At 68.5% G+C, this 54711-nt stretch carries 70 protein-coding genes, 3 tRNA genes and 1 riboswitch (2 of these 74 only partly in view); of the genes, 4 read left to right on the top strand and 69 right to left on the bottom strand.

Annotated elements, in window-relative coordinates:
- On the top strand, nt 1-159 hold the final stretch of the coding sequence (locus Aiant_RS24710) for a DUF5305 family protein (RefSeq protein ID WP_229829884.1). The gene continues 2907 nt to the left of window position 1, outside the view; only the last 159 of its 3066 coding nucleotides appear in the window; its start codon lies off the left edge, out of view; the stop codon is at nt 157-159.
- Here the strand turns inward: Aiant_RS24710 and thiC are convergent.
- From thiC to Aiant_RS24665, 9 genes are all read right to left on the bottom strand, one after another.
- Nucleotides 156-1676: a phosphomethylpyrimidine synthase ThiC gene (gene thiC, locus Aiant_RS24705; RefSeq protein WP_189329216.1), complete on the bottom strand. Its 1521-nt coding sequence runs from the start codon at nt 1674-1676 to the stop codon at nt 156-158. The two genes, Aiant_RS24710 and thiC, sit on opposite strands and share 4 nt — an antisense overlap.
- A gap of 75 nt (nt 1677-1751) precedes the next feature.
- Complete coding sequence (thiD, locus tag Aiant_RS24700; RefSeq protein ID WP_189329215.1) at nt 1752-2516, bottom strand: bifunctional hydroxymethylpyrimidine kinase/phosphomethylpyrimidine kinase; 765 nt, start codon at nt 2514-2516, stop codon at nt 1752-1754.
- Nucleotides 2513-3205, bottom strand: a complete 693-nt coding sequence (locus Aiant_RS24695) for a thiamine phosphate synthase (protein WP_189329214.1) — start codon at nt 3203-3205, stop codon at nt 2513-2515. The genes thiD and Aiant_RS24695 overlap by 4 nt, the downstream gene beginning before the upstream one ends.
- Nucleotides 3199-3951 carry a thiazole synthase gene (locus Aiant_RS24690; RefSeq protein ID WP_189329213.1) on the bottom strand — a complete coding sequence of 251 codons (753 nt, stop codon included), beginning with the start codon at nt 3949-3951 and terminating at the stop codon, nt 3199-3201. The genes Aiant_RS24695 and Aiant_RS24690 overlap by 7 nt, the downstream gene beginning before the upstream one ends.
- A complete protein-coding gene (thiS, locus tag Aiant_RS24685) occupies nt 3948-4148 on the bottom strand; it encodes a sulfur carrier protein ThiS (protein WP_189329212.1) in 201 nt (66 codons plus the stop codon). The genes Aiant_RS24690 and thiS overlap by 4 nt, the downstream gene beginning before the upstream one ends.
- Nucleotides 4139-5155, bottom strand: a complete 1017-nt coding sequence (gene thiO / locus Aiant_RS24680; RefSeq protein ID WP_189329211.1) for a glycine oxidase ThiO — start codon at nt 5153-5155, stop codon at nt 4139-4141. The genes thiS and thiO overlap by 10 nt, the downstream gene beginning before the upstream one ends.
- A complete protein-coding gene (locus Aiant_RS24675; protein ID WP_189329210.1) occupies nt 5152-5736 on the bottom strand; it encodes a thiamine phosphate synthase in 585 nt (194 codons plus the stop codon). Before Aiant_RS24675 ends, thiO begins: the two co-directional genes overlap by 4 nt.
- Nucleotides 5730-5840, bottom strand: a riboswitch (TPP riboswitch). Its footprint overlaps the gene before it by 7 nt.
- 33 nt (nt 5841-5873) lie before the next feature.
- Complete coding sequence (locus Aiant_RS24670; RefSeq protein WP_189329209.1) at nt 5874-7520, bottom strand: ABC-F family ATP-binding cassette domain-containing protein; 1647 nt, start codon at nt 7518-7520, stop codon at nt 5874-5876.
- Nucleotides 7521-7546: 26 nt separating this feature from the next.
- Complete coding sequence (locus Aiant_RS24665; RefSeq protein ID WP_189329208.1) at nt 7547-8167, bottom strand: class I SAM-dependent methyltransferase; 621 nt, start codon at nt 8165-8167, stop codon at nt 7547-7549.
- A gap of 95 nt (nt 8168-8262) precedes the next feature.
- Between Aiant_RS24665 and Aiant_RS24660 the strand changes: the two genes are divergently transcribed.
- On the top strand, nt 8263-9012 hold the full coding sequence (locus Aiant_RS24660) for a hypothetical protein (protein WP_189329207.1): 750 nt from the start codon (nt 8263-8265) through the stop codon (nt 9010-9012).
- A gap of 539 nt (nt 9013-9551) precedes the next feature.
- Here the strand turns inward: Aiant_RS24660 and truA are convergent.
- The 55 genes from truA to Aiant_RS24385 form a co-directional block, all read right to left on the bottom strand.
- Nucleotides 9552-10376 carry a tRNA pseudouridine(38-40) synthase TruA gene (gene truA, locus Aiant_RS24655; protein WP_189329206.1) on the bottom strand — a complete coding sequence of 275 codons (825 nt, stop codon included), beginning with the start codon at nt 10374-10376 and terminating at the stop codon, nt 9552-9554.
- A gap of 93 nt (nt 10377-10469) precedes the next feature.
- On the bottom strand, nt 10470-11042 hold the full coding sequence (gene rplQ, locus Aiant_RS24650; RefSeq protein WP_189329205.1) for a 50S ribosomal protein L17: 573 nt from the start codon (nt 11040-11042) through the stop codon (nt 10470-10472).
- Nucleotides 11043-11081: 39 nt separating this feature from the next.
- Nucleotides 11082-12104, bottom strand: a complete 1023-nt coding sequence (locus Aiant_RS24645; RefSeq protein WP_014440749.1) for a DNA-directed RNA polymerase subunit alpha — start codon at nt 12102-12104, stop codon at nt 11082-11084.
- 82 nt (nt 12105-12186) lie between these two features.
- Complete coding sequence (gene rpsD, locus Aiant_RS24640; RefSeq protein ID WP_189329204.1) at nt 12187-12813, bottom strand: 30S ribosomal protein S4; 627 nt, start codon at nt 12811-12813, stop codon at nt 12187-12189.
- 16 nt (nt 12814-12829) lie between these two features.
- The gene (rpsK, locus tag Aiant_RS24635; protein WP_014440747.1) at nt 12830-13237 is read right to left on the bottom strand and encodes a 30S ribosomal protein S11; all 408 of its coding nucleotides are present in this window, start codon (nt 13235-13237) and stop codon (nt 12830-12832) included.
- A gap of 17 nt (nt 13238-13254) precedes the next feature.
- The gene (gene rpsM, locus Aiant_RS24630) at nt 13255-13635 is read right to left on the bottom strand and encodes a 30S ribosomal protein S13 (RefSeq protein WP_185039472.1); all 381 of its coding nucleotides are present in this window, start codon (nt 13633-13635) and stop codon (nt 13255-13257) included.
- A gap of 155 nt (nt 13636-13790) precedes the next feature.
- Nucleotides 13791-13907 (bottom strand): 50S ribosomal protein L36, encoded by a 117-nt coding sequence (gene rpmJ / locus Aiant_RS24625; protein ID WP_014687778.1) that lies wholly within the window; start codon nt 13905-13907, stop codon nt 13791-13793.
- Nucleotides 13908-13956: 49 nt separating this feature from the next.
- Entirely contained in the window at nt 13957-14178 is a 222-nt protein-coding gene (gene infA / locus Aiant_RS24620; protein ID WP_007073013.1) for a translation initiation factor IF-1, read from the bottom strand.
- A 259-nt stretch (nt 14179-14437) separates the two neighbouring features.
- The gene (locus tag Aiant_RS24615) at nt 14438-14881 is read right to left on the bottom strand and encodes a DUF1707 SHOCT-like domain-containing protein (RefSeq protein WP_229829883.1); all 444 of its coding nucleotides are present in this window, start codon (nt 14879-14881) and stop codon (nt 14438-14440) included.
- Between the two features lie 33 nt (nt 14882-14914).
- Nucleotides 14915-15748 carry a type I methionyl aminopeptidase gene (gene map / locus Aiant_RS24610; RefSeq protein ID WP_189329203.1) on the bottom strand — a complete coding sequence of 278 codons (834 nt, stop codon included), beginning with the start codon at nt 15746-15748 and terminating at the stop codon, nt 14915-14917.
- Between the two features lies 1 nt (nt 15749).
- Nucleotides 15750-16403: an adenylate kinase gene (locus tag Aiant_RS24605; RefSeq protein ID WP_189329202.1), complete on the bottom strand. Its 654-nt coding sequence runs from the start codon at nt 16401-16403 to the stop codon at nt 15750-15752.
- A gap of 71 nt (nt 16404-16474) precedes the next feature.
- Nucleotides 16475-17815: a preprotein translocase subunit SecY gene (gene secY / locus Aiant_RS24600; protein ID WP_189329747.1), complete on the bottom strand. Its 1341-nt coding sequence runs from the start codon at nt 17813-17815 to the stop codon at nt 16475-16477.
- Nucleotides 17816-18046: 231 nt separating this feature from the next.
- Nucleotides 18047-18496 (bottom strand): 50S ribosomal protein L15, encoded by a 450-nt coding sequence (gene rplO / locus Aiant_RS24595; protein ID WP_189329201.1) that lies wholly within the window; start codon nt 18494-18496, stop codon nt 18047-18049.
- Entirely contained in the window at nt 18497-18679 is a 183-nt protein-coding gene (gene rpmD / locus Aiant_RS24590) for a 50S ribosomal protein L30 (protein ID WP_014687772.1), read from the bottom strand.
- A complete protein-coding gene (gene rpsE, locus Aiant_RS24585) occupies nt 18679-19299 on the bottom strand; it encodes a 30S ribosomal protein S5 (protein WP_189329200.1) in 621 nt (206 codons plus the stop codon). Before rpsE ends, rpmD begins: the two co-directional genes overlap by 1 nt.
- 13 nt (nt 19300-19312) lie before the next feature.
- Nucleotides 19313-19708, bottom strand: a complete 396-nt coding sequence (rplR, locus tag Aiant_RS24580; RefSeq protein WP_425322615.1) for a 50S ribosomal protein L18 — start codon at nt 19706-19708, stop codon at nt 19313-19315.
- Complete coding sequence (gene rplF, locus Aiant_RS24575; RefSeq protein ID WP_189329199.1) at nt 19705-20244, bottom strand: 50S ribosomal protein L6; 540 nt, start codon at nt 20242-20244, stop codon at nt 19705-19707. Before rplF ends, rplR begins: the two co-directional genes overlap by 4 nt.
- Before the next feature lie 14 nt (nt 20245-20258).
- Nucleotides 20259-20666, bottom strand: a complete 408-nt coding sequence (gene rpsH, locus Aiant_RS24570) for a 30S ribosomal protein S8 (RefSeq protein ID WP_014440735.1) — start codon at nt 20664-20666, stop codon at nt 20259-20261.
- Nucleotides 20667-20791: 125 nt separating this feature from the next.
- Nucleotides 20792-20977 carry a type Z 30S ribosomal protein S14 gene (locus tag Aiant_RS24565; RefSeq protein ID WP_020513598.1) on the bottom strand — a complete coding sequence of 62 codons (186 nt, stop codon included), beginning with the start codon at nt 20975-20977 and terminating at the stop codon, nt 20792-20794.
- A gap of 2 nt (nt 20978-20979) precedes the next feature.
- Nucleotides 20980-21549, bottom strand: coding sequence for a 50S ribosomal protein L5 (gene rplE / locus Aiant_RS24560; RefSeq protein WP_189329198.1), 570 nt, complete (start codon nt 21547-21549; stop codon nt 20980-20982).
- Nucleotides 21549-21869 carry a 50S ribosomal protein L24 gene (rplX, locus tag Aiant_RS24555; protein ID WP_189329745.1) on the bottom strand — a complete coding sequence of 107 codons (321 nt, stop codon included), beginning with the start codon at nt 21867-21869 and terminating at the stop codon, nt 21549-21551. The genes rplE and rplX overlap by 1 nt, the downstream gene beginning before the upstream one ends.
- Nucleotides 21866-22234, bottom strand: coding sequence for a 50S ribosomal protein L14 (rplN, locus tag Aiant_RS24550; RefSeq protein WP_093618755.1), 369 nt, complete (start codon nt 22232-22234; stop codon nt 21866-21868). Before rplN ends, rplX begins: the two co-directional genes overlap by 4 nt.
- Before the next feature lie 91 nt (nt 22235-22325).
- On the bottom strand, nt 22326-22601 hold the full coding sequence (gene rpsQ / locus Aiant_RS24545) for a 30S ribosomal protein S17 (RefSeq protein ID WP_189329197.1): 276 nt from the start codon (nt 22599-22601) through the stop codon (nt 22326-22328).
- Nucleotides 22598-22831: a 50S ribosomal protein L29 gene (rpmC, locus tag Aiant_RS24540; RefSeq protein WP_185039464.1), complete on the bottom strand. Its 234-nt coding sequence runs from the start codon at nt 22829-22831 to the stop codon at nt 22598-22600. The genes rpsQ and rpmC overlap by 4 nt, the downstream gene beginning before the upstream one ends.
- Complete coding sequence (rplP, locus tag Aiant_RS24535; RefSeq protein ID WP_014687763.1) at nt 22831-23256, bottom strand: 50S ribosomal protein L16; 426 nt, start codon at nt 23254-23256, stop codon at nt 22831-22833. The genes rpmC and rplP overlap by 1 nt, the downstream gene beginning before the upstream one ends.
- Before the next feature lie 3 nt (nt 23257-23259).
- A complete protein-coding gene (rpsC, locus tag Aiant_RS24530) occupies nt 23260-24087 on the bottom strand; it encodes a 30S ribosomal protein S3 (protein WP_189329196.1) in 828 nt (275 codons plus the stop codon).
- A complete protein-coding gene (rplV, locus tag Aiant_RS24525) occupies nt 24087-24545 on the bottom strand; it encodes a 50S ribosomal protein L22 (RefSeq protein WP_189329195.1) in 459 nt (152 codons plus the stop codon). Before rplV ends, rpsC begins: the two co-directional genes overlap by 1 nt.
- A gap of 37 nt (nt 24546-24582) precedes the next feature.
- Nucleotides 24583-24864, bottom strand: coding sequence for a 30S ribosomal protein S19 (rpsS, locus tag Aiant_RS24520; protein WP_014687760.1), 282 nt, complete (start codon nt 24862-24864; stop codon nt 24583-24585).
- A 13-nt stretch (nt 24865-24877) separates the two neighbouring features.
- Complete coding sequence (gene rplB, locus Aiant_RS24515) at nt 24878-25717, bottom strand: 50S ribosomal protein L2 (protein WP_189329194.1); 840 nt, start codon at nt 25715-25717, stop codon at nt 24878-24880.
- Between the two features lie 14 nt (nt 25718-25731).
- Complete coding sequence (rplW, locus tag Aiant_RS24510) at nt 25732-26034, bottom strand: 50S ribosomal protein L23 (protein ID WP_122976227.1); 303 nt, start codon at nt 26032-26034, stop codon at nt 25732-25734.
- Nucleotides 26031-26678: a 50S ribosomal protein L4 gene (rplD, locus tag Aiant_RS24505; RefSeq protein WP_189329193.1), complete on the bottom strand. Its 648-nt coding sequence runs from the start codon at nt 26676-26678 to the stop codon at nt 26031-26033. The genes rplW and rplD overlap by 4 nt, the downstream gene beginning before the upstream one ends.
- Nucleotides 26675-27325 (bottom strand): 50S ribosomal protein L3, encoded by a 651-nt coding sequence (gene rplC / locus Aiant_RS24500; protein WP_189329192.1) that lies wholly within the window; start codon nt 27323-27325, stop codon nt 26675-26677. Before rplC ends, rplD begins: the two co-directional genes overlap by 4 nt.
- A 12-nt stretch (nt 27326-27337) precedes the next feature.
- Nucleotides 27338-27646, bottom strand: coding sequence for a 30S ribosomal protein S10 (gene rpsJ / locus Aiant_RS24495; RefSeq protein WP_007073037.1), 309 nt, complete (start codon nt 27644-27646; stop codon nt 27338-27340).
- Between the two features lie 373 nt (nt 27647-28019).
- Nucleotides 28020-29213, bottom strand: a complete 1194-nt coding sequence (gene tuf / locus Aiant_RS24490) for an elongation factor Tu (RefSeq protein WP_189329191.1) — start codon at nt 29211-29213, stop codon at nt 28020-28022.
- 118 nt (nt 29214-29331) lie between these two features.
- The gene (fusA, locus tag Aiant_RS24485; protein ID WP_189329190.1) at nt 29332-31428 is read right to left on the bottom strand and encodes an elongation factor G; all 2097 of its coding nucleotides are present in this window, start codon (nt 31426-31428) and stop codon (nt 29332-29334) included.
- An 85-nt stretch (nt 31429-31513) separates the two neighbouring features.
- Nucleotides 31514-31984, bottom strand: a complete 471-nt coding sequence (gene rpsG / locus Aiant_RS24480; protein WP_043531103.1) for a 30S ribosomal protein S7 — start codon at nt 31982-31984, stop codon at nt 31514-31516.
- Between the two features lies 1 nt (nt 31985).
- Nucleotides 31986-32360, bottom strand: a complete 375-nt coding sequence (rpsL, locus tag Aiant_RS24475) for a 30S ribosomal protein S12 (protein WP_007465318.1) — start codon at nt 32358-32360, stop codon at nt 31986-31988.
- A 414-nt stretch (nt 32361-32774) separates the two neighbouring features.
- Nucleotides 32775-33146: a hypothetical protein gene (locus tag Aiant_RS24470; RefSeq protein WP_189329744.1), complete on the bottom strand. Its 372-nt coding sequence runs from the start codon at nt 33144-33146 to the stop codon at nt 32775-32777.
- Nucleotides 33147-33290: 144 nt separating this feature from the next.
- The gene (locus tag Aiant_RS24465; protein ID WP_189329189.1) at nt 33291-33635 is read right to left on the bottom strand and encodes a hypothetical protein; all 345 of its coding nucleotides are present in this window, start codon (nt 33633-33635) and stop codon (nt 33291-33293) included.
- A gap of 95 nt (nt 33636-33730) precedes the next feature.
- A complete protein-coding gene (locus Aiant_RS24460) occupies nt 33731-37621 on the bottom strand; it encodes a DNA-directed RNA polymerase subunit beta' (RefSeq protein ID WP_189329188.1) in 3891 nt (1296 codons plus the stop codon).
- 102 nt (nt 37622-37723) lie between these two features.
- A complete protein-coding gene (gene rpoB / locus Aiant_RS24455; RefSeq protein WP_189329187.1) occupies nt 37724-41164 on the bottom strand; it encodes a DNA-directed RNA polymerase subunit beta in 3441 nt (1146 codons plus the stop codon).
- Nucleotides 41165-41780: 616 nt separating this feature from the next.
- On the bottom strand, nt 41781-42164 hold the full coding sequence (gene rplL / locus Aiant_RS24450) for a 50S ribosomal protein L7/L12 (protein ID WP_189329186.1): 384 nt from the start codon (nt 42162-42164) through the stop codon (nt 41781-41783).
- A gap of 56 nt (nt 42165-42220) precedes the next feature.
- Complete coding sequence (rplJ, locus tag Aiant_RS24445) at nt 42221-42769, bottom strand: 50S ribosomal protein L10 (RefSeq protein WP_189329185.1); 549 nt, start codon at nt 42767-42769, stop codon at nt 42221-42223.
- Between the two features lie 269 nt (nt 42770-43038).
- On the bottom strand, nt 43039-43737 hold the full coding sequence (locus Aiant_RS24440) for a hypothetical protein (RefSeq protein WP_189329184.1): 699 nt from the start codon (nt 43735-43737) through the stop codon (nt 43039-43041).
- The gene (locus Aiant_RS24435; RefSeq protein ID WP_189329183.1) at nt 43734-44525 is read right to left on the bottom strand and encodes an ATP-binding cassette domain-containing protein; all 792 of its coding nucleotides are present in this window, start codon (nt 44523-44525) and stop codon (nt 43734-43736) included. The genes Aiant_RS24440 and Aiant_RS24435 overlap by 4 nt, the downstream gene beginning before the upstream one ends.
- Nucleotides 44526-44591: 66 nt before the next feature.
- Nucleotides 44592-45311, bottom strand: coding sequence for a 50S ribosomal protein L1 (rplA, locus tag Aiant_RS24430; RefSeq protein ID WP_189329182.1), 720 nt, complete (start codon nt 45309-45311; stop codon nt 44592-44594).
- A 77-nt stretch (nt 45312-45388) separates the two neighbouring features.
- Nucleotides 45389-46030 (bottom strand): transcription termination/antitermination protein NusG, encoded by a 642-nt coding sequence (gene nusG, locus Aiant_RS24425; RefSeq protein ID WP_425322712.1) that lies wholly within the window; start codon nt 46028-46030, stop codon nt 45389-45391.
- Between the two features lie 122 nt (nt 46031-46152).
- Nucleotides 46153-46539 (bottom strand): preprotein translocase subunit SecE, encoded by a 387-nt coding sequence (gene secE, locus Aiant_RS24420; protein WP_189329180.1) that lies wholly within the window; start codon nt 46537-46539, stop codon nt 46153-46155.
- A gap of 104 nt (nt 46540-46643) precedes the next feature.
- Nucleotides 46644-46716 (bottom strand) — tRNA-Trp (locus Aiant_RS24415).
- Between the two features lie 79 nt (nt 46717-46795).
- The gene (locus tag Aiant_RS24410) at nt 46796-47191 is read right to left on the bottom strand and encodes a MaoC family dehydratase (protein ID WP_189329179.1); all 396 of its coding nucleotides are present in this window, start codon (nt 47189-47191) and stop codon (nt 46796-46798) included.
- The gene (locus Aiant_RS24405; RefSeq protein ID WP_189329178.1) at nt 47191-47643 is read right to left on the bottom strand and encodes a MaoC family dehydratase N-terminal domain-containing protein; all 453 of its coding nucleotides are present in this window, start codon (nt 47641-47643) and stop codon (nt 47191-47193) included. Before Aiant_RS24405 ends, Aiant_RS24410 begins: the two co-directional genes overlap by 1 nt.
- 67 nt (nt 47644-47710) lie before the next feature.
- Nucleotides 47711-47878, bottom strand: a complete 168-nt coding sequence (rpmG, locus tag Aiant_RS24400; protein WP_014440704.1) for a 50S ribosomal protein L33 — start codon at nt 47876-47878, stop codon at nt 47711-47713.
- 107 nt (nt 47879-47985) lie between these two features.
- Nucleotides 47986-48058, bottom strand: a tRNA-Met gene (locus Aiant_RS24395).
- A 49-nt stretch (nt 48059-48107) separates the two neighbouring features.
- Nucleotides 48108-48180 (bottom strand) — tRNA-Thr (locus tag Aiant_RS24390).
- A 94-nt stretch (nt 48181-48274) separates the two neighbouring features.
- Entirely contained in the window at nt 48275-50803 is a 2529-nt protein-coding gene (locus Aiant_RS24385) for a putative bifunctional diguanylate cyclase/phosphodiesterase (RefSeq protein ID WP_189329177.1), read from the bottom strand.
- Between the two features lie 474 nt (nt 50804-51277).
- On the opposite strand from Aiant_RS24385, the gene Aiant_RS24380 reads away from it, so the two are divergent.
- The gene (locus Aiant_RS24380) at nt 51278-51673 is read left to right on the top strand and encodes a hypothetical protein (protein WP_189329176.1); all 396 of its coding nucleotides are present in this window, start codon (nt 51278-51280) and stop codon (nt 51671-51673) included.
- Nucleotides 51674-51684: 11 nt separating this feature from the next.
- Here Aiant_RS24380 and Aiant_RS24375 read toward each other — a convergent pair whose 3' ends face one another.
- The 3 genes from Aiant_RS24375 to Aiant_RS24365 form a co-directional block, all read right to left on the bottom strand.
- Nucleotides 51685-52506: a sulfurtransferase gene (locus tag Aiant_RS24375; protein WP_229829881.1), complete on the bottom strand. Its 822-nt coding sequence runs from the start codon at nt 52504-52506 to the stop codon at nt 51685-51687.
- A 72-nt stretch (nt 52507-52578) separates the two neighbouring features.
- Nucleotides 52579-53211 (bottom strand): LysE family translocator, encoded by a 633-nt coding sequence (locus Aiant_RS24370; protein WP_189329175.1) that lies wholly within the window; start codon nt 53209-53211, stop codon nt 52579-52581.
- 92 nt (nt 53212-53303) lie between these two features.
- Nucleotides 53304-53594 carry a hypothetical protein gene (locus tag Aiant_RS24365; RefSeq protein WP_189329174.1) on the bottom strand — a complete coding sequence of 97 codons (291 nt, stop codon included), beginning with the start codon at nt 53592-53594 and terminating at the stop codon, nt 53304-53306.
- Nucleotides 53595-53690: 96 nt separating this feature from the next.
- On the opposite strand from Aiant_RS24365, the gene Aiant_RS24360 reads away from it, so the two are divergent.
- A complete protein-coding gene (locus Aiant_RS24360) occupies nt 53691-54098 on the top strand; it encodes a hypothetical protein (protein ID WP_189329173.1) in 408 nt (135 codons plus the stop codon).
- An 87-nt stretch (nt 54099-54185) separates the two neighbouring features.
- Here the strand turns inward: Aiant_RS24360 and Aiant_RS24355 are convergent, their stop codons facing one another.
- Together Aiant_RS24355 and Aiant_RS24350 are read right to left on the bottom strand one after the other, a co-directional pair.
- Nucleotides 54186-54482 carry a hypothetical protein gene (locus tag Aiant_RS24355; protein WP_229829880.1) on the bottom strand — a complete coding sequence of 99 codons (297 nt, stop codon included), beginning with the start codon at nt 54480-54482 and terminating at the stop codon, nt 54186-54188.
- Between the two features lie 35 nt (nt 54483-54517).
- Nucleotides 54518-54711, bottom strand: partial view of a DivIVA domain-containing protein gene (locus Aiant_RS24350; RefSeq protein ID WP_189329172.1) — the 3' portion only. Its footprint extends 73 nt past the window's final position; only the last 194 of its 267 coding nucleotides appear in the window; its start codon lies off the right edge, out of view; the stop codon is at nt 54518-54520.

Raw genomic sequence — 54711 nt, 5'->3', positions numbered from 1 at the left:
GCCGAGCGGAACCAGGCGCTGGAGCAGGCGATCACCCGCAAGGCCGAGCGGGATCAGGCGGCCGCGGACCGGGCCCGCAAGCAGCGCTTGGCGCGCGCTGCCCCGCGTGACCCGGTCTACGACTTCCTGCCCCGCCCGAAGCGGCCCGAGCAGGACTAGGCCGAGCTGACCGGCAGGTAGACCCGGCCGCCCGCGTCCACGAACTCCGACGACTTGGCCTTCATGCCGGCCGCCCGCAGCTCGTGGCTGATCTTCATGGAGCAGAACTTCGGGCCGCACATCGAGCAGAAGTGCGCGGTCTTCGCCGGCGCGGCCGGCAGCGTCTCGTCGTGGTACGCCCGAGCCGTCTCCGGGTCGAGGGCCAGCTCGAACTGATCTTCCCAGCGGAACTCGAACCGGGCGTGCGACAGCGCGTCGTCCCAGGCCTGGGCGCCGGGGTGCCCCTTCGCCAGGTCCGCCGAGTGCGCCGCGATCTTGTACGCGATCATCCCGGCCTTGACGTCCTCCTTGTTCGGCAGGCCGAGGTGCTCCTTGGGCGTGACGTAGCAGAGCATCGCCGTCCCGAACATCCCGATCATCGCGGCGCCGATCGCCGAGGTGATGTGGTCGTAGGCCGGGGCGATGTCGGTGGCGAGCGGCCCGAGTGTGTAGAACGGCGCGCCCGAGCACAGCTCCTGCTGCAGGTCCACGTTCTCCTTGATCTTGTGCATCGGCACGTGGCCGGGGCCTTCGACCATGACCTGGACGTCGTACTCCCAGGCGATGTGGGTCAGCTCGCCGAGCGTGCGCAGCTCGGCGAACTGCGCCTCGTCGTTGGCGTCCGCGATCGATCCGGGCCGCAGGCCGTCGCCGAGCGAGAACGTGATGTCGTACTCCCGGAAGATCTCGCACAGCTCGCGGAAGTGCGTGTAGAGGAAGTTCTGCCGGTGCTCGGCCAGGCACCAGGCCGCCATGATCGACCCGCCCCGGGAGACGATGCCGGTGACCCGCTCGGCCGCCAGCGGCACGTATTCGAGCAGCACGCCCGCGTGGATCGTCATGTAGTCCACGCCCTGCTCGGCCTGCTCGATCACGGTCTCCCGGAACAGCTCCCAGGTGAGCTTGAGCGGATCACCGTTGACCTTCTCCAGGGCCTGGTAGATCGGCACGGTCCCGATCGGCACCGGCGAGTTGCGGACGATCGCCTCGCGGGTCTCGTGGATCCGCGGCCCGGTGGACAGGTCCATCACGGTGTCGGCGCCCCACCGGGTGGCCCAGGTGAGCTTCTCCACCTCCTCGGCGACCGACGAGGTGACCGCCGAGGTGCCGATGTTCGCGTTGACCTTCACCAGGAACTTCGACCCGATGATCATCGGCTCGGACTCGGGGTGGTTGCGGTTGGCCGGCAGCACCGCTCGCCCGGCCGCGATCTCGTCACGGACGACTTCGGCGTCGACACCCTCGCGGACCGCGACGAACTCCATCTCCGGCGTGATGTCGCCGGCCCGCGCGGCGGCGAGCTGGGTGCGCCCGTCCCACCACGGCTTGCGTATCGGCGGCAACCCCTGCGACGGGTCGCTGCCCGGACCGGACGTGTCGTAGAGCCGCACCGACGAGCTGCCGTCGGTCAGCACCACCTCGTTGAACGGCACCCGGATCTCCGGCCGGGAGCCCTCCACGTAGACCTTGCGCCTCATGTTTCCTCCCATGTAGGTACAAAACCGGCAGCCGATGGCAGCACGCCACCCCGCCGGAGCCTGAAAGTCCGGGCCCTACCGCGCCCAGAAGTGGTCCAGCGGTCCGGGCCCGGCGCCCAGCCGCCAGGAGGCGCCGCCGCGCAGCGCCCCGGTCACGTATCGCTTCGCCGCCGCGACCGCGTCCGGCACCGAGTCGCCGGCCGCCAGCCGCACCGCGATCGCCGAGGAGAAAGTGCACCCCGACCCGTGGTTGTTCGCCGTCGGCACCGGCTCGCCGCGCAGCTCGGACGTCGCCCCGTCGTGCCAGAGCAGGTCGACCGCCAGTTCGCTCCCGGTCACCACCACGGCGCGCGGTCCGCGGCCGGCCAGCGCGGCCGCCGCCGCGGCCATCTCCGAGGCGGTCTCGACTCGCTGTCCGACGAGGGCGCCGGCTTCCGCTCGGTTCGGGGTCACGACTTCGGCGTACGGCAGCAGCACCGAAACGATCGAGGCCTCCCCGAGCCGGCTCCCCGAGGTGGCCACCAGCACCGGGTCGACGACCAGATTCGGCAGGTCGGCGGCGCGGTCGGCGAGCACCTCGGCGACGGCGGGATCGGCGATCATCCCGACCTTGACGGCGGCCACCGGGAGGTCGCTGAGCACGGCGTCCAGCTGGGCGGCGACGGTGCCGGCGGGGATCGGGTGGATCGCGGTCACGCCCAGCGTGTTCTGGGCGGTGACGGCGGTGAGGACCGAGGTCCCGTAGGCGCCGAGGGCGGCGAAGGTCTTGAGATCGGCCTGGATGCCGGCGCCGCCGCCGGAGTCGGAGCCGGCGATGGTGAGGACTACCGGCGGGGTCATGCCCGGGCCTCGCTGTGCCGTTGTCCACATTGTTTCGTTGTCCACAGGGTGGGGGCGGGGTCCTCGGGGGCGGCGTCACACTGGGACTCGGGGTCGCCCCCCAGGGCGGGTGGGGGCTGTGATTGAGCGGCGGCAAACGACCCGGCCAACATCCGAGCCACCCGCTCCGGATTCGCCGCCCGCATGACCGCCCCCAACACCGCGATCCCTGCCGCCCCCGCCCCCGCACACTCCGCCGCCCGAGCCGCCGAATCCACCCCACCCAACGCCAGCCACGGAACACTCCCAGCAAGCTCCGCGGCCCGCACCACACCCAGCGCCGGCCCATACCCCGGCTTCGTCGAAGTCAGATAGATCGGCGAGAGCGTCACATAGTCCACACCGGACAGCACCTCGGTCCCATGCCAAGACCGCCCGACCAGCGGCACCCCGTCCGGCACCGGATCCGCCGCCGCCAGATGCACCGCCGCCCCACCGAGCGGATCCGGCCCGGCCACGATCAGCCGCCCGGCCGGCACCACCGCCCGCAGCTCCTCCGCCAGCTCGACGCGCTGCTCGCGGGGCAGGTCACGTTCGCGCAGCACCACCCAGGCCGCTCCCCCGCGCACCGCGGCGGCGACCGTCTCCACCAGCGGCCCCACCGCTGATCGCCGATCGGTGAGCACCACCAGCCCGCCCGGGGTCACCACACCGGTATCCCCTCGTCCGGTGTGGACGCCACCGCGTGGAACCGCCGCGGGATCCGCCCGGCCCGCCGGGCAAGCCGTCCCGCCGCGACCGCGTGCCGCATCGCCACCGCCATCGTGGTGGGGTCGTCAGCCCGGGTGATCGCGCTGGCGACCAGCACCGCGTCGCAGCCCAGCTCCATCGCGAGGGTGGCGTCCGACGCGGTCCCGATCCCGGCGTCCAGGACCACCGGCACGTCGACGCTCTGCCGGATCAGCTCGATGTGGTGCGGGTTGGAGATGCCCAGCCCGGACCCGATCGGCGAACCGGCGGGCATCACCGCGGCACACCCCGCGTCGGCCAGCCGGCGGGCCAGGATCGGGTCGTCCGTGGTGTACGGCAGCACCGTGAACCCGTCCATGACCAGCGCCTCCGCCGCTTTCAGCAGCTCGACGCCATCCGGCAGCAGGGTCCGCTCGTCCCCGATCACCTCCAGTTTGATCAGGTCGGTCTCGAATGCCTCCCGCGCCATCCGAGCCGTCTTGATCGCGTCTCCGGCGGTGTAGCACCCGGCCGTGTTCGGCAGGATCCGCACCTTGAGCCGCTCCAGCATCGGCAGCAGCCCGGGCCCGGCCGCCTCGACCCGCCGCAGCGCCACGGTGACCAGGTCGGTCTCCGACGCGACGATCGCCTCCTCCAGCGCGGCGAGGCTGTTCGCGCCGCCGGTGCCGAGGATGAGTCCGTTCTCCGGTAGCAGGTCCACGGTCACCCGCCCTGCGCGGCGGTCAGCACCTCGACCGCGTCGCCGTCGGCCAGGTCGACCTGTGCCCAGGTGGACCGCGGCACGACCGAGCCGTTGACGGCGACCGCGACGCCGCGGTGCGCGTCGGTGATCTCGGCGACCAGGGCGGCCACCGAGCAGGACTCGGACCGGGTCTGGTGCCGGCCGTTGACGGTCAGGCGCATCCGAACCTCCCGGGGGTGAAAGCGTCGATGATCGGGTCGGTCTCCCCGGTGAGCACCAGGTCGGCGATCAGGCGCGCGGTGATCGGCGCGAGCAGGATCCCGTTGCGGTGGTGCCCGGCCGCGACGATCACGTTGTCGCGGAGGGTTCCGAGGATGGGGGCGTTGTCCGGGGTGCCGGGGCGGTGCCCGACGCTGACCTCGGCGAGTTCGTGCTCGGCGAGGCCGGGGACCAGGTCGAGGGCGGCCCGCAGCAGGTCGTGGACGCCGCCGGCGGTGGGTGTGCGGTCCGTGCGCTCCTCCTGGGTGGCGCCGACCACGACTTCGCCGTCGGCGCGCGGGACCAGGTAGACGTGCCGCCCGTCGGCGGCGCCGTCGATCACGTGCCGGAGCAGTCCGGGCTCGCCTCTGAGCCGGAGCACCTGGCCTTTCACCGGCCGGATCGGCAGCCCGGTGAGGGCCGCCGTGCCGCAGCCGGCCGCGACCACGACGACTTCCGCTTCCAGTTCGGACACGGCAGAGACAAAACGCTTTTCGGTACGCCCGTCGAGCGCCGCCCGCAACGCCCCGACCACACGGCGCGGGTCCACCTGCCGCTCGGTCGGCGCGTAGGCACCGGCCCGGATCCGCGGGGAGAGCGCGGGCGCCAGATCCCGCACCTGCGAGCCGGTGAGCGGCGCCAGCTTCTGATGCTTCCACTCCCGGGCCATCTCGGTCACGTCGTCCGCGGTGAGCGCCACCCCGAGGGTCCCCGCGCTGTCGTAGCCGACCTCACCCAGGCCGGCGGCGAAGGCCGGCCACAGCTCGCCCGACGCCTCCAGCAGTCGCTCCAGCTGCGGAACCTCGAAGACCGACTCGCCACCCGGGGCGAGCATCCCGGCGGCGACGTGCCAGGCCCCGTCGGTCCCGTCCGGCGCCGGGTCGTAGACGGTGACGTCCGCCCCGCGGCGCAGCAGCTCGGCCGCGATGCTCAGCCCGATGATCCCGCCGCCGACGATCGCGGCCCTCATGCCAGCGCCTTCAGGAACGCGGCGGCCGCGCCGCGCGGGTCCGCGGTGAACGCCGCGACGGCGGCGATCCCGTGCGTCTTGAGCAGCGGGGCCCGCTCCAGGGTGATCCCGCCGATCGCCAGGACCGGGGTGCCCGGGACGGCCGCGGCGACCTCGGCGACCCGGTCCGGCCCGAGCGGCGGCGGCAGTCCGTCCTTGGTGGACGTGGGGAAGGTGGGGCCGACCCCCAGGTAGGACGCGCCGTCGGCGACCGCGGCGCGGGCCGCCTCCGGGGTGCGGCAGGTGGCGCCGACGATCGCGGCCGGGCCGAGCACCTGCCGGGCGGCTGCCACGGGCAGGTCGTCGGCGCCGACGTGCACGCCGTCCGCTCCGGCCGCCAGTGCCACGCCGATCCGGTCGTTGACCAGGCACATCGCTCCGGCGTCGCGGCAGATCTCGAGAGCGGCGACGGTTATCGCGTACGCGAAACGGTCGTTGCTCTTGATTCTGATCTGCACCGCCACGCCGGGCTGTGCGACCCCGCGGACGACGTCCAGGTCGTCGGTGATGACGTGCAGTCTGGGGAACGACAATGCGTCCATGACGCGCTCCTCCCTGCGCCGGCATGATCCGGATCAGGTTCGACGGTCGGGGGCCGCATCAGCCCCCCTCTCAGCCCGGTGCCCGGACTCCCGTGGGTTGTTGTAACCGGACCCTAACCGGTCCGTGACGATCCGCGCTAGCGGACGTCCCAAACCGGCTCGGGGACCTCGACCACCTCGTTGTCGGCCCTGAACAGCACGAACCGGTCGAAGGAACGGGTGAACCAGCGGTCGTGGGTGACCGCGATCACTGTCCCGTCGAAGCCCTTCAACCCCTCCTCCAGGGCCTCCGCGGAGGCCAGGTCGAGGTTGTCGGTCGGCTCGTCGAGCAGCAGCAACGTCGCCCCGGACAGCTCCAGCAGCAGCACCAGGAAACGCGCCTGCTGGCCGCCGGAGAGGGTGCCGAACCGCTGGTCGCCCTGCGCCGAGAGCTCGTAGCGGCTGAGGTGTTTCATCGCGCCCGCCCGGTCCATCCCGGAGCGATGGTCGTCACCCCGCCAGAGGATCTCGACGAGTGTCTTCTCCATCAGCTCGGGCCGGTCGTGGGTCTGCGAGAAGTGGCCGGGCCGGACCCGGGCGCCGAGCCGGGCCACGCCGCTGTGCTTCACGTGCGCGAGCGGCGCCCCGTCGACCGGCTGGTGCTCCAGGTCGGGCTCGCTGCCGCCGGCCGCCAGCAGCCGCAGGAAGTGCGACTTGCCGGTGCCGTTCGCGCCGAGCACGGCCACCCGGTCGCCGTACCAGATCTCCAGATCGAACGGGAACGTCAGATTTTCCAGTTCGAGCTGCTCGCAGATCACCGCGCGCTTGCCGGTGCGGCCGCCGCGCAGGTTCATCCGGACCGACTGCTCCTTGGGCGGCAGCGGCGGCGGACCGGCCTCCTCGAACTTGCGCAGCCGGGTCTGCGCGGCCTGATAACGCGAGGCCAGCCCGTCGTTGTAGGCCGCCTTGTTCTTCAGCGTGAACACCAGCTCGCGCAGCTTCTCGTGCTCCTCGTCCCAGCGGCGGCGCAGCTCCTCCATCCGCTCGTGCCGGTTCGACCGGGCCTCGTGCCAGGAGGCGAACCCGCCCGGATGCGTCCACGCGCCGCCGCCCTCGACCGCGACCACCCGGTCGGCGGTCTGCGCCAGCAGCTCCCGGTCGTGCGAGACGTACATGATCGTCTTGGCCGACTCCCGGATCCGCTGCTCCAGCCAGCGCTTGGCGGGCACGTCGAGGAAGTTGTCCGGCTCGTCGAGCAGCAGCACCTCGTCGGTGCCGCGCAGCAGCAGGTCGAGGGCGAACCGTTTCTGCTCGCCGCCGGAGAGGGTGCGCACCACGCGGTGCTTCGTCTCCTCCCACGGCTTGCCGAGGATCGCGACCGCGACGGTGTCGAAGACCACCTCGGCGTCGTATCCGCCGGCCTCGCCCCAGGCGGTGAGGGCGTTCGCGTACGCGATCTGGCTCTTCTCCGTCTCGTCCAGCGCCGCCGTCGCCCTCGCCAGCCGCTCGCCCGCCTCCCGCAGCGGCGGCGCGACCAGCGAGAGTGCCAGGTCCTCCAGCGTCCGGTCGTCACCGATCATGCCGATGAACTGGCGCATCACGCCCAGCCCGCCGACCCGCGCGACGGTGCCGGACTGCATCGGGATGTCGCCGGCCACCATCCGCAGCAGGGTGGTCTTGCCCGCCCCGTTCGGCCCGACCAGCGCGACCTTGGCGCCCTCACCGACCCGGAACGACACGTCGGCGAACAGCTCCCGGCCATCCGGCAGCACGAACCCGGCGCCGGCCACATCCACGTAACCCATGCCCGGCATCCTGCCCGGTCAGCGCCTCAGGCGACAGCCGGTTTCCGGTGCACCCGGAGCACCCGGAACCCCTTCTGGCTGGCCACCCGCTCGACCTGCCAGCCCTTGCCGGCCAGCCAGGTGTGCAGCGAGTCACCGCCCAGGTTCCGGTTGATCACCAGCCAGGCGACCCCGTCCGGGGCGAGCCAGGGCAGCCAGCGCTCCATCAGCGCGTGCAGCTCGGCCTTGCCGACGTGGGTGGGCGGGTTGCTCCAGATCTCGGTGAACGTGACGTCGTCCGGCACGTCGTCCGGCGCGCTCACCCGGACCCGGCCGGCCAGCCCCAGAGCGGTCGCGTTCTCCACGGTCAGATCGCGGGCCCGGGAGTTCACGTCGATCGCGTAGACGATGGTCCCCGGCGCCTCGGTGGCCAGCACGCAGGTGATCGGGCCGTAACCGCAGCCCAGGTCGAGCAGCGCTCCCGCGGTCCCGGCCGTGGGCAGCTCGGCCTTGCGCAGCAGCACCGCGGTGCCCGGGTCGAGCCGCCCGGCCGAGAACACCCCGGAGGCGACGGCGAGCCGGTAGTCCCGCCCGGCCACGCTGAACTCGATCTCACCCCGACGCATCGGGGCGTCCGGGTCGGTGCTGAAGTAATGCTCGGCGGTCACCCCGTCAGTCTCCCGCGTCACAACGCCGCCGCGACGACCGGGTGGCGGACAGGCTGTGCGTTCATCGATCGACGTGCGCTCCTACGTTGTCACCCATGCGGTACGCCACCCCGAACCGCTCCGCCCACCGCGCCACCCCGGCACTCGACCTGATGTTCCTGGTCCGGAGCCTCCCCCGGCCCAGCGCCGGCCAGCACCGCCAGCACACCCGGACTCAGGCCGCGCCGCGACGGCACGCCTGGCGTGAGCCGTATCCGGCCATCCAGCTGTTCACCCGCGGCCTGGCCGCGCTGATCGTGCTGGGCATCTTCCTGACGCTCGGCTTCCTGGTCGTCGCCGACGACCATCAGGACCCGGTCACCCCCGCCGGCCGGGTGCCGCTCACCGTCCCGGACGCCTTCCCGGCCGGCGCGGCCGGTTATCGGGTGGAAAGAGCGGTGGCCGAGGCCGACTGCACGCTCGCGGTCACCGGCGACTTGCGGTCCGCGCTTTCGGCGTACGGGTGCAGCCAGGCCGTCCGCGCGAATCTCACCGTCCCGGACGGGGACTACCAGGTCACCGCGGGCATCCTCGACCTGGCCGACGCGCAGAGCGCGGTGGCCGTGGCGGACCGGGTCCGGCAGCTGGTCGAGACCGGCGACGGCAGCTTCACCTCGATGACCGGGACACCGACCGCCGCGGGCACCCCGATCGGCTGGCGGGCCCGGGGCCACTACCTGATCTACTGCGCGATCGCCGGCCCGGGCGGCGAGCCCGCCCTGGGCGAGGATCCGCAGCTCCAGGAAATCACCGCACACCTGCTCGACACGTACCTGAGTGACCAGGTCCTCGCCCACCGCCCCTGACCGTCGATACCCGGCCGCACGCCCGTCGCCTGCCTTACCCGGTGTCCTGGCTCGCCCGGTGTCCTGGCTTGCCGAGACCGGGCTGGCGTCCATGGCCCTCGCCCCGGCCCGGATAGGGCATACGCGCCAGCCCGAGGCATCGAGCTGGCGTCCATGGCCCTTGCCCCGGCCCGAATGGGGCCATACGCGCCAGCCGAAGGCATCCAGCTGGCGTCCATGGCCCTCGCCCCGGCCCGAATGGGGCCATACGCGCCAGCCGAAGGCATCCAGCTGGCGTCCATGGCCCTCGCCCCGGCCCGGATAGGGCCATACGCGCCAGCCGAAGGCATCCAGCTGGCGTCCATGGCCCTTGCCCCGGCCCGGATAGGGCCATACGTGCCAGCCGAAGGCATCGAGCTGGCGTCCATGGCCCTTGCCCCGGCCCAGATGGGGCCATACGTGCCAGCTGAACAGGGCATCGGTCGGCCGGGCGGGATACCGGGCGGTTTCCTGGCGGCGTGACCGCGTCAGGGAACGCGACGGGCTCGCTGAGGGGGAGGTCAGGCGCGCAGGCGCCGCGTAGCGTCGGCGCGGGCCGCATACTCCGTCTCGGCCGGATACCCCACGGCGACCAGGGTCAGCCCGTGCGCCGGTGCCACCGTCACCTCGCTGGACCGCTCCCGCAGCGTGAGCAGCTTGGCCGGCCAGTCCGGTTCGCGGCGGCCCTCGCCGACCGCGAGCATCGCGCCGACCAGGCTGCGGACCATGGCCTGGCAGAACGCGTCGGCCTGCACGGTGGCGACCAGCGTGCGGTCCGCCTCCCGGCGCCAGTCCAGCCGGTTGATCGCGCGGATCGTGGTGGCGTGCTCCTTGCGCTTGCAGAACGCGGCGAAGTCGTGCTCGCCGAGCAGCCCGGCCGCGGCGGCGTTCAACCGGTCCAGGTCGAGCGGACGCAGCCAGCCGAGGGTGTCGTAGCGGCGCAGCGGCTCCGGCCCCCAGCCGTCGTCGCAGACCCGGTACTCATATCGCCGGAACGTCGCGGAGAACCGTGCGTCGAACGTGTCCGGCACCGGCAGCACGCCCTTGACCCGGGCATCCGGCGGCATCAGCGCGCTCAGCCGGCGCAGCAGCGAGCCGGCCAGTTCCTCGTACCGCTCGGCGGGCAGGTCGATGTGACACACCTGGCCGGTGGCGTGCACCCCGGCGTCCGTCCGGCCGGCCACGGTCAGGCCCAGCGGCCACTCCGCGCCCGAGGCACCCAGGATCCGCCGCAGAGCTTCGATCAAAACCCCGGCTACGGTACGACGTCCGGGCTGCACCGCCCAGCCGGAGAAGTCCGCGCCGTCGTACGAGACGTCGAGGCGCAGGCGGGTCGTTTCCGTCATCGGGGGCGGCTCCTCGCGTACCGAAAATCGGGTTTGATCCAAGCGAAAGGCCCGGCTCCCCGCCAGGGGGTGCCGGGCCTCGCCTGAGGTGAATCAGGCCTTGTCGGTGTCTTCGCCTTCGGCCTTGGTGCCCGGGCCCTCGGCGTCCTTGTCACCGGACGCGCTGACCGGAGCCTCGGCGTCCTGGTCGTCGGCGACCGCGGCGGGCGCGGTCTCCTCCGGGGCCAGGGCCTCGACCTTGTCCTGCTGCGCGGCCTTGCGAGCGGCGGACTTGGCGGCCGGGCTGGGCGCGGTGGTGGCCGCGACCGGAGCCTCCTCGACCAGTTCGATGATCGCCATCGGAGCGGCGTCACCCTTGCGGGGACCGGTCTTGGTGATCCGGGTGTAGCCACCGGGACGGCCGGTGTACCGCGGAGCGATCTGCTCGAACAGGGCGTACACGACGTCCTTGTCCTTCACGACGGTCAGCACCCGGCGACGGGCGTGCAGGTCGCCCCGCTTGGCCTTCGTGATGAGCTGCTCAGCCAGCGGGCGCAGCCGCTTCGCCTTGGTCTCGGTGGTCTTGATCTTCCCGTGCCGGAAGAGCTCGGTGGCCAGGTTGGCCATGATGAGCTTCTCGTGTGCCGGGCTGCCGCCGAGGCGGGCACCCTTGGTGGGCGTGGGCATTTCAGATGCTCCTTGAAGAAGTGGCGCAGGCCGGAGAGCTTAGAGCTGCTCGGTCTCGCGGTAGTCGTCGGTGTCGTAGTCCACGTCGCCGAACGAGTCCACGACGTGCGCCGGGTCGAAGGACGGCGCGCTGTCCTTGAGGCCCAGGCCCATTCCGGCGAGCTTCATCTTGACCTCGTCGATGGACTTCTGGCCGAAGTTCCGGATGTCCAGGAGGTCCGCCTCGGTACGCCCGATCAGCTCACCGACGCTGTTGATGCCCTCCCGCTTGAGGCAGTTGTACGACCGGACGGTGAGGTCCAGCTCCTCGATCGGGAGAGCCAGGTCGGCAGCGAGCTGCGCGTCCTGCGGCGACGGGCCGATGTCGATGCCCTCGGCGGTCTCGTCCAGCTCCCGGCACAGGCCGAAGAGCTCGACCAGGGTGGAACCGGCCGACGCCAGGGCGGTCCGCGGCGAGATGGACGCCTTCGACTCGACGTCGATGATCAGACGGTCGAAGTCGGTGCGCTGCTCGACACGGGTCGCCTCGACACGGTAGGTGACCTTGAGCACCGGCGAGTAGATCGAGTCGACCGGGATCCGGCCGATCTCCGCGCCCGCGCTCTTGTTCTGCGCCGCGGTGACGTAGCCACGGCCACGCTCCACGGTCAGCTCCATGTCGAGCCGGCCCTTGCTGTTCAGCGTCGCCAGCTTCAGATCGGGGTTGTGCACGGAGACACCGGCCGGCGGCTGGATGTCCCCGGCGGTCACGTCGCCCGGGCCCTGCTTGCGCAGGTACATGCTGACCGGCTCGTCGTGCTCGGAGCTGACGGTCAGTTCCTTGACGTTCATGACCAGCTCGACCACGTCCTCCTTGACACCGGGGATCGTGGTGAACTCGTGCAGCACGCCGTCGATCTTGATGCTGGTGACCGCCGCGCCCGGGATGGACGACAGCAGGGTCCGCCGCAGCGAGTTACCGAGGGTGTAGCCGAAGCCCGGCTCCAGAGGCTCGATGGTGAACCGGGAGCGGGTCTCGCTGAGCGACTCCTCCGAGAGGGTCGGCCGCTGGCTGATGAGCACGCTGTTCTTCTTTCTGTCAGGCCAACCGCTATTTGATGGCCGTCGGGAATGCCCGGCGCCTTCGCAGACGCCGGGCAACTTGTTACTTGGAGTAGAGCTCCACGATCAGCTGCTCCTGAACCTGCGTGTCGATGACAGCGCGGGCCGGGAGCGAGTGGATCAGGATCTTCATCTCGCTCGGGATGGGCTCGAGCCACGCCGGCACCGGCCGGGAACCGGCCTGCGCCTGGGCGACGACGAAGGGGGTCATCTCCTTCGACTTCTCCCGGAGCGTGACGATGTCGTGCTCCTTCACCCGGTACGACGGGATGTCGACCTTGACGCCGTTCACCAGGAAGTGGCCGTGCTTGACCAGCTGGCGGGCGGCGTCGCGGGACGCGGCGTAGCCGGCCCGGTAGACGACGTTGTCCAGACGCGACTCGAGGATCTGCAGCAGCACCTCACCGGTCTTGCCGGGCTTGGTGACAGCCTCCTCGTAGTACCCGCGGAACTGCTTCTCGAGCACGCCGTACACGCGGCGGGCCTTCTGCTTCTCGCGGTGCTGGAGCAGGTACTCGGTCTCCTTGGTCCGGCCGCGGCCGTGCTGGCCGGGCGGGAAGGGACGCGACTCGAACGGGCACTTCGGCCCGTCGCACTTGCTGCCCTTGAGGAACAGCTTCATCTTCTCGCGGCGGCAGCGCTTGCAGTCCGCACCTACGTAACGAGCCATTGTTTCCAGATCTCCCTTAGACCCGACGACGCTTCGGCGGACGGCACCCGTTGTGCGGCTGCGGGGTCACGTCGGAGATCTGACCGACCTCGAGACCAGCGGCCTGCAGCGAACGGATGGCGGTCTCCCGGCCGGAGCCGGGGCCCTTGACGAAAACGTCGACCTTGCGCATGCCGTGCTCCATGGCCCGGCGAGCGGCGGCCTCGGCGGCCAGCTGCGCGGCGAACGGAGTCGACTTGCGGGAGCCCTTGAAGCCCACCTGGCCGGAAGAGGCCCAGGAGATGACCGCACCGGTCGGGTCGGTGATCGACACGATGGTGTTGTTGAAGGTGCTCTTGATGTGCGCCTGCCCGTGGGCGACGTTCTTGCGTTCCTTGCGCCGGACCTTCTTGACTGCGGCCCCTGCGCGTGCCTTCGGTGGCATAAGTCAGTGCGCTCCTATTACTTCCGACCGGGCTTCTTCTTACCGGCGACCGTGCGCTTCGGGCCCTTACGGGTACGAGCGTTGGTCCGGGTCCGCTGACCCCGAACGGGCAGACCCTTGCGGTGGCGGATGCCGGCGTAGCAGCCGATCTCAACCTTGCGGCGGATGTCCGCGGCGACCTCGCGGCGCAGGTCGCCCTCAACCTTGAAGTTGGCCTCAATGTATTCGCGGAGCTTGAGCAGCTCCTCCTCAGTGAGGTCCTTGGCGCGCTTGTTCAGGTCGATCGCCGTAGCGTTCAGTGCTTCGACGGACCGGGTGCGCCCGATCCCGAAGATGTAGGTGAGCGCGATCTCCATCCGCTTTTCGCGGGGAAGATCGACGCCGACGAGACGTGCCATTTCTGGGCGTACTCCTCGTTGTTGTCGCGGAGGTCTGTACCCGTCCCACCCCGCCTGCCCGGGCGGGCCCCGGCCTCCGACCGGGGGTGTGGCCACTCTCTAGGAGAGACGGCCGGGACGAGCTTGTTCAGTGGTGCGGATCCTGCGCGGGTTGATCAGCCCTGGCGCTGCTTGTGGCGCGGGTCGGTGCTGCAAATCACCATGACCCGGCCGTGCCGCCGGATGATCCGGCAGTTGTTGCAGATCCGCTTGACGCTCGGCTTGACCTTCACGGTTTGCCTTAACTCTCAGTCAGACGGGATAGAAAACCCCGTGACCCGGTTACTTGTAGCGGTAGACGATGCGCCCACGGGTCAGGTCGTACGGCGACAGCTCGACGACGACCCTGTCCTCGGGAAGGATACGGATGTAGTGCTGACGCATCTTCCCGGAGATGTGTGCCAGGACCTTGTGACCATTGGCGAGCTCAACGCGGAACATAGCGTTCGGCAGGGGCTCGATCACTCGGCCTTCGATCTCGATGGCTCCGTCTTTCTTTGGCATGTCCTCCGCTACCTGACATCGGGTTCTGGGGCAGGCTGTGCAACGTCGTACCCAAGCCGCTCGGGGCTTGGACCAGCCGCGGCTCCCCCTGCTCCTCGAAGCGCTGAGGACATGAAGGAGTGGACGCTGCGCGCCAGCAAGCCAGTCTACGCGCACGTTTCGGGGACGCCAAACCGAGGTCCCCTGACCCGGAGTCGGGCGTGTCACGCCGGCCTCAGCGACCCCGGAACTCCCGGCCGCATCGAGGGCCGGTCAGCGCTCAACGGCCCCGGCGACCGCGGTCCGTCAGGGCGCCCACGCCGGTGATGACCACCGGGATCAGCACCCAGGCCGGCCAGAAGTAATACGCGTGCCCGGAGGTGAAGGAGGTGATCGCCCAGATCACCGTGCAGATCAGGAAGGCGGTCAGCGCGGACTGGAAGGTGTGCCGGCCGCCGTGGCCGCGCTCGTCCTTGCCGACCGGCGCCGCGGCCGGGTGCTGCGCCGCCGGGTGCGGCTGCACCTGGGACTGCCGCGGTGGGACGGTGCCGGGGAGGTCGTCCAGGAGACCGTCCAGATCGGCGTACGTCCGGGCGCTGTAGGCCCGCTGGACTCTCTCGTCATATTCGTTCAGATCGAGCCGGCCCTCGTCGAGCGCGCTCTTCAACTGATCCGCTACGCGCTGACGATCACTGTCGCCGGCCCGCATCCCCTCGCGTCCCATGCGTCACAGCATGCCAGGCGGACGCTTGTACTCCTAGGGCTGCCTGGCGGTCACGAGATCGCCGAGGCGGGCCCGGCCGCCGTCCAGGGCGGTGGTCACCCACACCCCGTCGTCCAGCAGCGCCATGGTGTGCTCCACGTGCGCCGCGCGCGAGCCGTCCCGGGTCACCACGGTCCACCCGTCGGACAGCTCCAGGGTCCGCGGCGAGCCCAGCGTGATCATCGGCTCGATGGCCAGTGCCATCCCCGGGATCAGGCGCGGGCCGCGGCCCGGTTTGCCGTGGTTGAGCACGTGCGGCTCCTGGTGCATCTCGGTGCCGATGCCGTGCCCGCCGTAGCCGTCGACGATCCCGTACCGCCCGGCCTTGCGGATCACCTTCTCGATGTTGAACGAGATGTCGGTGAGCCGGCCACGGCCGTTCGCCGCGCCACGGGCGGCCGCGGCGATCCCGGCCCACATCGAGTCCTCGGCGACCTCGGCCATCCGCAGCAGCGCCGGGTCGGTCTCGCCGACGCCGACCGTGATCGCCGAGTCGCCGTGCCAGCCGTCCAGGATCGCGCCGCAGTCCAGCGAGATCAGGTCGCCCTCGACGAGGATCTGCTCGGCGCTCGGGATGCCGTGCACCACCTGCTCGTTGACCGAGGCGCAGATCGAGGCCGGGAAGCCGTGGTAGCCCTTGAACGACGGGATGGCCCCGGCGTCCCGGATCGTCTTCTCCGCGATGGCGTCGAGATCGGCGGTCGAGACGCCGGGAGCGACCGCGTCGCGCATCGCCTCCAGCGCCGCGTGGACGACCAGGCCGGCCGCCCGCATCTTGACGATCTGCTCCGGCGTCTTCAGCTGGATGTCCAGCTCCTGACGACGCATGTCAGCCCCCGTACGACCGCAGGGCGTCGATCGCGCGCACCGTGACGTCCTCGACCGGGCCGGTCGCGTCGATGCCCACCAGCTTGCCCTGGGCGCCGTAGTAGTCCACCAGCGGCGCGGTCTTGTCCGAGTACTCCACCAGGCGGTTGGCGATGGTCTCGGCTTTGTCGTCGTCCCGCTGGAACAGCTCCGACCCACAGCGGTCGCAGATGTTCTCCTTGCTGGTCGGGTCGAACTCGACGTGCCAGATCTTGCCGCAGCCCCGGCAGGTCCGGCGGCCGGAGAGCCGCCGGATCACCTCGTCGTCGTCGACCACGAGCTCCATCACCAGGTCCAGCGCGGTGCCCAGGTCGGCCAGCAGCTTGTCCAGCGCGGCGGCCTGCGGCACCGTGCGCGGGAACCCGTCCAGCAGGAACCCGTCGCCGGCGTCCGGCTCGGCGAGCCGGTCGCGGACCATGTTGATGGTCACCTCGTCCGGCACCAGCTGGCCGGCGTCCATGTACCGCTTCGCCTCGACCCCGAGCGGAGTCCCCTGCGACACGTTGGCCCGGAAGATGTCCCCGGTCGAGATCTTCGGTACGGCGAGATGGGCGGCGATGAACTCAGCCTGGGTCCCCTTGCCGGCCCCCGGAGGGCCCACCAGTACCAGCCGCACCTACATCGCCTCGCTTCGTCCGCAAGAAGCCACGCCAACCGCCGCCAGAGCCCCCCGGCTCCGCGTACCCACTACCGGAGGAACCCTTCGTAGTTCCGCTGCATGAGCTGGCTCTCGATCTGCTTCACCGTCTCCAGGCCCACGCCGACCATGATCAGCACGGCGGTGCCACCGAACGGGAAGTTCTGGTACTGCTTCTGGTCCAGCCAGATGAAGAAGAAGTTCGGCAGGACCGAGATCAGACCCAGGTAGAGCGCGCCCGGCAGGGTGATCCGGCTGAGGATGAAGTCCAGGTAGTCGGCGGTCGGCTTGCCCGGGCGGATACCCGGCACGAAACCACCGTACTTCTTCATGTTCTCCGCGACCTCAGTCGGGTTGAACGTGATCGACACGTAGAAGTACGTGAAGAAGATGATCAGCAGGAAGTAGACGCTGATGTACAGCCAGCTGGTCGGCGACGCGAGCCAGTTCTGGATCCAGATCTGGTACGGCTTCAGGTTGTTCTTGTCGAAGAACTGCAAGTACAGCTGCGGCAGGTAGAGCAGCGACGACGCGAAGATGACCGGGACGACACCCGCCTGGTTCACCTTCAGCGGGATGTAGGTGGAGGTGCCGCCGTACATCCGCCGGCCGATCATGCGCTTGGCGTACTGCACCGGGATGCGCCGCTGGGCCTGCTCGATGAAGACCACCAGGCCGATGATCACCAGGACCAGCGCGATCACCAGGAGGAACTTGGCGGTGCCGGCGGACTGCTTGATGGTCCAGCCCTCACCGGGGAGGCGGGCCGCGATCGAGGTGAAGATCAGGACGGACATGCCGTTGCCGACGCCGCGGTCGGTGACCAGCTCGCCGAGCCACATCACCACGCCGGTGCCGGCGGTCATCGTCATCACCAGCACCGTGAGCGTGAGCCACATCGGAATGCCGGTGTTCTCCGGGATGATCTGGTACTGCGGGTTGTCCTGGTCGCAGAGACCGCCGAACAGCTGGCCGGTCCGGGCCAGGGCGACGAACGCCGACGACTGGAGGACCGCGAGGCCCAGCGTCAGGTACCGGGTGTACTGGGTGATCTTCGCCTGACCGGACTGACCCTCCTTGCGGAGCTGCTCGAGCCGCGGGATGACCACGGTCAGCAGCTGCAGGATGATCGACGCGGTGATGTACGGCATGATGCCGAGCGCGAAGACCGAGAGCTGGAGCAGAGCACCGCCGGAGAACAGGTTCAGCAGGTTCAGAACCTGGTTACCCGACTGCTCGGTGAGCTTGAGGCACGCCTTGACGTTGGTGTACGACACGCCGGGGCTGGGCAGCGTCGCGCCCAGCCGGTAGACGGCAATCATCGCCACCGTGAACAACAATTTCTTGCGCAGGTCAGGCGTCCGCAACGCACTCGTAAAAGCGGAGAGCAACTTCTTCCTCCTGCGCGAGGTGACCGCCACGTCGGCGGTACGGGGGGAGGGCAACGGTCCGGATGACCGATGTCCCTAACTGGAAACGGACTCTAACAGTCTTGGCCAGCCGTGGTCAGCCACGGTAGCCGTCCATGCGGCGCTGCGTCACGACCAATCACATAAGTGCTGGTCAAACGCCACAAGGGGATGCTCGCCGAACATGAGTCCGGACGAGCATCCCCGCAAGCCTCACAGCTCGGTGGTGGAACCACCAGCGGCTGCGATCTTCTCCTTGGCGGACTCGCTGAACGCGTGCGCCGAAATCGTCAGCGTCACGCCGCCCAGCTCGCCCGAGCCCAGGACCTTGACCGGCTGGCCCTTGCGGACCGCACCGGCCTCGACGAGCTCGGACGGGCCGACCTCGCCACCGTTCGGGAACAGCTCGGCAAGCCGGTCCAGGTTCACGACCTGGAACACGACCTTGTTGCGCGGGCGGTTCCGCAGGCCCTTGATCTTCGGCAGGCGCATGTGGATAGGCATCTGCCCACCCTCGAACGACGCCGGAGTGTTCTTCCGGGCGCCGGTGCCCTTGGTACCGCGACCGGCCGTCTTGCCCTTGGAGCCCTCACCACGACCCACGCGGGTCTTCTTGGTCTTGGCGCCCGGGGCCGGCTTCAGGTCATGAATCTTGATCGCCATTTACTCGACCTCCTCGACAGTGACGAGGTGGTTCACGGCGAAGATCATGCCCCGGATCTCGGGACGGTCCTCCTTGACCACCACATCGTTGATCCGCTTCAGCCCGAGCGAACGCAGCGAGTCCCGCTGGTTCTGCTTGCGACCGATCTCGGACCGGATCTGGGTGACCTTCAAGCGAGCCATCAGTGCACCGCCGCTTCCGCACGGGCCGCCAGCATCGCGGCCGGCGCCACGTCCTCGACCGGGAGGCTACGGCGAGCCGCAACCGCCTCCGGGGACTCGAGGCCCTTCAGCGCCGCCACGGTGGCGTGCACGATGTTGATCGGGTTCGAGGAGCCGAGGCTCTTCGAGAGGATGTCGTGGATGCCCGCGCACTCCAGCACGGCGCGCACCGGACCACCGGCGATGACACCGGTACCAGCGGACGCCGGCTTGAGCAGGACGACACCCGCGGCAGCCTCACCCGTGATCGGGTGCGGAATGGTCGCACCGATACGCGGAACCTTGAAGAAGTGCTTCTTGGCCTCCTCGACGCCCTTGGCGATCGCCGCGGGCACCTCCTTGGCCTTTCCGTAACCGACACCGACGGTGCCGTCACCGTCGCCGACGATCACCAGGGCGGTGAAGCTGAAGCGACGACCACCCTTGACGACCTTGGCGACACGGTTGATCGCGACGACCCGCTCGAGGTGCGGGGTCTTCTCGACGGGAGCGTTACGCCCGCCCTCGCGACGGTTGTCGCGGCGGCCGCCACCCTCGCTGTTACCGCCGGACCCGCCGCCACGGCGCTGCTGACCAGGCATTGGTCAATTCCTCCTAGAACTCGAGTCCGGCTTCGCGAGCGGCATCCGCAAGCGCGGCGATACGCCCCGCGTACTTGTTGCCACCGCGGTCGAAGACGACCTTGGAAATACCCGCGGCCTTGGCCCGCTCGGCGAGGAGCGTGCCGACCTTGCCGGCGTGCGCGCTCTTGTCGCCCTCGGTGCCCCGGATCGTGGTGTCGAGGGTCGAGGCCGAAGCCAGCGTGTGGCCCTTGAGGTCGTCGATGATCTGCGCGGTGATGTTCCGCGAGGACCGGGTGACGACCAGGCGGGGACGCTCGGCCGTGCCGCGCACGTTCTTGCGGACCCGGAAGTGCCGACGCGCCTTGCCAACGGCACGCTTCGCGGCGACACCGCCGCCATTGCGGCGCTTGAGCAGCGTGGCGGTCACTTCTTACCTGCCTTTCCAGCCTTGCGGCGGATGACCTCACCCTGGTACTTCACGCCCTTGCCCTTGTAGGGCTCCGGCGGGCGGATCTTCCGGATGTTGGCGGCGACCTCGCCGACCAGCTGCTTGTCGATGCCCGACACGGTGAACTGGGTCGGCTTCTCCACGGAGAAGCTGATGCCCGCCGGCGGCACGATGTTCACCGGGTGCGAGAAGCCCAGAGCGAACTCCAGGTCCTTGCCCTTGGCGGTGACACGGTAACCGGTGCCGTTGATCTCGAGGGTCTTCTTGTAGCCCTCGGTCACACCGACGATCATGTTGGCGACCAGGGTGCGCGAGAGACCGTGCAGCTCCTTGGCCTTGCGCTCGTCGTTCGGGCGGTTGACGACCAGTTCGGCGCCCTCCTGGGACACCGTGATCGGCTCGGCCACGGTGTGCGTGAGCTCGCCCTTGGGGCCCTTGACCTTGACGGTCTGCCCCGTGATGGTGACGTCGACGCCGGCCGGGACCGGGATCGACTTACGTCCGATTCGCGACATGTCTAAGTCTCCAGTTACCAGACGAAGGCGAGGACTTCCCCGCCAACGCTCCGCTTGCGGGCCTGCTTGTCGGTCAGCAGTCCCTGGGACGTCGAAATGATCGCGACACCGAGACCACCGAGCACGCGCGGCAGCTCGTCGGACTTGGCGTACACCCGCAGGCCCGGCTTCGAGACGCGCTTGATGCCGGCGAGGCTGCGCTCGCGGTTCTGGCCGTACTTGAGCTCAACGACCAGACGCTTGCCGACCGCGCCCTCCTCGGGCTCCTCAGACGTCCACGACGCGATGTAACCCTCCGCCTTGAGGACCTCGGCGATGTTCGCCTTGATCTTCGAGTACGGCATGGTCACCTTGTCGTGGTACGCCTGGTTGGCGTTGCGCAGACGCGTCAGCATGTCTGCGATCGGGTCCGTCATCGTCATGGGTATTCGTCAACCTTTCTCGCCGGGGTTCCCGGTTGTGACGCCAGGCCTACGGCGAAGCGGTATTTCAGTTAACAGCCCGTAAGGTCCGCTTAAGGGCGGCGGGTGGGGCGGTTGGACGGGGGTTACCAGGAGGCCTTGGACACGCCGGGCAGCTCACCGCGGTGAGCCATGTCCCGCACGCAAACCCGGCACAGGCCGAACTTGCGGTAGACCGAGTGCGGGCGACCGCACTTCTGGCAGCGGGTGTAAGCGCGCACGGCGAACTTCGGCTTCGCGGCCGCCTTGAGAATCAGCGCCTTCTTAGCCATGCTCAGTTCTCCTTGAACGGGAAGCCCAGGAGCTTCAGCAGCGCCCGGCCCTCGTCGTCGGTGGTGGCCGTCGTGACGATCGTGATGTCCATGCCCCGCGGCCGGTCGATCTTGTCCTGATCGATCTCGTGGAACACCGACTGCTCGGTCAGGCCGAAGGTGTAGTTGCCGTGACCGTCCAGCTTGCGGCCGTCGAGGCCACGGAAGTCACGGATACGCGGCAGCGAGATGGACAGCAGCCGGTCCAGGAACTCCCACATCCGGTCGCCACGCAGGGTGACCTTGGCGCCGATCGGCATGCCCTCGCGGAGCTTGAACTGCGCGATGGACTTGGTCGCCCGGCGAACCAGCGGCTTCTGACCGGTGATCGTGGTCAGGTCGCGGACCGCGCCGTCAATCAGCTTGGCGTCCCGGGCAGCCTCGCCGACACCCATGTTCACGACGACCTTGACCAGGCCGGGGATCTGCATGGGGTTGGCGTACTTGTGCTGCTCCTGGAGCGCCGGGATGACCTCGGCCCGGTACTTGCTCTTCAGACGCGGCAGCGTCTTCGTCTCAGTGGCGGCAGTCATCACAGTTCCTTACCGGTCGTACGCGCGATACGGACCTTGGCGCCGTTCTCGTCGATCCGGTAACCGATCCGGGTCGGCTTCCCCTGGTCGTCCAGGATCTGGACGTTGGAGATGTGGATCGCGGCTTCCTGCGTGACGATGCCACCGGTCTTCGAACCACGCTGGGTGGTGCGGATGCGTTCGTGCTTCTTGACCCGGTTGACGCCCTCGACCAGGACCTTGTCCTGCCGCGGGAAGGCCGCGATGACCTTACCCTTGGCACCCTTGTCCTTGCCGGCGATGACGACGACCGTGTCGCCCTTCTTGATCTTCACGGTCAGAGCACCTCCGGCGCCAGGCTGATGATCTTCATGAACCGCTTGTCGCGCAGCTCGCGGCCGACCGGGCCGAAGATGCGGGTACCGCGGGGGTCCCCGCCGTCCTTGATGATGACGGCGGCGTTCTCGTCGAAGCGGATGTACGAGCCGTCCGGACGACGCCGCTCCTTGCTGGTGCGGACGACGACCGCCTTGACGACGTCACCCTTCTTCACACCGGCGCCGGGGATGGCGTCCTTGACCGTGGCCACGATGACGTCGCCGATGCTCGCGTAACGGCGACCGGAGCCACCGAGCACCCGGATGCACAGGATCTCCCGGGCACCCGTGTTGTCGGCGACGCGCAGTCGCGACTCCTGCTGGATCACGTCTGTCTCCTATGTCTGCCAGTTCTCCGGAAACAACCGAAGCTTGGCGGAACGATGGTCCGCTGGGCCGGCCGTAGCCGGCCCAGCGTACTCACTTGGCCTTTTCGAGGATCTCCACGATCCGCCACCGCTTGGTGGCGGAGAGCGGACGGGTCTCCATGATCGAAACCCGGTCGCCGATGCCGGCGGCGTTCTGCTCGTCGTGCACCTTCAGCTTGCGGGTACGGCGGATGACCTTGCCGTACAGCGCGTGCTTGACCCGGTCCTCGACCTCGACGACGACGGTCTTGTCCATCTTGTCGCTGACCACGAGACCCTCACGCACCTTGCGCTGAGCGCGCGGAGCGGTGGTGGTGTTCTCACTCATGCCGTCACCTCATCCGGCGCGACCGAGAGACCAAGCTCACGCTCACGCATGATCGTGTAGATCTTCGCGACGTCCTTGCGGACGACCTGCAGCCGACGGTGATTGTCGAGCTGGCCGGTCGCGCGCTGCACGCGAAGGTTGAACAGCTCCGCCTTGGCCTCCCGCAGCTTCGCGACCAGCTCCTCCTCGGAGAGTTCGCGGAGCTCGGCTGCCTTAACGCCCGCTGCCATCAGCTTTCACCCACTTCGCGCGTCACGATGCGGCACTTCATCGGGAGCTTGTGGATCGCGCGGCGCATCGCCTCACGCGCGACCGTCTCGTTCGGGAACGACATCTCGAAGAGAATGCGGCCCGGCTTGACGTTCGCCACCCACCACTCGGGAGAACCCTTACCGGAACCCATGCGGGTCTCGGCGGGCTTCTTGGTCAGTGCCTGGTCCGGGAAGATCGAGATCCAGACCTTGCCGCCACGCTTGATGTGACGGGTCATGGCGATACGAGCCGACTCGATCTGCCGGTTCGTCACGTACGCCGGCTCGAGAGCCTGGATACCGAACTCACCGAAGACGACCCGGTTGCCACCCTTGGACGCGCCGTGGCGGTCCGGGTGGTGCGGCTTACGGAAGCCCTTTGGGGGCTTACGGGGCATCAGCACAGGTCAGCCCTCCTGCTGCGTTTCGGCCGCAGCCGGAGCAGCGGCGGTGTCATCGGCGGTCGCCGCGGCCTGAGCCGCGCGGCCGGCCTCGGTGCCGCCCGCGGTCGTGCCGGACGAACCGGAACGGCCACGACGCGGACGCTCGGGACGGTCAGCGCGGTCCCGGCGCGGACGCGCGGGAGCCTCGGTGACGACCTCGCGACCCGGAACGGCGTCGCCCTTGTAGATCCAGACCTTCACGCCGATCCGGCCGAACGTGGTACGCGCCTCGAAGAAGCCGTACTCGATGTTCGCCCGCAGCGTGTGCAGCGGAACGCGACCCTCACGGTAGAACTCCGTGCGGCTCATCTCCGCGCCGCCGAGACGGCCGGAGACCTGCACCCGGATGCCCTTGCAGATCGGGTTCTTCATGGCCGACTGCATGGCCTTGCGCATCGCCCGCCGGAAGCTGACCCGGGAGGACAGCTGCTCGGCGACGCCCTGCGCCACCAGCTGAGCGTCCGACTCGGGGCTCTTCACCTCGAGGATGTTCAGCTGGACCTGCTTGCCGGTGAGCTTCTCGAGCTCGCCGCGGATCCGGTCCGCCTCCGCACCCTTACGGCCGATGACGATGCCCGGCCGGGCGGTGTGGATGTCGACCCGAACCCGGTCGCGGGTCCGCTCGATGTCCACCTTGGAGATGCCGGCACGCTCGAGGCCCTTGGACATCATGCGGCGGATCTTGACGTCCTCGCCGATGTAGTCCTTGTAGAGCTTGTCCGCGAACCAGCGGCTCTTCCAGTCGGTGGAGATGCCGAGGCGGAACCCGGTGGGGTGAACCTTCTGACCCATTACTCGGCACCCTCCGTGCTCTGGGACTCGGCGGCAGCCGGCTCAGCGGCCTTGTCGGCCTTCTTCGCCGCGGCCTTCTTCGCCGGGCGGGCCGTCTGGACCGCCTCGACCGCGATAGTGATGTGACACGTGCGCTTGCGGATCCGGTACGCCCGGCCCTGCGCCCGCGGACGGAACCGCTTGAGCGTGGGACCCTCGTCGACGAACGCCTCGCTCACGAGGAGGGCGTCGGGGTCGAGCCGCTCGTTGTTCTCCGCGTTCGCAACGGCGCTGGCAAGCACCTTGTAGACCTGCTCGCTGGCGGCCTGCGGCGCGAACTGCAGGACAATCAACGCCTCCTTCGCGGGCAGACCACGAACGAGGTTGACCACCCGGCGCGCCTTGGTCGGCGAGAGGCGCACGTGTCGCGCAATCGCCCGCGCGCCCGGAAGCACCGGAGCGTCGCCCTTTGCTGGCATCGCTGTAGCTCCTAAATCCTCTAATCCGTGTATCTGCTTAGCGACGACGGCTCTTGCGGTCGTCCTTCTCGTGACCCTTGAACGTGCGGGTCAGAGCGAACTCGCCGAGCTTGTGCCCGACCATCGCCTCGGTGACGAACACCGGGACGTGCTTGCGCCCGTCGTGCACGGCGATCGTGTGCCCGAGCATGTCCGGGATGATGGTCGAACGCCGCGACCAGGTCTTGATGACGTTCTTCGAGTTCTTCTCGTTCTGAACTTCCACCTTCTTGAGCAGGTGGTCGTCGACGAACGGGCCCTTCTTCAGGCTGCGAGGCATCTTTTAACTCCCGTTACCCGCGCTTGCGGGTGGCGTAGCGGCGGCGAACGATCAGCTTGTCGCTCTCCTGGCCCTTGCGGCGGGTACGGCCCTCCGGCTTACCAGCCGGGTTGACCGGGTGACGACCACCGGAGGTCTTACCCTCACCACCACCGTGCGGGTGGTCGACGGGGTTCATGGCGACACCACGGACGGTCGGGCGCTTGCCCTTCCACCGCATACGGCCGGCCTTACCCCAGTTGATGTTCGACTGCTCGGCGTTGCCGATCTCGCCGACGGTGGCGCGGCAGCGCACGTCGACGCGACGGATCTCACCGGAGGGCATACGCAGCGTGGCGTACGCGCCCTCACGGCCGAGCAGCTGGATGCCGACGCCGGCCGAGCGGGCCAGCTTGGCTCCACCGCCGGGACGAAGCTCCACGCCGTGGATCGTCGTACCGACCGGGATGTTGCGCAGGGGCAGGTTGTTGCCCGGCTTGATGTCCGCGCCCACGCCCGACTCGATGCGGTCGCCCTGCTTCAGGTCCTTCGGCGCCAGGATGTAGCGCTTCTCACCGTCCGCGTAGTGCAACAGCGCGATGCGCGAGGTGCGGTTCGGGTCGTACTCGATGTGAGCGACCTTGGCCGGCACGCCGTCCTTGTCGTTCCGCTTGAAGTCGATCAGCCGGTACTGCCGCTTGTGGCCACCGCCCTGGTGCCGCGTGGTGATGCGACCGTGGACGTTGCGGCCACCCTTCTTGGGCAGCGGGACCAGCAGAGACTTCTCCGGCGTCGACCGGGTGATCTCGGCGAAGTCGGCGACGCTCGAGCCGCGGCGGCCCGGCGTGGTCGGCTTGTACTTACGGATTGCCATGATTCACAAACCCCTTAGCTGACCGGGCCGCCGAAGGCCTCGATACGGTCACCGTCAGCCAGCTTCACCATCGCGCGCTTGGTCGCCTTGCGCTGACCGAAGCCGGTCCGGGTGCGCTTGCGCTTGCCCTCGCGGTTCGCGGTGTTCACCGTCAGCACGCGGACGTTGAAGATCTGCTGGATCGCGATCTTGATCTGGGTCTTGTTCGCGTCCGGGTGGACGAGGAACGTGTACCAGTTCTGGTCGAGAACGCTGTAGCTCTTCTCGGAGACCACCGGGGCGACGATGATGTCGCGCGGGTCGGCGATCGTGCTCACTTGTCGCCCTCCTCGGACTTCTCGGCCCCGCCCAGGAACTCGTCGAGCGCGACCTTGGTGAAGACGACCTCGTCGGCGACCAGCACGTCGTACGTGTTGAGCTGGCCGGCCTCGATGAGGTGCACGGTCGGCTCGTTGCGCAGCGAGATCCAGTTCAGCTCGTCCTGGCTGTCCAGCACGACGAGGATCTTGTTGGTCTGGGCGACCTTCCGCAGCGTGGCGACGGCGGCCTTCGTCGACGGCGTCTCGCCGGTGACGAACGACTCGACGACGAACACGCGGCCGTCACGGGCCCGGTCGGAGAGGGCGCCACGCAGAGCGGCAGCCTTCATCTTCTTCGGGGTCCGCTGGCTGTAGTCACGCGGCACGGGACCGTGCACGACGCCACCACCGGTGAACTGCGGCGCGCGGATCGAGCCCTGACGGGCGCGACCGGTGCCCTTCTGCTTGTACGGCTTCTTGCCGCCGCCGGCGACCTCGCCGCGGGACTTCGCCTTGTGCGTACCCTGGCGGGCCGCGGCCAGCTGGGCCACGACGACCTGGTGCATCAGCGGGATGTTCGCCTGCGCGTCGAAGATGCCGGCGGGCAGGTCGACCGAGCCGGCCTTGGCGCCCTCGGCGTTGATGATGTCAACCGAGCTCACTTGGCACCGCCCTTCTTGGCCGCACTACGGACCAGGATCAGCGCGCCCTTGGGGCCGGGCACAGCGCCCTTGACCAGGATCAGGTTGCGCTCGGTGTCGATCGCCTGGATCGTCAGGTTCTGGACGGTGTAGCGCTTGCTACCCATCCGGCCGGCCATCCGGACGCCCTTGAAGACGCGGCCCGGGGTGGCGCAGGCGCCGATCGAGCCGGGCGAGCGGTGCTTGCGCTCGACACCGTGGCTCGCGCGCAGACCGTGGAAGCCGTGCCGCTTCATGACACCGGCGTAGCCCTTGCCCTTGGTCTTGCCGGTCACGTCGATCGGCTGACCGGCAGCGAACGTGTCGACCGTGACTTCCTGGCCGAGCTCGTACTCGCTGGCGTCGACGGTGCGAAGCTCGACGAGGTGGCGCCGCGGCGACACACCGGCCTTCGCGTAGTGGCCGCTCTCCGGCTTGTTGACCTTGCGGGGGTCAATCGCGCCGAAAGCCAGCTGGACAGCGGAGTAGCCGTCCTTCTCAGAGGTGCGGACCTGGGTCACGACGCACGGGCCGGCCTGCACCACGGTTACCGGGACGACCTTGTTGTTGTCCCAGACCTGGGTCATGCCGAGCTTGGCGCCCAGGATCCCCTTCACTTGCCTGTCCATTTGTCCGGATCCCTACAGCTTGATCTCGATGTCGACGCCAGCCGGCAGGTCGAGGCGCATGAGCGAGTCGACCGTCTTCGGGGTCGGGTCGATGATGTCGATCAGACGCTTGTGCGTGCGCATCTCGAAGTGCTCGCGCGAGTCCTTGTACTTGTGCGGCGAACGGATCACGCAGAAACGGTTGATCTCCGTGGGCAGCGGCACCGGGCCCGCGACCTGCGCCCCGGTACGCGTCACCGTCTCGACGATCTTCCGCGCCGAGGAGTCGACGACCTCGTGGTCATAGGCCTTGAGCCGGATGCGGATCTTCTGTCCCGCCATGGTGGCTTCTGTTTCCTTCTCTCGATGCCGCTACGTGCGGAAGCGGTGGCCTCCACATGCCCGCAGGACCGTTGATCCTGCGTTGTCCGACCCCCGCGGTCGGGCGTGTCGCGCCTCGTCACAGAGTGCTGGGCACTCAGCTTCCGGCCTCCACCCCTTCGGGCGGACGCGATCGCGGGGATCTGGGATGCCGGGCGGCAAAGAAACACACCCGGACACCCGGCGAGGGTGGGTAGTTGATCAAGTCAAAGTTGACCTAGCTCGACTACCCACCCCGCGCGGACGCAACCTGACTAGTATGCCGGATTAACTCCAGCATTGCTAATCGGGGTCACCAACGAGGGGTGCTCACCGAAGTGAACACCCCTCGAAATCACTTGATGATCTTCGTGACCGTGCCGGCGCCGACGGTGCGGCCACCCTCACGGATCGCGAACTTCAGGCCCTGCTCCATGGCGATCGGCTGGATCAGCTTCACGGCCATCGAGGTGGAGTCGCCCGGCATGACCATCTCGGTGCCCTCGGGCAGCGTGACGACGCCGGTGACGTCCGTGGTGCGGAAGTAGAACTGCGGCCGGTAGTTCTGGAAGAACGGGGTGTGCCGGCCACCCTCCTCCTTGGAGAGGATGTAGACCTGGCCCTCGAACTCCGTGTGCGGAGTCGTGGTGCCCGGCTTCACGACGACCATGCCGCGCTCGACGTCCTCGCGCTTGATGCCGCGGAGCAGCAGACCGACGTTCTCACCCGCGCGGGCCTCGTCGAGCAGCTTGCGGAACATCTCGATGCCGGTGCAAACGGTCTTGGTCGACTTCTCGCGGATACCGACGATCTCGACCTCCTCGTTCGGCTTGAGGATGCCGCGCTCGGCGCGACCGGTCACCACGGTGCCACGACCGGTGATCGTGAAGACGTCCTCGATCGGCATGAGGAACGGCTTCTCGGTCTCACGCTCGGGCTGCGGGATCGCGGTGTCGACCGCGTTCATCAGCTCCAGGAGCTTGCCGGTCCACTCCGGGTCGCCCTCGAGCGCCTTGAGCGCCGACACGCGCACGACCGGCAGGTCGTCGCCCGGGAACTCGTAGGTGCTCAGCAGCTCGCGGACCTCGAGCTCGACGAGCTCCAGGAGCTCCTCGTCCTCGACCATGTCGCTCTTGTTCAGGGCGACGACGATGTACGGAACGCCGACCTGGCGGGCCAGGAGCACGTGCTCCTTGGTCTGCGGCATCGGGCCGTCGGTCGCGGCAACCACCAGGATCGCGCCGTCCATCTGCGCGGCACCGGTGATCATGTTCTTGATGTAGTCGGCGTGGCCGGGGCAGTCCACGTGCGCGTAGTGGCGCGCCGCGGTCTGGTACTCGACGTGCGCGATCGAGATCGTGATGCCGCGGGCCTTCTCCTCCGGCGCCTTGTCGATCTCGTCGAACGGGGTGTACGGGTTCAGGTCCGGGAACTCGTCGTGCAGGACCTTCGTGATGGCCGCAGTCAGCGTCGTCTTACCGTGGTCGATGTGACCAATGGTGCCGATGTTGACGTGCGGCTTAGTCCGCTCGAACTTCGCCTTCGCCACTGGTGTCCTCCTGTGGACTGATCATTACTTTTCGCCCGGCACGCCGATAAGGCGCTCAGGACTCTGTCGACTGCTCGTGCACGTGCGGCCCTCGACGGGCCGCACGTGCCTCAACGCGTCAGGCGCCGGTGGCCTTAGCGATGATCTCCTTCGCCACGTTCTGCGGAACCTCGGCGTAGGAGTCGAACTGCATGCTGTAGCTAGCCCGGCCCGCAGTCTTCGACCGCAGGTCGCCGACGTAGCCGAACATCTCCGAGAGCGGCACCAGAGCCTTGACGACGCGAGCGCCGTGACGCTCCTCCATCGACTGGATCATGCCACGACGGGAGTTGAGGTCGCCGATCACGTCGCCCATGTTGTCCTCGGGGGTGGTGACCTCGACGGACATCATCGGCTCGAGCAGCGCGGGGTCGGCCTTGCGAGCCGCTTCCTTCATCGCCATGGAGCCGGCGATCTTGAACGCCATCTCGGACGAGTCGACCTCGTGGTACTGACCGTCCAGCAGCGTGAACTTGACGCCCACCAGCGGGTAGCCGGCGAGAACGCCGTACTGGAGGGAGTCCTGCGCACCGGCGTCGACCGAGGGGATGAACTCCTTCGGCACGCGGCCACCGGTCACGGCGTTGACGAACTCGTACGTCGGGCCGTCGGCGTCGAGCGGCAGCGGCTCGACCTTGACGATGACCTTCGCGTACTGGCCCGAGCCACCGGTCTGCTTCTTGTGGACGTAGTCGAGCTTCTCGACCGTGCCGCGAATGGTCTCGCGGTACGCCACCTGCGGCTTACCGATGTTCGCCTCGACGTTGAACTCGCGCCGCATGCGGTCGACGAGGATGTCGAGGTGGAGCTCGCCCATGCCGGCGATGATGGTCTGACCGGTCTCCTCGTCGTTGAAGACCCGGAAGGTCGGGTCCTCCTCGGCGAGGCGCTGGATCGCGGTGCCCAGCTTCTCCTGGTCCGACTTGGTCTTCGGCTCGATGGCGACCTGGATGACCGGCTCCGGGAAGGTCATCGACTCCAGGATGACCGGCTTGGCCGGGTCGCAGAGCGTGTCACCGGTGGTGGTCTGCTTCAGACCCTGGACGGCGATGATGTCGCCGGCCTGCGCGGTGTTGCGCTCCTCACGCTTGTTCGCGTGCATCTGGTAGATCTTGCCGATGCGCTCCTTGCGGTCCTTGGTGGAGTTGATCACCTGAGTACCGGTCTCGAGCGTTCCGGAGTAGACCCGGACGTAGGTCAGCTTGCCGAGGTGCTTGTCGGTCTGGATCTTGAAGGCCAGCGCCGAGAAGGGCTCGTCGTTCGACGGCTTCCGCAGCATCGGCGTCTCGCCGTCGGTCGCGGTGCCCTCGATGGCCGGGATGTCCAGCGGCGACGGCAGGTACTCGATGACGGCGTCCAGCATCGGCTGCACACCCTTGTTCTTGAACGCCGAGCCGCAGAGCACCGGGTTGGCCTTGCTGGCGATCGTGGCGCGCCGGATGGCGGCCTTGATCTCCTCGACCGAAACCTCTTCGCCCTCGAGGTACTTCTCCATCACGGAGTCGTCGACGTCCGCCAGGGTCTCGAGCAGCTTCTCGCGCCACTCGGCCGCGGAGTCGGCCAGATCCGCCGGGATCTCCTCGATCGCGTAGTCCTCACCCTTCTGGGTCTCCCCACGCCAGGTGAGCGCGCGCATCTCGATCAGGTCCACGACACCGATGTGGTCACCCTCGAGCCCGATCGGGATCTGGAGGACCAGCGGCGTGGCGTTGAGCCGGTCGATCATCATCTGCACACAGCGGAAGAAGTCCGCGCCGGTCCGGTCGAGCTTGTTGACGAAGCACATCCGGGGGACGTGGTACTTGTCCGCCTGCCGCCAGACGTTCTCGGTCTGCGGCTCCACGCCGGCAACGCCGTCGTAGACCGCCACCGCGCCGTCGAGCACCCGCAGCGACCGCTCGACCTCGACCGTGAAGTCGACGTGGCCGGGCGTGTCGATGATCTGGATCGTGTGACCCTTCCACTCGCACTTGGTGGCGGCGGAAGTGATGGTGATACCGCGCTCCTGCTCCTGCTCCATCCAGTCCATGACGGCAGCGCCCTCGTGGACCTCACCGATCTTGTACGTGATACCGGTGTAGAACAGGATTCGCTCGGTAGTCGTGGTCTTACCAGCATCGATGTGCGCCATGATGCCGATGTTGCGTACCTTGGCGAGCGCGTCTGCGGCGGCCACTTCCATCCCTACTTTTCTTCGTCGTCGTCTCGTGGACCGGTACGACTGCCGTGGCCCGGCGGAATGCCGGGCCCGCAGCAGGGTCTTACCAGCGGTAGTGCGCGAAGGCCTTGTTGGACTCCGCCATCTTGTGGGTGTCCTCGCGACGCTTCACCGCGGCGCCGAGGCCGTTGCTGGCGTCGAGCAGCTCGTTCTGGAGCCGCTCGATCATGGTCTTCTCGCGGCGCGCCTTGGAGTACTGAACCAGCCAGCGCAGACCGAGGGTGGTCTGGCGCGGGGTGCGCACCTCGACCGGCACCTGGTAGGTCGCGCCACCGACGCGGCGGCTGCGGACCTCGAGGGTCGGCTTCACGTTGTCCATCGCGCGCTTGAGGATGACCACCGGGTCGGTGCCACTCTTCTCGCGGGCACCCTCGAGGGCGCCGTACACGATGCGCTCGGCGAGCTGACGCTTGCCGCCGATCAGGATCTTGTTCACCAGCTGGGTCACCAGCGGCGAGTTGTACACCGGGTCAGCGACCACCGGGTGACGCGGAGCGGGGCCCTTACGCGGCATGTCAGCTCTTCTCCTTCTTCGCGCCGTAACGGCTACGAGCCTGCTTGCGGTTCCGGACACCCTGGGTGTCGAGCGAACCGCGAACGATCTTGTAGCGGACGCCGGGCAGGTCCTTCACACGGCCGCCACGCACGAGCACGATCGAGTGCTCCTGCAGGTTGTGGCCGACACCCGGGATGTACGCCGTGACCTCGATCTGGCTGCTCAGCTTCACGCGAGCGACCTTGCGCAGCGCAGAGTTCGGCTTCTTGGGGGTGGTGGTGTACACGCGGGTACACACGCCGCGCCGCTGAGGGCTTCCCTTCAGTGCCGGCGTCTTCGTCTTGGTCGTCTTCGCCTGGCGGCCCTTGCGGACCAGCTGCTGGATCGTGGGCACCGGGTTTCTCCGCTCCCTTCGGCCGCTTTCTTCTACGGCCGCACCGAGTGTTATGCCTTGTGTGTAGGGCCCTCCCGGAAGGGAGTGTCCCGCACCCGCGGTCGGGCGTGTCGTCCGGCTCACGGTCCCGTCGCGCGTGAGTGATTCACGCGTCCCGGTCTTGTCTTTGTCAGGACAGGGGTCGAACCCTGTCCGTCGTGCGGCTTTACCCGTCGTACGTTCCGATTCGGGTGCACGCACGAGTTGCCCGGGCGAGCCCGGGCACGAGGGGAAAGAGTACCCACCTCAAGCACCCAGGTCAAAATGAACCAGTCAGATCAGACCTGGGCCCCCACGATGGACATCTCCGTATACCAGTGTACCGGGTGCCCCAGCGCGGCAATGCCGCGGTGCCGGATCCAGACCACACGGTCGTTATGAAGCTTGTAACACCAATCCCAGCAACAACGCGAGGAGCGATATTCCCGCCCCCGCGCCGCCGCACGAGATCCCGGCGATCGCCAGCCCGCGGCCGGTGAACCGCACCCGGCCCGGCCCGCCCGAACGCCGGATCTGCCGCATCGCGATCAGCGAGGCGGCCACCGCTCCCCCACCGGCCAGCACGCTGAGCAGCGTGAATGCACCCGCCACCCAACTACCCGCGCCGCTGAAGCCGAAACAGACGACCAGGATCGCGACCAGGATCGACCCGATGCCGGCGGCCAGCCCGCCGATCGCCAGACCCGACGTGATCGGCACGACCCGCAGCTGGACCAGCCCGAAGTCGGTCCCGGTCACCACGTCCACTCGCTCCGCCTCCCAGCCGCTGACCGACTGCGGCGGCAGCGGCGGGCCGTATGGCGGCGGTCCGTAGGGCGGCGGCGGGGGTTGCATCATGAACAGAAGCATGTCACCCGGACGAGCCGTGGCGCAGCCCGGGCAGCGGCCCGATCAGTCGGTGCCCGGAGCGAAATCCGGGCCCGGGACGGCCGCCAGGTGCAACAGGCCGGCGATCCCGGCCACCACCAGCGTGGCCAGTGCCAGCACCAGACCGGCCCAGGCCAGCTTGCGGCCACGGCGGATCCACCGGCCACCGGTGAGGTAGCCCCCGGCCGCGAACGCCTCTCGCGTGGTCTGACGGGCCAGCAGCAGGGCGACCGTGGCCGGAATCACCCCGCCGATCAGCGGGCCGGTCAGCAGCGCGACCAGGCCCAGCGCGAAGACCGCCCGCGCCTTCGTCGACGGCGCCGGCTCCGGATCGAGCGGATGGCGGGCGGGCACGGCTTGAGTGGTCACCACTACATCTTAGAAACGCCGCTGGGGCGGCCGCGCCATGCGCGACCACCCCAGGCGGATCCAGCTCTTTCAGTACGGCCTGAGCCGCACCACCGTCAGCGGTACGACCCGAAGTCGAAGTCGTCCAGCGGAACGGCCTGGCCACTGGCCGGCCCGAAGCCGTAGTCGGTCTCCGGGTACCCGGTCATCGAGTACACCTTGGCCTTGGCCTCCTCGGTCGGCTCGACCCGGATGTTCCGGTACTTGGAGATACCGGTACCGGCCGGGATGAGCTTACCGATGATGACGTTCTCCTTGAGGCCCACCAGCGAGTCGCTGCGCGAGTTGATCGCAGCGTCGGTGAGCACCCGGGTGGTCTCCTGGAAGGAGGCCGCCGAGAGCCAGGAGTCGGTCGCCAGCGAGGCCTTGGTGATACCCATCAGCACCGGACGACCGGCGGCGGGCTCGCCACCCTCGCCCACGAGCCGGCGGTTCTCCGACTCGAAGAGCGCCCGGTCGACCAGCACGCCCGGCAGGAACTCGGTCGCGCCGGAGTCGATGACCGTCACCCGCTTCAGCATCTGGCGGATGATGATCTCGATGTGCTTGTCGTGGATGAGCACACCCTGCGAGCGGTAGACCTCCTGGACCTCACTGGTCAGGTGGACCTGGACCGCGCGCGGACCCATGATGCGCAGCAGCTCGTGCGGGTCGATGGTGCCCTCGGTGAGCTTCTCGCCGACGTTGACGTGGTCGCCGTCGTGCGCCCGCAGCTTGACCCGCTTCGAGATCTTGTCGTACACGATCTCGTCGCTGCCGTCGTCCGGGATCACGATGATCTTCCGCGACCGCTCGCCGTCCTCGATCCGGATGCGGCCGGGGGTGTCGGCGATGGGCGCCTTACCCTTCGGCACCCGGGCCTCGAAGATCTCCTGGACACGCGGCAGACCCTGGGTGATGTCCTCACCCGCGACACCACCGGTGTGGAAGGTACGCATCGTCAGCTGGGTACCCGGCTCACCGATGGACTGGGCCGCGATGATGCCGACCGCCTCGCCGATGTCGACCGACTTGCCGGTCGGCAGCGAACGGCCGTAGCAGGCCGCGCACACACCGAGCTTCGACTCGCAGGTCAGCACGCTGCGCACCCGGACGTTCTCGACGCCCGCGGCGACCAGCTTGTCGACCAGGATCGAGTTGAGGTCGGTGCCCCGGGCGACGACCAGGTTGCCGGCCTCGTCCGTGATGTCGTCGGCGATGGTCCGCGCGTGCACGCCGGTCTCGGCGTGGGTGTGCACGACCAGGGTGCCGTCGGCCTCGCGCTCGCCGACCGCCATCGGGATGGCGCGGTCGGTGCCGCAGTCCTCCTCGCGGATGATGACGTCCTGCGAGACGTCCACCAGACGCCGGGTCAGGTAACCCGAGTCGGCGGTACGCAGCGCGGTGTCGGCCAGACCCTTGCGGGCACCGTGGGTGGAGATGAAGTACTCCAGCACGGTCAGACCCTCGCGGTACGACGAGGTGATCGGCCGCGGGATGATCTCACCCTTGGGGTTGGCCACCAGGCCACGGATCGCGGCGATCTGCCGCAGCTGCAGCAGGTTACCGCGAGCACCCGAGTTGATCATGACCCAGAGCGGGTTCTCCTGCGGCAGCGAGGTCTCCATCTCCTTGGAGATCTCGTTGGTCGCCTTGGTCCAGATCTCGATCAGCTCGCCGCGGCGCTCCTCGGCGGTCATCAGACCACGCTGGTACTGCTTGTCGATCCGGTCCGCCTCGACCTGGTAGCGCTGCAGGATCTCCGGCTTGCGCGGGGGGCCGATGACGTCGCCCATGCCGATCGTCACACCGGACCAGGTGGCCCAGTGGAAGCCGGCCTCCTTGAGCGCGTCCAGGGTCGCGGCCAGGGCGACCTTGGGGAAGCGCTCGGCGAGGTCGTTGACGATCGCCGACAGCTGACCCTTGCGGATCTCGTAGTTGACGTACCGGTAGCCCGGGGGCAGCGTCTCGTTGAAGATGACCCGGCCGAGCGTGGTCTCGACGAGCAGCGGCTCGCCCTCGACCCACTCCTCCGGAGCCTCCCACGCCTCGGACTTGGCGCCGTTGTCCACGCCGATGACGTCGCGCAGGCGGATCTTCACCGGCGCCTGCAGGTGCAGCTCGCCGTTGTCGTACGCCATCCGCGCCTCGGCGTCCGAGCTGAACACCCGGCCCTCACCCTTCGCGCCCGGCGTCAGGTGGGTCAGGTGGTACAGCCCGATGATCATGTCCTGGGTGGGCATGGTCACCGGCTTGCCGTCGGCCGGCTTGAGGATGTTGTTCGACGACAGCATCAGGATCCGGGCCTCGGCCTGCGCCTCGGCCGACAGCGGCACGTGCACCGCCATCTGGTCACCGTCGAAGTCCGCGTTGAACGCGGTGCAGACGAGCGGGTGGATCTGGATCGCCTTGCCCTCGACCAGCTGCGGCTCGAAGGCCTGGATACCCAGACGGTGCAGGGTCGGAGCACGGTTCAGCAGCACCGGGTGCTCGCTGATGACCTCCTCCAGCACGTCCCACACGACCGGACGCTGACGCTCGACCATCCGCTTGGCGGACTTGATGTTCTGCGCGTGGTTCAGGTCGACCAGACGCTTCATCACGAACGGCTTGAACAGCTCCAGCGCCATCTGCTTGGGCAGACCGCACTGGTGCAGCTTCAGCCGCGGGCCGACGACGATGACCGAACGGCCGGAGTAGTCGACGCGCTTGCCGAGCAGGTTCTGCCGGAACCGGCCCTGCTTGCCCTTGAGCATGTCGGAGAGCGACTTCAGCGGGCGGTTACCCGGGCCGGTGACCGGCCGGCCACGACGGCCGTTGTCGAACAGCGCGTCGACGGCCTCCTGGAGCATCCGCTTCTCGTTGTTGACGATGATCTCGGGCGCGCCGAGGTCGATCAGCCGCTTGAGGCGGTTGTTCCGGTTGATGACCCGGCGGTACAGGTCGTTCAGGTCGGAGGTGGCGAAGCGGCCACCGTCGAGCTGCACCATCGGGCGCAGGTCCGGCGGGATGACCGGGACGCAGTCGAGCACCATGCCGAGCGGCGAGTTGCGGGTGTTCAGGAACGCCGCCACGACCTTGAGCCGCTTGAGCGCCCGGATCTTCCGCTGGCCCTTACCGGTGCGGATGATCTCCCGAAGGTTCTCCGCCTCGGCGTCCAGGTCCATGTTCTCGAGCAGCGCCTTGATCGCCTCGGCGCCCATGCCGCCGGTGAAGTACTCACCGAAACGGTCCCGCAGCTCGCGGTAGAGCAGCTCGTCGGTGACCAGCTGCTTGGAGTCGAGCTTGCGGAAGGTGTCGAGCACCTCGTCCAGGCGGTCGATCTCGCGCTGCGCCTTGTCCCGGATCTGGCGCATCTCGCGCTCGCCGGCTTCCTTGACCTTGCGGCGCACGTCGGCCTTCGCACCCTCGGCCTCGAGCTCGGCCAGGTCCTGCTCCAGCTTGGCGGCACGCTTCTCGATCTCCGAGTCGCGGCCGTTCTCGGACTGCCGCTTCTCCGCGAAGATCTCGTTCTCGATGGTCGACATGTCGCGGTGACGCGCCTCGGCGTCCACGCTGGTGACCACGTACGAAGCGAAGTAGATGATCTTCTCGAGGTCCTTGGGCGCCAGGTCGAGCAGGTAGCCCAGGCGGCTCGGCACACCCTTGAAGTACCAGATGTGCGTGACCGAGGCGGCCAGCTCGATGTGACCCATCCGCTCACGCCGGACCTTGGAGCGGGTCACCTCGACGCCACAGCGCTCACAGATGATGCCCTTGAACCGGACGCGCTTGTACTTGCCGCAGTAGCACTCCCAGTCCCGCTGCGGACCGAAGATCTTCTCGCAGAAGAGTCCGTCCTTCTCGGGCTTGAGGGTGCGGTAGTTGATCGTCTCGGGCTTCTTGACCTCGCCGTGCGACCACTGCCGGATGTCGTCAGCGGTAGCCAGGCCGATGCGCAACTCGTCGAAGAAGTTGACGTCGAGCACTTGGACTATCCCTCGTGTTTCGTTGCTCGGGTGAATTCAAGGCCGGCGGGGGCGCCCCCGGCCGGTCCCGAGAACCTCAGGACCGACCGGGGACGCTCTCCGTCAGATCTCTTCGACGCTGCTGACGCCCTCGTTCGGACGCCGGGACAGGTCGATGCCGAGTTCCTCCGCGGCCCGGAAGACCTCGTCGTCGGTCTCGCGCATCTCCAGGGCCACACCGTCGCTGGAGAGCACCTCAACGTTCAGGCACAGCGACTGGAGCTCCTTGAGAAGCACCTTGAACGACTCCGGGATTCCCGGCTCCGGGATGTTCTCGCCCTTGACGATGGCCTCGTACACCTTCACGCGGCCGAGAACGTCGTCGGACTTGATGGTGAGCAGCTCCTGCAGCGCGTAAGCGGCGCCGTAGGCCTGCATCGCCCAGCACTCCATCTCGCCGAACCGCTGGCCACCGAACTGGGCCTTACCACCGAGCGGCTGCTGCGTGATCATCGAGTACGGACCGGTCGACCGCGCGTGGATCTTGTCGTCGACCAGGTGGTTCAGCTTCAGGATGTAGACGTAGCCGACCGAGATCGGGTCCGGCAGCGGCTCACCGGAGCGGCCGTCGAAAAGCTGCGCCTTGCCGTCACCGTTGACCAGCCGCTTGCCGTCCCGGTTCACCAGGGTCGACTCCAGCAGGCCCTTGATCTCCTCCTCCTGGGCACCGTCGAAGACCGGGGTCGCGACGTTGCTGTCGGCGGGGGACTCGTGCGCCTCGATCGAGCGGAGCTGGCGCTTCCACTCCTCGTCGTCGCCCTCGATCTGCCAACCGGTCTTGGCGATCCACCCGAGGTGGGTCTCCAGGACCTGGCCGATGTTCATACGCGAGGGGACACCGAGCGGGTTGAGCACGATGTCGACCGGGGTGCCGTCCTCGAGGAACGGCATGTCCTCGACGGGGAGGATCTTGGAGATGACGCCCTTGTTGCCGTGCCGGCCCGCGAGCTTGTCACCGTCCTGGATCTTCCGCTTCTGCGCCACGTAGACCCGGACCAGCTCGTTCACGCCCGGGGGCAGCTCGTCGCCGTCCTCGCGGGAGAACGTGCGGACACCGATGACGGTGCCGGTCTCGCCGTGCGGCACCTTCAGCGAGGTGTCCCGGACCTCCCGGGCCTTCTCACCGAAGATCGCGCGGAGCAGCCGCTCCTCCGGGGTCAGCTCGGTCTCGCCCTTGGGCGTGACCTTGCCGACCAGGATGTCGCCGGGCACGACCTCGGCGCCGATCCGGATGATGCCGCGCTCGTCCAGGTCCGCCAGCATCTCCTCGCTGACGTTCGGGATGTCGCGGGTGATCTCTTCCGGACCCAGCTTGGTGTCGCGGGCGTCGACCTCGTGCTCCTCGATGTGGATCGAGGTGAGCACGTCCTGCTGCACGAGGCGCTGCGACAGGATGATCGCGTCCTCGTAGTTGTGGCCCTCCCAGCACATGAACGCGACCAGGAGGTTGCGGCCCAGGGCCATCTCCCCCTCGTCGGTGCACGGACCGTCGGCGATGACCTGGCCGGCCTCGACCCGGTCACCCTCGAAGACGACCGGCTTCTGGTTGACGCAGGAGCCGGCGTTCGAGCGGCGGAACTTGTGCAGCAGGTAGGTCCGGCGGTGGCCGTCGTCCTGGTGCACCGTCACGTAGTCGGCGCACAGGTCCTCGACCACACCGGCGACCTCGGCGACGACCACGTCACCGGCGTCGACCGCGGCGCGGTACTCCATGCCGGTGCCGACCAGCGGCGCCTCGGCCTTGACCAGCGGCACGGCCTGACGCTGCATGTTCGCGCCCATGAGGGCACGGTTGGCGTCGTCGTGCTCGAGGAACGGGATCATCGCGGTGGCGACCGAGGTCATCTGCCGCGGCGACACGTCCATGTAGTCGACCTGCTCACCGGGAACGTAGTCGACCTCACCGCCCTTCCGGCGGACCAGGACGCGGTCCTCGGCGAACGTGTTGTCACTGGACAGCACGGCGTTCGCCTGGGCCTTGATGAAGCGGTCTTCCTCGTCAGCGGTGAGGTAGTGCACCTCGTCGGTGACGACACCGTTCTCGACCTTGCGGTACGGCGTCTCGATGAAGCCGAACGGGTTGACCCGCGCGAACGTCGAGAGCGCGCCGATCAGACCGATGTTCGGACCCTCGGGGGTCTCGATCGGGCACATCCGGCCGTAGTGGGACGGGTGCACGTCACGGACCTCGAAGCCGGCCCGCTCACGCGACAGACCACCCGGGCCGAGCGCCGACAGACGGCGACGGTGGGTCAGACCCGCGAGCGGGTTGGTCTGGTCCATGAACTGCGACAGCTGCGACGTACCGAAGAACTCCTTGATCGCGGCCACCACGGGGCGGATGTTGATCAGGGTCTGCGGCGTGATCGCCTCGACGTCCTGGGTCGTCATCCGCTCGCGGACGACGCGCTCCATCCGGGACAGGCCGACGCGGACCTGGTTCTGGATGAGCTCGCCGACGGTGCGCAGGCGACGGTTACCGAAGTGGTCGATGTCGTCGGCCTCGTAGCCCTCCTCACCGGCGTGCAGCCGGCAGAGGTACTCCACGGTCTTGACGATGTCTTCCTCGGAGAGCGTGCCCCGGACGATCGGGACGTCGATCTCGAGCTTCTTGTTGAACTTGTACCGGCCGACCTTGGCGACGTCATACCGCTTCGGGTTGAAGAAGAGGTTGTCGAGCAGGGTCTGCGCGTTCTCCCGCGTCGGCGGCTCGCCCGGACGCAGCTTGCGGTAGATGTCCAACAGGGCCTCGTCCTGCCCCGCGATGTGGTCTTTCTCCAGCGTCGTCATGAGCAGCTCGGACCAGCCGAAGCGCTCACGGATCTGGTCGGCGGACCAGCCGATCGCCTTGAGGAGGACGGTGACGGCCTGGCGACGCTTGCGGTCGATGCGGACACCGACGGTGTCGCGCTTGTCGATGTCGAACTCCAGCCAGGCACCCCGGCTCGGGATGACCTTGACGCTGGTGAGGTCGCGGTCGGAGGTCTTGTCCGGCTCCTTGGTGAAGTACACGCCCGGCGAGCGGACGAGCTGGCTCACCACGACGCGCTCGGTGCCGTTGATGACGAACGTCCCCTTGGGGGTCATCATCGGGAAGTCACCCATGAACACGGTCTGGCTCTTGATCTCGCCAGTCGTGTTGTTGGTGAACTCCGCGGTCACGAACAGCGGCGCGCAGTAGGTCAGGTCCTTCTCCTTGCACTCCTCGATCGAGGCCTTGACCTCGTCGAATCGGGGAGACGAGAAGGACAGCGACATAGTGCCGGAGAAGTCCTCAATGGGACTGATCTCTTCGAGGATCTCTGCGAGGCCCGAGTGGGCGTGCGGGTCGTCCGTCGTCCGGGCCTGCCAAGCCTCGTTGCCGACCAGCCAGTCGAAGGAGTCCGTCTGGAGGGCGAGGAGGTTGGGGACCTCTAGCTGCTCGGTGATCCGGCCGAAAGAGACACGGCGGGGTGCGTAAGCGCTCGACGTACGGCTGGTCTTCGCAGGGCGGGAAGCTGCCAAGATGCGTCCTTCCGAGGACCGGTGCTGCTATGCGGCTGAGTTGCTGGTGCAACTGGTCTGCGTGCACTCCAAAAGACACCCGTCGACATCCACGCCCCAAGAGATACAGAGACATGGATACAACGACAGGCGTCAAGACAGAAGGCAGCGCAAACTAGCAGTGTAGCCGCTCGGCTAACCGCTGTCCAGCCCACACCACGAAGTGGCCTGCGGAACGTGTCCCCGACGTCGCTGACCTGCACCATCGCGGTCAACACCGTGGCCGGGGCCGCTCAAGAAACGCGGCTCATCTTCCTCGGGTGCCGGTCCGTGGTCATCGGGTGAACCGAATACCCACGGGGCGGCTGTCGCAAGCGCGGAAACTTGCTGCCATCAGCGTGCCTGTCAGGGGACACACAGTCAAGGGCTGTGCCGCGGGTCGGACCCACCCGCTCGTCCGGCACGCGCACCAGAGGGACCTTACTGCATGGATGGCGAGCTTTGTGACGCTTTGTCACCTGGCCCGTCAGCTGCTCGAACCTGCCCCGCTGACCAGCACCGATGCCCGGAAAAACGCCGATGGCGGAGACCCGTGTCGGATCTCCGCCATCGAAGGAAAACGCTGAAGAGCGTCAGATCACTTGAGGGTGACCTTGGCGCCCTCGCCCTCGAGCTTGGCCTTGGCGGCCTCGGCCTTCTCCTTGTTGACACCCTCGAGGATCGCCTTGGGGGCGGCCTCGACGGCGTCCTTGGCCTCCTTGAGGCCCAGGCCGGTCAGCTCACGCACGACCTTGATGACCTGGATCTTCTTGCCGCCGTCGCTCTCCAGAACGACGTCGAACGAGTCCTGCTCCGCGGCAGCCTCGGGGGCAGCGCCACCCGGGGCGGCGGCAGCGACGGCGACCGGCGCGGCGGCCTTGACGTCGAAGACCTCTTCGAACTGCTTCACGAACTCGGAGAGCTCGATCAGCGTCATCTCCTTGAACGCGTCGAGCAGGTCGTCGGTGCTGAGCTTCGCCATGATGGCAACCTTTCCTAGCTTCTGGTGTGAAACGTGCTTGGGTTCCCCGGGGCCGATCAGGCGGCCTCGGCGGAACCGTCCTTCTCGCGCTTGTCACGCAGGGCGTCCACCAGGCGCACGGCCTGGGAGAGCGGAGCCTGGAACGTGGCCGCGGCCTTGCTCAGGTTGCCCTTCATGGCGCCGGCCAGCTTGGCCAGCAGAACCTCACGGGACTCGAGATCAGCGAGCTTGTTGACCTCGTCCGCCGAGAGAGCCTTGCCCTCGAAGACGCCGCCCTTGATGACCAGAGCGGGGTTGGCCTTGGCGAAGGCACGGATGCCCTTGGCCGCCTCGACCACGTCACCGCTCACGAAGGCGAGCGCGGTAGGACCGGTGAACAGCGCGTCGAGGCCCTCGATGCCGGCGTCGCCCGCCGCACGCTTCGCGAGCGTGTTCTTGGCGACGGAGTACTTGGCCTGCTGGCCGAGCGCCCGGCGCAGCTCGGTGAGCTGCTTCACGGTAAGGCCGCGGTATTCGGTCAACACGGTGGCCGTCGAGGAACGGAAGTTCTCCGTCAGCTCGGCGACGGCCGTGGCCTTGTCGGCCCGGACCGGCTTGTCCGCCATGTCCCTCCTCTCCTCAGTGCTCGTTGCCACTGGTCGAGAGGGCCCGGAAAAGCAAAACGCCCCGGCGCAGGGCACGGGGCGGACCTCCGGCATGCGCGAGGCACGCCGTCACATCACGAACCGTTCTCCCTGCGCAGGTCGCCCGCTCTTGCGGGACCTTCGGCCGCGGCGTCCGTCTCGCGACGGTTGCTGCGGCGACCAGCGGTCTGTGGGTGGAACTTCGAGAAGCTACGGTACGCGGCCACCCCGCGAAAAACCAAATCGAGTGGTCAGGAGCGTGCCCGGCGCAGGAACCCGTACGTCGTCAGCGCCACCGCCGACCAGGCCAGTGACCACGCCGTGAGCTGAACCAGGGTGCCGGTCGCGGGGGTGGCGCCGGCGTTGAGCGCGCGAGCCGTGGCCATCACCGGCGGGACCAGCCACGGCGCGAACGAGCTGGTCAGGCCGAGCACGATGGCCAGGATCGAGCCGGTGACCAGGACCGCCACGCCGGGCAGGACCCGGCGGGTCACGGCCCGGCCGGCGACCGCGCCGAGGGCGGCCGCGGCGACCAGGGACAGCAGGTGGGCCAGCACGCCGAGGGCGATGCCGACGCCGAGCGACGACTCGGTGGATCCCGCCTCCGGGCCCCGGATGCCGTGGAACAGCAGCGGGACGACCATCGCGACGGCGCAGACCGCGGCGCCGGCGACGAGCGCGGCCAGCAGACCGGCGGCGCCCTCCCGGACCGGGCCGACAGCCAGCCGGGCCAGGCGGCGCTGCACGTCCGGCTCGGTGTCCAGCAGGACCTTGGTGAGCCAGGCGAGGATCGGGAACAGCGCGGCGGCGGAGTAGCCGTAGGCGGTGGCGGCCGGGGACGCTCCCCCGCCGTAGAGCACGCCGAGCACCACCAGCACGGCGATCAGCGGGGCGAGCGCACGGCCGCCGCGGAAGAACCCGGTCAGGCGCATCCCGGCCAGCGCGATCATCGTCTGTCCTCCTCGCGTGCGGCGAACGGGTGCTCGTCGCGTACCTCGAAGTCCTTGATCTCCCGGACGCCCAGCACGCGGTGACCGGACTCGCGGAGCCGGACCACGGCGTCGTCGGCCGCCGTGCGCGGCACCGCGATCTCGACCACCACCTCGTCGGTCTCCGGTCGCGAAGCGGCCGGGACGGCGGCCTCGACCTGGAGCGTGCCGGCGGTGACCGACCAGTGGGTCGCGTCCGGCAGGCCGGCGATCTCGCCGCGGTGGTCGCTGACCAGGACGGCGCCGCCGGCCCCGGTGACCTCGGCGACGATCTGCGGGACCAGGGTGCGGGCCCGGGCGTCCAGGCCCTCCCAGGGCTCGTCGAGCACCAGCAGGCCGGGCGGGGTGAGCAAGGCCTGGGCCAGGCCGACCTTCTGCGCGGTGCCCTTGGAGAGGGCGGCCAGCGGGGTGCCGGTGTGCTCGGCGAGGCCGAGCCGGTCGATCCAGTCGTCGGCGGCGGAGGGCGGGGCGTCGCGCAGCCGGGCCATCGCGCGCAGGTAGCCGAGCGCGGTGAACGGCTGGTCGGCCGGGAAGCGCTCGGGAACCCAGCCGACGGTCCGTGGCCGGTCCCTGACCGCGCCGCGCACCGGGCGCAGCACCCCGGCCGCGAGTTGGAGCAGGGTGGACTTGCCGGCGCCGTTGGGACCGAGCACCACCACGGTCTGCCCGGGCGCGACCGTCGCGGCCGCCTCGCGCAGCGCCCAGGGCGCGCGGCGGGCGTACCGGAACCAGACGCCGTCGAAACGCATGGCGGCAAGGATTCCACGAAAAAGCCCCCGGGGATGTCCCCGGGGGCTTCGTGCGCTGATCGAGGATCAGGCCTGGGCGGAGTCGCCCTTGAGGTTCTTCTGCACGTTCGGGTCGACCGGGACGCCCGGGCCCGTCGTGGTGGTGACGGTGACCTTCTTCAGGTACTTGCCCTTGGCGGCCGACGGCTTGGCCCGCAGGACCTCGTCGAGCACCGCGGCGTAGTTGTCGATCAGCTGGTCGGCGGTGAAGGACGCCTTGCCGATGATCATGTGCAGGTTCGAGTGCTTGTCCACCCGGAAGGTGATCTTGCCGCCCTTGATCTCGTTGACGGCCTTGGTCACGTCCATGGTGACGGTGCCGGTCTTCGGGTTCGGCATGAGGCCACGCGGGCCGAGGATCCGGGCGATCCGGCCGATCTTGGCCATCTGGTCCGGCGTCGCGATCGCGGCGTCGAACTCCAGCCAGCCACCCTGGATCCGGGCGACGAGCTCGTCGGTGCCGACCTCGTCGGCGCCGGCCGCGACGGCCTCCTCGGCCTTCGCGCCCTGGGCGAACACGATGACGCGGGCGGTCTTACCGGTGCCGTGCGGCAGGTTGACGGTGCCGCGGACCATCTGGTCGGCCTTACGCGGGTCGACACCGAGGCGCATCGCGACCTCGACGGTGGCGTCGAACTTCTTGGAGCTGGTGTCTTTCGCCAGGGCGATCGCGTCCTTGGGCTCGTAGAGCTTGTTGGAGTCGATCTTCTCCGCCGCGGCGCGGTACACCTTGCTGCGCTGTGCCATTACTCAGTACTCCTGTGGTTGATGGCGGGGCCGCTCGACGGCGGCCCCTCCCACTGATCTCGCCGGGGACCCGGCGATCAGATCTTGGTGACCTGGTTGAAGTTCAGCTCGACCGGGGTCTCCCGGCCGAAGATGGACACCAGGACCTTGAGCTTCTGCTGGTCGGCGTTGATCTCGCTGATCGACGCCGGCAGCGAGGCGAACGCGCCGTCGGTGACGGTGACGGAGTCGCCCACCTCGAAGTCCAGAACCTTGACCTCGGGCTTGACCTTCTTCTCCTCGGCCTGGACGGCCGGGGCCAGCCACTTCAGCACCTCGTCGAGGGAGAGCGGCGCCGGCCGGTCGACCCGGTCGGTGGCGCCCACGAAGCCGGTCACGCCGGGCGTGTTGCGCACGCAGGAGTAGGACTCCGGGGTCAGATCCATCCGGACCAGGATGTAGCCGGGGAAGACCTTGGCCTGCACCTGGTTGCGCTTGCCGTTCTTGACCTCGACCTCTTCGCGGGTCGGGACCTCGACCTGGAAGATGAAATCCTCCATGTCGAGGCTGGTGATCCGGGTCTCGAGGTTGGTCTTGACCTTGTTCTCGTAACCGGCGTAGGAGTGCACGACGTACCAGTCGCCGGGCGCGTACCGCAGCTTCTGCCGCAGCTCCTTGACCGGGTCGTAGTCCTCGTCGGCCTCGGGCGCCTGGACCGCCACCGGGGTCTCGTCGGCCAGCTCCTCGGCCGACTCCTCGGTGACCGGCGACGACTGCTCGTCAGCAAACTGCGCGGTCTCGTCGTCGTACTCAGGCACGCTCGCTCACTTCCAGATAAGTCACTCGGTTGGCGTCCGACGGGCTAGGAGGACGGACCACCCAGCAGGTAGAGGATGCCCTTGCCGAATCCGTAGTCCAGCACCGCCACGATCGCCGTCATCACGGTAACGAACGCGATCACGACACCGGTGTAGGTCAGCAGCTCTTTGCGCGTCGGCCAGATGACCTTACGAAGCTCGCTGATGACCTCGCGGAAGAAGCCGCCGATCCGGCCGAAGACTCCGGTGCGCTTGCGCTCCTTCTTCGTCTTCGGGGTGTCGTCGTCCTTGGTGCGCTCGGCCACAGCCGTGCCGCCACCGCGGGTCACCGGGGCGTCGTCGGCCTCATCGGTGTCGTCACCGCCGGCAGAGTCGGCGAGCAGCTCGTCGTCGCCCGGGACGTCGTCACCGGGCCGGTCCTTGTCGGCCACTTCGCCCTACTTCCGTCGTCGGTGGTGGTGATTTCCCGTCAGCACTCGACCGGACGCGGACTGTGCAAACCGCGCACCGGGCGGGCACGTCGAGGAGGATTGCGCAGGGGTGACAGGACTTGAACCTGCAGCCTGCGGTTTTGGAGACCGCTGCTCTGCCAATTGAGCTACACCCCTTTGCGGAGCTGTCATCTTGCGAATCACAGCCCCACGGCGCACCAGTGTACGGGTACGCCCTTGGTTATCCCAACCCGGGCTACCGCTTCCTGACGAGCGCCTGTGCCAGAGACAGTACCTTGTCTCCGTTGCACGTGGCAGTCAGGGCGAGCCGGGTTTCCCCATCCTCGGTGACTTCCTTCACCGTGGCCGTCACGACGATCTCGGTCCCCTCGTCCGTGTCCGGCACCGGGACCGGCCGGGCGAACCGCACGCTGAACTCCTTGACCGCGTCCGCGGCGCCGGCCCAGGTGGTCACCGCGCGGCCGACCAGGGCCATGGTGAACATGCCGTGCGCGATGACGCCGGGCAGGCCGACACCGGTCGCGATCCGCTCGCTCCAGTGGATCGGGTTGAAGTCGCCGGAGGCACCGGCGTAACGGACCAGGTCGGCCCGGGTGACCCGGAAGGTCTGCGGTTCCAGGATCTCGGTCATCAGGAGTGCTCCTCGCCGCGCTGGACCAGTTTCGACCACACCGTGACGACCGGCTCGCCGGCCTCGGTGCGCACCTCGGTGCGGGTGGTGATGAACCAGTGACCACCCCGGGTGGTGATCTCGTCCACCGAGTTCACACAGACCAGGGCGTCGCCGGCCACCACCGGGCGGGTGTAGGCGAATCGCTGGTCGCCGTGCACCACCCGGCTGTAGTCCAGGCCCAGGCCGGGATCGTTGATCACCTGGCGGCTGGCGGCCATGGTGATGGCGACCGGGAAGGTCGGCGGGGCCACCACATCCGGGTAGCCGATCGCGCGGGCCGCCTCGGGGTCGTGGTACTCAGCGTCGGTGGCGCCGATCGCGCGGGCGAACTCGCGGATCTTCTCCCGGCCGACGAGGTAGGTCTCGGTGGGCGGCCAGGTGCGGCCGACGAACGTCTGATCCAGGGGCATACCCCACAAACTACAATGCGCCGCCCGGAGTGACTCCGGACGGCGCTATTGCTTGGCTTTTGACAGCTCAGCGGGTCTCGCGGTGCAGGGTGTGCTTCCCGTCGCGCGGGCAGAACTTCTTCAGCTCGATGCGGTCGGGGTCGTTACGCCGGTTCTTCTTGGTGATGTAGTTCCGGTCCTTGCACTCCGTGCACGCCAGGGTGATCTTCGGACGTACGTCGGTCGCCTTGGCCACGGCGGGGTGCCTTCCTGCTAACGGAATCTAACTGACGACGAACCAGCGTAGACGCTCAGTTGGTCGCTCTGCAAAGTGGGCCTCGGATTTGAGACTCCACTGAAGAGTAGCGGTGGCCGGACTTGAACCGGCGACACAGCGATTATGAGCCGCTTGCTCTGCCATCTGAGCTACACCGCCGAGCCAGGCTCACGTCCAACGCCGGGCGGGGCGGGAACGAACCCGGTAGAGCCCCCTTACGGAATCGAACCGTAGACCTTCTCCTTACCATGGAGACGCTCTGCCGACTGAGCTAAGGGGGCTTGCTGCTTGCGATCTCTCGCTCGCTGCATGGGTAAGACTACACGGCTTGGACCGCGGGGTGAAATCGACCCCCCAACAACACGAAACCGCAGGTCAGATGACTGCTCGTAGCCTGCGGACCTCGCCGGTGGGAGTGGACTCCGGCTCCGTCTGAGCGCTCAGCCAGGCCTCCAGACGCTCGAACGGCAGGGGCCGGCTGAACAGGTAGCCCTGACCGATCTCGCACCCCATCTCCTCCAACAACTCCAGGGTGAGCTCGCTCTCCACGCCCTCGGCCACCACGGTGAGACCGAACTCCCTGGCCAGGCTGACGATCGCCCGGACGATCGCGAGATCCCCCGAATCGGTCGCCATGCCCTGGACGAACGTGTCGTCGATCTTCACCTCGTGGACCGGCCACTGGCGGAGATAGCCCAGCGAGGAGGCGCCGGTGCCGAAGTCGTCGACGCTCAGCCGGACACCGAGGTCGCGCAGCCGGTAGAGGGTGGGCAGGACCCGCTCGATGTCGCTGAGCATGCCCGGCTCGGAGATCTCGAAGGTGACCTGGCCCGGCTCCACCCGGTGCTCCTCCAGCAACTCCTGGACCAGGTCCGGGAATCGGGAGTCGAGCAGGGTACGGGCGGAGAGGTTGACCGCGATGGAGAGCGGCCGGTCCGCGTCCGCCCAGGCCTTGCAGTGCCGCAGGCCGGCGGTGAGCACCACCTCGGTGAGCCGGGCGAGCTGGCCGGTGTGCTCGGCGACCGCCACGAAGTCCTCCGGGGCGACCTCCCCGTGCGCCGGGTGCACCCAGCGGGCCAGGCACTCCACGCCGAGCACGTGCCGGTCGGCCAGCGTCACCTTGGGCTGGAAGTAGACCTCCAGCTGGTCGTTGTCGATCGCGCGGCGCAGGTCGGCGGCGATGCCCAGGCGGCGGACCGCGCGGGACTCCAGGGCCGGGTGGAAGGGCTGCACACCGTACGGAAGGACCTTGGCCGCGTTGGCGGCCAGCTCGGCGCGCTGGAGCAGCGTCTCCGGGTCGCTGCCGTGGTCGGGGTAGACCGAGACGCCGACCGCGGTGTCCACGTCCAGGGTGAGCGTGCCCACCGCCATCGGGCCGCGCAACCGTTCGCGCATCTGGGTGGCCAGCTCGATGGTCGCCTCGATGCTGGCGGTCCGCAGGGTGACCACGAACTCGTCGCCGCCGATCCGGCCGACCAGGGCGCCGGAGTCGGCGATGCCGCGGATCCGCTCGGCGACCTCGACCAGCAGTTTGTCGCCGGCGGCGTGACCCATCGACTCGTTGACGTTGCGCTGGCCGTCGACGTCGAAGAGCAGGATGGCGACGACCTCGTCCTCGGCGCGCACGGTGACCGACTCGGCGAGGGCGTCGATGATGCGGCGGCGGTTGGGGAGGGCGGTGAGGCGGTCGTGGTAGGCGTCGTAGCGCAGGCGGTCGACCAGCCGGGAATTCTCGACGGCGCCGGCGACGTGCGCGGCGATCGTCTCCAGAACCTGCACGTCCGCGTCCCGGAACGTCGTGTACGACCCGAGCCGGTTGACCACCTCGAGCGTCCCGATGGTGATCTGCCCGGACCGCAGCGGCACCGCGACGATGTCCCGCAGCCTCTTGGCTCGCAGGAGGTCGCGCAGATCGGCGGTCTCATCGAATTCCGAACCCACCGAGACCGCGCGGCCGGTCTCCATCACCCGGTCCCGGAGCACGGACGGCGTCGGCGAGATGTCGAACAAGGCCGCGTTGTCGTCGACCCGCGAGGTGAGCAGCACCTCGGGGTGCCGCCCCTGAACCGGCAGCCAAAGGGTCGCGAACTCGGAGCGCATGAGCGTACGCACCCGGCCCAGGAGCACGTCCGGAAGACCGCCGGTGCCGGTCTCGTCGCGAAGGGCGACGGTGAGCTCGTAGACCTCGGTGAGCGTCCGGTGTTGCCGGAAGATGCCCGCGAACGAGCGGAACACCAGGATCATCGCCAGCACCAGCGCGGCGAGGAGCACCACGGCCCACCGGTTGGCTTCGATCGCGATCAGGAAGACCAGGCCGATGATGATGTTGATCGCGGCGATCGCGAGGGTCGGCATGCCGGCCGTCAATGCCTGGCGGCCCGCATGCCGGCTCTGCACCAGGGCGATTACGCCGGCCACCGCGACGTGCGACACGACGACACTGGTCATCACCGCGAAGAAAAGAATCACCCACGTGGTGGGGCCGGGCCCGGTGATGTCCGGCAGGAGCGCGATGACGACCAGAGCCGCGGAACTGCTGGCGGCCTGCCGGGCGACGTTGAACCAAAGCTTGGTGGATTCCATGCTCCGGACATTCGTCACCAGAGCGGCGGCCGTCATTGCCGCGATGAACGACGCCGGGGGGACGAAATAGAGCCCGAGAACCAATGGGATCTCGGTGATCACCATGTTGTAGCTCTGCCGGCCGATGACGATGTGCGTCACCGTCACATTGGCCAGAACCGCGCCGATGAGCAGCACCACGCCACCGAGCCAAGCTTGGTGCCATCGCTCGTCGGCTCTGAGCGATATGACGAAACAGGTGAAACCGAAAAGGGCCAGCGGCGCGGTGACCAGCCAGGCATAGGCGGAGGAACGCCGCGAAGGCACCCGAGGCCCGCTCATGGCGCTCCTATCCTGTAGGGCCAACTGCTCCAGTCAGACCCGCGCCAGGCACCAATGTGACGATGGGCCTAGCCCCAAACGGCCTCATTCGTCGTAAGCACAGTTGCCGACGTGCTGTCGGAGCCATCCTGCGCGGCACTGACAGCGCCGATACCGCCGAAGGCCGCCACGAGCACGAAAACCAAGCCCGCGAGGCGGCCCAGCCTTCTTGCAGACATGTTCGCTCCCAGTTTGGAAAGTCAGTTCCCGACGGGTCATCTGATGGTGCCACACCGCTTGTGCGACAGGGAGTGTTCATCGGCGGGTCGCGGTGGCGCTCCGGCAAAACCTGGCCGAACGGCTGAGTCGACCATGACTGTCCAACCTGAAGAATTGGCGGCTTTATAACCGATTTAGCGGGAGAAGTGAGGTAAATTCACCTCACTGCGTCAAGGCGCCTTGACGTCAAGGTTGCTTGACGAAAGAGTGACTGTCATGACGACTCCGGACGAGCTGGAACGACAGCACACGCTGATCACCGCTACTCGGCGTTACGACGACCTGCGGATGCGGGACGCGCTCGCCGCGATGAACCCGGATGACCGCGGCACGGCCCTCTCCCCCGCCGAGACGCTGGAGATGCTGGCCCTCAGCGAAGTGGTGATCCGCAAGGCCGGATACGGGCGGCAGGCCATGGTGCGGTCGGCGCGCGCGGCCGGCGCCTCGTGGACGCAGATCGGCGCGGCGCTCGGCAGCAGCAAGCAGGCCGCGTGGGAGGCGCACCAGCGCTGGATCGAGGACCAGGCCCGGCAGCACGAACAAACCGGCTACCAGAGCCTGGACCCGGACTCGGCGGACGACGCCCGCGGCCTCGCCGGCCGGCCCGACTGAGACGGAGAAGGTCAGTCGCCCGTCGCGGCGGGACGATCGGTGTGGCTGTACTGCGACCAGGAGCCCGGATACAGCCGCCCCTCCCCCAGACCGGCGTGCTCCAGAGCGATCAGATTGTGGCAGGCGGTCACCCCGGAACCGCAGTACGAGATCACCTCGGTGGAGCCGTCCGCCCCGACCGCGGCGAACCGCTCACGCAGCTGGGCGACCGGGAGGAAGCGGCCGTCCGGGGCCACGTTGTCGCGACAGGGCAGGTTGCGGGCGCCGGGAATGTGGCCGGGACGCGGGTCGACCGGCTCGGTGTCGCCACGGAACCGGGCCGCGTCCCGGGCATCGAGGACCACGTGGCCGCCGTCGACGGTCTCGGCCAGGCCGGCCAGCCGCTCGGCGGGCCACGGGCGCGGGGTGAAAACAGCCGGCGGCGGGGCGGGGATCTCGGTGGTGGGCTCCCCGTCGTACGCAAGCAGGCCTCCGTCGAGGAGCGCGGCCTCGCGCCCGAGCGCCCGCAGCAACCAGATGAGCCGAGCGGCGATGACGCCGCCGGCGTCGTCGTAACCCACCACGGTCGTCGTGTCCCCGATGCCGGCCGCGGACATCGCCGCCGCGAAGACCTCCGGGTCCGGCAGCGGATGCCGGCCTTCGGCCGGCGAGGCCGGTGCGGCCAGCGCGGTGTCCAGATCGATGAAGACCGCGCCGGGCAGGTGCCCTTTCCGGTACGCCTCGTGCCCGGACCGGCCGTCGAGGTACCACCGCACGTCGGCCAGGATCACTTCGCCGGCGTGGGCGCGCAGCCAGTCCAGGTCCACCACGGGGTTGATCACCGCGCTTGCCACCTTCTCTCTCCCTATCGGCTTTGTCCTTATCGGCCTTGTCCTTATCGCCTCTGTCCCTATCGGCTCTTTCCCCTATCGGCTGGAAAGACCCAGGCGCAGGCCGAAGCCGAGCAGGACCGCGCCGGTGCCGGCGTCGACGCTACGCCGGACGGCGCGGCGGGCGAGGACACCGCGCGCGGCCTGCGCGCCGAAAATGATCAATGCGAACCAGGCCAGCCCCTCCAGGTCGTGCACCAGGGCGAGCAGCAGGCCGACGCCGAGCGGCGACGTGTCCGGCGGGATGAACTGCGGGAGGACCGCGATGTAGAAGGCGCCGACCTTGGGGTTGAGCAGATTGGTGAGCAGGCCCTTGCCGAACGTGCTCCACCAGGTGGGTGCGGCGGGCGCGAGGGCCGCCTCCTCGATCGGGGCGGCGCGGACGGCGGCGCGGATCATGCGGGCGCCCAGGAAAATCATGTACGCCGCGCCGGCCACCCGCAGCACGGTGTAGGCGACGGTCGAGGCGGTGAGCAGCGCGGACACCCCGACCGCGGCGGCCGCGCCCCAGGTCAGCGCGCCGGTGCCGACGCCGAGGGCGGTGGCGAAGGCCGGGCCGCGGCCCATCGTGACGGCCGAGCGGAGCACCAGCGCGGTGTCCAGGCCGGGGGTGATGGTGAGGAGGGCGCCGAGAACGGCGAAGGAGAGAACGGCATGGGCGAGGTCCACGGCACCTTCTTAGCCTGTTCGGCTACGCCTTGCGAGTCGGGCCCTCAGCCTGTCCGGCTACGCCTTGCGAGTCGGGCCCTCAGCCTATTCGGCTACGCCTTGCGAGTCGGGCCGCGGCCGCGCGGCCGGAACCGGACCAGGGCGATGCCGACCAGGAGCACGGCGATCACGGCGGCGGCCTGCCCGGCCACCGCGGTGTTCAGATGCAGGCCGCCCACGTAGATCAGCAAGGCCAGGCCGAACAGCAGGTGGTAGTACCCCGCGTCGCGGGCCGACCGGAACGAGTGGGCGATCATGCCCGGCGCCTCGTCCCGGACGAGCATCCGCATGCCGAAGACGAACAGCGCGAGGCCGAGTACGCCGCCCAGCACCTCGGTACTCATCGCCCCAGTGTGCGACCGGGCCGGGCGGCGATCCGCGCTTTGGCGGTAATTGCCGCCGCTGGTTCGGACCTTGCTGGGCGCACGGACACTGACACCGTGAAGGTGATCAAATTTCTCGTCGGAGCCGTCGCGGTGATCCTCGTGGTCCTGGCCGGCGGAGTGGCCTGGGTGCTGTATCGACTCAACACCTATGACCCGGCCTGGTCAGCCGTTGACGTCAACGCGAAAGTCATCGCCCGCAAGGTCGACTTGGCGGTGGCGGCGCTCAGCCCGGGGGAATATCCGACGGCCGGATTCCAGGCGCTGACCGGTGCGATCACCAACTACGGCGGGACCGTCCGGGCCTCGCGGGCCAACGACAACGAGGATCTGGCCGACCCGCACTCCTGGGCCGACGCCGAGATGCGGGGCGGGGCCGATGGCCAGACGGACCAGATCGTGTGCGTGCGCTTCGAGTTGCGGTGGCAGCACGACACGACCTGGCACCGCATCGACTGCTCATAGCCCTGCGACTTCGATGCACTCTGGGTGAAGTCGCTGCGGCACTCCCCCAGGTAAGCCGCACGGACGGGACACCAGTGTCAGAGACAGCTATCCGACCTCGTCACCCGCCGGAGGCACGCGAGGCGTCGTGACGTAAACCAGCCCGGCGATCTGTACGAAGACTTCCCGGCGCTCGATCGCCCTGCCGCTCGCGTCGAGGGAGTATCCGATCAGCCAGACCCAGCCGGCGTACGTCTCCCGCGGATCGACGCGGATGATCCGGAAGATCATCGCGCAGTCGCCGGCGAACTGCACGCTCGCATTGGTGGTCAGGCGTACCACGTCGCCGGTCTTCGGCTGACGGACCGGCGGAGGCCCGTTCGGGGATTTAGGCCGGGCGTTCATGCATACCGCCCTCCGTCGGGGAACGCCCGCTCCCGTCACCGGTTGGCCTGATCATGAAGGGCCGACGGTGGCACTGCGGTCTTGATTCGGTGGTTCTCGGCGTACACAGCGGCCAGCTCGTCGTAGAGCGACGCCATGTCGTCCGAGACCTGATCGATGAACTGCCGGACATCCTCGGCGCGCAGTCCGCGGCCAAGACCATGAGAACGGCGGAAGCTAATCTCGCGGA

Origin of the sequence: Actinoplanes ianthinogenes, assembly GCF_018324205.1 — a bacterium.
Classification (GTDB): Bacteria; Actinomycetota; Actinomycetes; order Mycobacteriales; family Micromonosporaceae; genus Actinoplanes; species Actinoplanes ianthinogenes.
The sequence above is the reverse complement of the archived record's forward strand: the minus strand, read 5'-3'. Positions and strand labels throughout refer to the sequence as shown.

Bases quoted from the DNA above. Each gene is read 5' to 3' on its own strand.
- rpsM (WP_185039472.1), bottom strand. From the start codon at position 13,635: ATGGCACGTCTCGTCGGCGTCGATCTTCCCCGCGAAAAGCGGATGGAG.
- rpsJ (WP_007073037.1), bottom strand. From the start codon at position 27,646: ATGGCGGGACAGAAGATCCGCATCCGGCTCAAGGCCTATGACCACGAG.
- Aiant_RS24405 (WP_189329178.1), bottom strand. From the start codon at position 47,643: ATGCCCCTGGATCAGACGTTCGTCGGCCGCACCTGGCCGCCCACCGAG.
- rplE (WP_189329198.1), bottom strand. From the start codon at position 21,549: ATGACTGCCGCCACTGAGACGAAGACGCTGCCGCGTCTGAAGAGCAAG.
- rplA (WP_189329182.1), bottom strand. From the start codon at position 45,311: ATGGCACAGCGCAGCAAGGTGTACCGCGCCGCGGCGGAGAAGATCGAC.
- Aiant_RS24565 (WP_020513598.1), bottom strand. From the start codon at position 20,977: ATGGCTAAGAAGGCGCTGATTCTCAAGGCGGCCGCGAAGCCGAAGTTC.
- rplB (WP_189329194.1), bottom strand. From the start codon at position 25,717: ATGGCAATCCGTAAGTACAAGCCGACCACGCCGGGCCGCCGCGGCTCG.
- thiD (WP_189329215.1), bottom strand. From the start codon at position 2,516: ATGACCCCGCCGGTAGTCCTCACCATCGCCGGCTCCGACTCCGGCGGC.
- rplQ (WP_189329205.1), bottom strand. From the start codon at position 11,042: ATGCCCACGCCCACCAAGGGTGCCCGCCTCGGCGGCAGCCCGGCACAC.
- truA (WP_189329206.1), bottom strand. From the start codon at position 10,376: ATGACGGAAACGACCCGCCTGCGCCTCGACGTCTCGTACGACGGCGCG.
- infA (WP_007073013.1), bottom strand. From the start codon at position 14,178: ATGCCAAAGAAAGACGGAGCCATCGAGATCGAAGGCCGAGTGATCGAG.
- rpmD (WP_014687772.1), bottom strand. From the start codon at position 18,679: ATGGCTCGCTTGAAGGTCACCCAGATCCGGTCCGAGATCGGTCGCAAG.
- Aiant_RS24660 (WP_189329207.1), top strand. From the start codon at position 8,263: ATGCGGTACGCCACCCCGAACCGCTCCGCCCACCGCGCCACCCCGGCA.
- Aiant_RS24670 (WP_189329209.1), bottom strand. From the start codon at position 7,520: ATGGGTTACGTGGATGTGGCCGGCGCCGGGTTCGTGCTGCCGGATGGC.
- rpsC (WP_189329196.1), bottom strand. From the start codon at position 24,087: ATGGGTCAGAAGGTTCACCCCACCGGGTTCCGCCTCGGCATCTCCACC.
- Aiant_RS24435 (WP_189329183.1), bottom strand. From the start codon at position 44,525: ATGCGTTTCGACGGCGTCTGGTTCCGGTACGCCCGCCGCGCGCCCTGG.
- Aiant_RS24355 (WP_229829880.1), bottom strand. From the start codon at position 54,482: ATGAACGCCCGGCCTAAATCCCCGAACGGGCCTCCGCCGGTCCGTCAG.
- rplF (WP_189329199.1), bottom strand. From the start codon at position 20,244: ATGTCGCGAATCGGACGTAAGTCGATCCCGGTCCCGGCCGGCGTCGAC.
- Aiant_RS24380 (WP_189329176.1), top strand. From the start codon at position 51,278: ATGACGACTCCGGACGAGCTGGAACGACAGCACACGCTGATCACCGCT.
- rpsS (WP_014687760.1), bottom strand. From the start codon at position 24,864: ATGCCTCGCAGCCTGAAGAAGGGCCCGTTCGTCGACGACCACCTGCTC.
- thiO (WP_189329211.1), bottom strand. From the start codon at position 5,155: ATGAGGGCCGCGATCGTCGGCGGCGGGATCATCGGGCTGAGCATCGCG.
- Aiant_RS24385 (WP_189329177.1), bottom strand. From the start codon at position 50,803: ATGAGCGGGCCTCGGGTGCCTTCGCGGCGTTCCTCCGCCTATGCCTGG.
- rplC (WP_189329192.1), bottom strand. From the start codon at position 27,325: ATGGACAGGCAAGTGAAGGGGATCCTGGGCGCCAAGCTCGGCATGACC.
- rpsD (WP_189329204.1), bottom strand. From the start codon at position 12,813: ATGGCTCGTTACGTAGGTGCGGACTGCAAGCGCTGCCGCCGCGAGAAG.
- rpsQ (WP_189329197.1), bottom strand. From the start codon at position 22,601: ATGAGTGAGAACACCACCACCGCTCCGCGCGCTCAGCGCAAGGTGCGT.
- Aiant_RS24675 (WP_189329210.1), bottom strand. From the start codon at position 5,736: ATGGACGCATTGTCGTTCCCCAGACTGCACGTCATCACCGACGACCTG.
- rpsH (WP_014440735.1), bottom strand. From the start codon at position 20,666: ATGACGATGACGGACCCGATCGCAGACATGCTGACGCGTCTGCGCAAC.
- rplV (WP_189329195.1), bottom strand. From the start codon at position 24,545: ATGCCAGCAAAGGGCGACGCTCCGGTGCTTCCGGGCGCGCGGGCGATT.
- Aiant_RS24440 (WP_189329184.1), bottom strand. From the start codon at position 43,737: ATGATCGCGCTGGCCGGGATGCGCCTGACCGGGTTCTTCCGCGGCGGC.
- Aiant_RS24365 (WP_189329174.1), bottom strand. From the start codon at position 53,594: ATGAGTACCGAGGTGCTGGGCGGCGTACTCGGCCTCGCGCTGTTCGTC.
- Aiant_RS24410 (WP_189329179.1), bottom strand. From the start codon at position 47,191: ATGACCGAGATCCTGGAACCGCAGACCTTCCGGGTCACCCGGGCCGAC.
- rpsG (WP_043531103.1), bottom strand. From the start codon at position 31,984: ATGCCGCGTAAGGGCCCCGCTCCGCGTCACCCGGTGGTCGCTGACCCG.
- rpsE (WP_189329200.1), bottom strand. From the start codon at position 19,299: ATGCCTGGTCAGCAGCGCCGTGGCGGCGGGTCCGGCGGTAACAGCGAG.
- rpsK (WP_014440747.1), bottom strand. From the start codon at position 13,237: ATGCCACCGAAGGCACGCGCAGGGGCCGCAGTCAAGAAGGTCCGGCGC.
- Aiant_RS24615 (WP_229829883.1), bottom strand. From the start codon at position 14,881: ATGGGACGCGAGGGGATGCGGGCCGGCGACAGTGATCGTCAGCGCGTA.
- rplL (WP_189329186.1), bottom strand. From the start codon at position 42,164: ATGGCGAAGCTCAGCACCGACGACCTGCTCGACGCGTTCAAGGAGATG.
- thiS (WP_189329212.1), bottom strand. From the start codon at position 4,148: ATGCGCCTGACCGTCAACGGCCGGCACCAGACCCGGTCCGAGTCCTGC.
- rplJ (WP_189329185.1), bottom strand. From the start codon at position 42,769: ATGGCGGACAAGCCGGTCCGGGCCGACAAGGCCACGGCCGTCGCCGAG.
- thiC (WP_189329216.1), bottom strand. From the start codon at position 1,676: ATGAGGCGCAAGGTCTACGTGGAGGGCTCCCGGCCGGAGATCCGGGTG.
- rplO (WP_189329201.1), bottom strand. From the start codon at position 18,496: ATGGCGATCAAGATTCATGACCTGAAGCCGGCCCCGGGCGCCAAGACC.
- rpmC (WP_185039464.1), bottom strand. From the start codon at position 22,831: ATGGCAGCGGGCGTTAAGGCAGCCGAGCTCCGCGAACTCTCCGAGGAG.
- map (WP_189329203.1), bottom strand. From the start codon at position 15,748: ATGCGTCGTCAGGAGCTGGACATCCAGCTGAAGACGCCGGAGCAGATC.